This window comes from Rhodococcus sp. 2H158, from assembly GCF_053764755.1.
The window spans coordinates 56660-112910 of the sequence record NZ_JBSNCE010000009.1 but is presented as its reverse complement, the minus strand read 5'-3'; the positions used below and the strand labels follow the sequence as shown (position 1 = coordinate 112910).

51 protein-coding genes and 6 tRNA genes (1 of these 57 only partly in view) are annotated in these 56251 nt (G+C 71.3%); 30 read left to right on the top strand and 27 right to left on the bottom strand.

Annotated elements, in window-relative coordinates; genetic code table 11:
• Positions 1 to 261 carry the 3' portion of a cation:proton antiporter regulatory subunit gene (locus ACWPOB_RS10960; protein WP_029543402.1) on the top strand. It extends 222 nt beyond the left edge of the window, so the window shows 261 of its 483 coding nt (coding positions 223-483); its start codon lies off the left edge, out of view; the stop codon is at positions 259 to 261.
• A 3-nt stretch (positions 262 to 264) separates the two neighbouring features.
• Positions 265 to 1485 carry a cation:proton antiporter gene (locus tag ACWPOB_RS10955; protein ID WP_100057964.1) on the top strand — a complete coding sequence of 407 codons (1221 nt, stop codon included), beginning with the start codon at positions 265 to 267 and terminating at the stop codon, positions 1483 to 1485.
• Between the two features lie 10 nt (positions 1486 to 1495).
• Here the strand turns inward: ACWPOB_RS10955 and ACWPOB_RS10950 are convergent, their stop codons facing one another.
• Together ACWPOB_RS10950 and ppgK are read right to left on the bottom strand one after the other, a co-directional pair.
• On the bottom strand, positions 1496 to 2839 hold the full coding sequence (locus ACWPOB_RS10950; protein ID WP_455400817.1) for an RNA polymerase sigma factor: 1344 nt from the start codon (positions 2837 to 2839) through the stop codon (positions 1496 to 1498).
• Between the two features lie 134 nt (positions 2840 to 2973).
• On the bottom strand, positions 2974 to 3759 hold the full coding sequence (gene ppgK / locus ACWPOB_RS10945) for a polyphosphate--glucose phosphotransferase (RefSeq protein ID WP_455400816.1): 786 nt from the start codon (positions 3757 to 3759) through the stop codon (positions 2974 to 2976).
• A 122-nt stretch (positions 3760 to 3881) separates the two neighbouring features.
• Here ppgK and ACWPOB_RS10940 point away from each other — a divergent pair, with 122 nt between their 5' ends.
• Positions 3882 to 4778 (top strand): inositol monophosphatase family protein, encoded by an 897-nt coding sequence (locus ACWPOB_RS10940; RefSeq protein ID WP_455400815.1) that lies wholly within the window; start codon positions 3882 to 3884, stop codon positions 4776 to 4778.
• 12 nt (positions 4779 to 4790) lie between these two features.
• Here ACWPOB_RS10940 and cei read toward each other — a convergent pair whose 3' ends face one another.
• A complete protein-coding gene (gene cei / locus ACWPOB_RS10935; protein ID WP_455400814.1) occupies positions 4791 to 5474 on the bottom strand; it encodes an envelope integrity protein Cei in 684 nt (227 codons plus the stop codon).
• A gap of 367 nt (positions 5475 to 5841) precedes the next feature.
• On the opposite strand from cei, the gene ACWPOB_RS10930 reads away from it, so the two are divergent.
• Positions 5842 to 6144 (top strand): DUF4193 domain-containing protein, encoded by a 303-nt coding sequence (locus tag ACWPOB_RS10930; protein ID WP_029543409.1) that lies wholly within the window; start codon positions 5842 to 5844, stop codon positions 6142 to 6144.
• A gap of 35 nt (positions 6145 to 6179) precedes the next feature.
• Here ACWPOB_RS10930 and ACWPOB_RS10925 read toward each other — a convergent pair whose 3' ends face one another.
• A complete protein-coding gene (locus tag ACWPOB_RS10925; protein WP_006938139.1) occupies positions 6180 to 6689 on the bottom strand; it encodes a DUF3093 domain-containing protein in 510 nt (169 codons plus the stop codon).
• Positions 6690 to 6708: 19 nt separating this feature from the next.
• Here ACWPOB_RS10925 and dut point away from each other — a divergent pair, with 19 nt between their 5' ends.
• Entirely contained in the window at positions 6709 to 7179 is a 471-nt protein-coding gene (gene dut / locus ACWPOB_RS10920) for a dUTP diphosphatase (protein ID WP_029543411.1), read from the top strand.
• A 1-nt stretch (position 7180) separates the two neighbouring features.
• Positions 7181 to 7990: a DUF3710 domain-containing protein gene (locus tag ACWPOB_RS10915; protein ID WP_455400813.1), complete on the top strand. Its 810-nt coding sequence runs from the start codon at positions 7181 to 7183 to the stop codon at positions 7988 to 7990.
• 21 nt (positions 7991 to 8011) lie between these two features.
• Here ACWPOB_RS10915 and ACWPOB_RS10910 read toward each other — a convergent pair whose 3' ends face one another.
• Positions 8012 to 8740, bottom strand: a complete 729-nt coding sequence (locus ACWPOB_RS10910) for an alpha/beta fold hydrolase (protein ID WP_455400812.1) — start codon at positions 8738 to 8740, stop codon at positions 8012 to 8014.
• Between the two features lie 135 nt (positions 8741 to 8875).
• On the opposite strand from ACWPOB_RS10910, the gene ACWPOB_RS10905 reads away from it, so the two are divergent.
• Together ACWPOB_RS10905 and ACWPOB_RS10900 are read left to right on the top strand one after the other, a co-directional pair.
• Positions 8876 to 9253: an OB-fold nucleic acid binding domain-containing protein gene (locus ACWPOB_RS10905; RefSeq protein WP_006938133.1), complete on the top strand. Its 378-nt coding sequence runs from the start codon at positions 8876 to 8878 to the stop codon at positions 9251 to 9253.
• A 69-nt stretch (positions 9254 to 9322) separates the two neighbouring features.
• Complete coding sequence (locus tag ACWPOB_RS10900) at positions 9323 to 10003, top strand: DUF3159 domain-containing protein (protein WP_100058131.1); 681 nt, start codon at positions 9323 to 9325, stop codon at positions 10001 to 10003.
• Positions 10004 to 10007: 4 nt separating this feature from the next.
• Here the strand turns inward: ACWPOB_RS10900 and ACWPOB_RS10895 are convergent, their stop codons facing one another.
• Positions 10008 to 10661, bottom strand: a complete 654-nt coding sequence (locus ACWPOB_RS10895) for a potassium channel family protein (protein ID WP_006938125.1) — start codon at positions 10659 to 10661, stop codon at positions 10008 to 10010.
• 61 nt (positions 10662 to 10722) lie between these two features.
• Complete coding sequence (locus tag ACWPOB_RS10890; RefSeq protein ID WP_006938124.1) at positions 10723 to 11388, bottom strand: potassium channel family protein; 666 nt, start codon at positions 11386 to 11388, stop codon at positions 10723 to 10725.
• Positions 11389 to 11573: 185 nt separating this feature from the next.
• On the opposite strand from ACWPOB_RS10890, the gene ACWPOB_RS10885 reads away from it, so the two are divergent.
• From ACWPOB_RS10885 to ACWPOB_RS10870, 4 genes are all read left to right on the top strand, one after another.
• The gene (locus ACWPOB_RS10885; RefSeq protein WP_455400811.1) at positions 11574 to 13568 is read left to right on the top strand and encodes an APC family permease; all 1995 of its coding nucleotides are present in this window, start codon (positions 11574 to 11576) and stop codon (positions 13566 to 13568) included.
• Positions 13565 to 14833, top strand: a complete 1269-nt coding sequence (locus tag ACWPOB_RS10880; RefSeq protein ID WP_455400810.1) for a class I SAM-dependent RNA methyltransferase — start codon at positions 13565 to 13567, stop codon at positions 14831 to 14833. Before ACWPOB_RS10885 ends, ACWPOB_RS10880 begins: the two co-directional genes overlap by 4 nt.
• A 114-nt stretch (positions 14834 to 14947) precedes the next feature.
• Positions 14948 to 15406 (top strand): MarR family winged helix-turn-helix transcriptional regulator, encoded by a 459-nt coding sequence (locus ACWPOB_RS10875; RefSeq protein ID WP_455400809.1) that lies wholly within the window; start codon positions 14948 to 14950, stop codon positions 15404 to 15406.
• Positions 15407 to 15465: 59 nt separating this feature from the next.
• Positions 15466 to 17001, top strand: a complete 1536-nt coding sequence (locus ACWPOB_RS10870; RefSeq protein WP_455400873.1) for an MDR family MFS transporter — start codon at positions 15466 to 15468, stop codon at positions 16999 to 17001.
• Here the strand turns inward: ACWPOB_RS10870 and ACWPOB_RS10865 are convergent, their stop codons facing one another.
• Both ACWPOB_RS10865 and ACWPOB_RS10860 read right to left on the bottom strand, forming a co-directional pair.
• Positions 17002 to 17841, bottom strand: a complete 840-nt coding sequence (locus tag ACWPOB_RS10865; RefSeq protein ID WP_100057917.1) for an ABC transporter permease — start codon at positions 17839 to 17841, stop codon at positions 17002 to 17004.
• Positions 17838 to 18812, bottom strand: coding sequence for an ATP-binding cassette domain-containing protein (locus ACWPOB_RS10860; protein ID WP_100057918.1), 975 nt, complete (start codon positions 18810 to 18812; stop codon positions 17838 to 17840). Before ACWPOB_RS10860 ends, ACWPOB_RS10865 begins: the two co-directional genes overlap by 4 nt.
• A gap of 284 nt (positions 18813 to 19096) precedes the next feature.
• Here ACWPOB_RS10860 and dxs point away from each other — a divergent pair, with 284 nt between their 5' ends.
• A complete protein-coding gene (gene dxs / locus ACWPOB_RS10855) occupies positions 19097 to 21070 on the top strand; it encodes a 1-deoxy-D-xylulose-5-phosphate synthase (protein WP_455400808.1) in 1974 nt (657 codons plus the stop codon).
• A 46-nt stretch (positions 21071 to 21116) separates the two neighbouring features.
• Here the strand turns inward: dxs and ACWPOB_RS10850 are convergent, their stop codons facing one another.
• From ACWPOB_RS10850 to ACWPOB_RS10820, 7 genes are all read right to left on the bottom strand, one after another.
• Positions 21117 to 22556, bottom strand: a complete 1440-nt coding sequence (locus ACWPOB_RS10850; protein WP_455400807.1) for a sugar porter family MFS transporter — start codon at positions 22554 to 22556, stop codon at positions 21117 to 21119.
• A gap of 137 nt (positions 22557 to 22693) precedes the next feature.
• Positions 22694 to 24799 carry a 3-hydroxyacyl-CoA dehydrogenase NAD-binding domain-containing protein gene (locus ACWPOB_RS10845; protein WP_455400806.1) on the bottom strand — a complete coding sequence of 702 codons (2106 nt, stop codon included), beginning with the start codon at positions 24797 to 24799 and terminating at the stop codon, positions 22694 to 22696.
• Between the two features lie 2 nt (positions 24800 to 24801).
• The gene (locus tag ACWPOB_RS10840) at positions 24802 to 26010 is read right to left on the bottom strand and encodes a thiolase family protein (RefSeq protein ID WP_455400805.1); all 1209 of its coding nucleotides are present in this window, start codon (positions 26008 to 26010) and stop codon (positions 24802 to 24804) included.
• Positions 26011 to 26391: 381 nt separating this feature from the next.
• Positions 26392 to 27630 (bottom strand): HRDC domain-containing protein, encoded by a 1239-nt coding sequence (locus ACWPOB_RS10835; protein ID WP_455400804.1) that lies wholly within the window; start codon positions 27628 to 27630, stop codon positions 26392 to 26394.
• Positions 27631 to 27749: 119 nt separating this feature from the next.
• On the bottom strand, positions 27750 to 29126 hold the full coding sequence (locus ACWPOB_RS10830) for a WS/DGAT/MGAT family O-acyltransferase (RefSeq protein ID WP_455400803.1): 1377 nt from the start codon (positions 29124 to 29126) through the stop codon (positions 27750 to 27752).
• A gap of 119 nt (positions 29127 to 29245) precedes the next feature.
• The gene (locus ACWPOB_RS10825; protein WP_455400802.1) at positions 29246 to 30658 is read right to left on the bottom strand and encodes a WS/DGAT/MGAT family O-acyltransferase; all 1413 of its coding nucleotides are present in this window, start codon (positions 30656 to 30658) and stop codon (positions 29246 to 29248) included.
• Between the two features lie 79 nt (positions 30659 to 30737).
• Complete coding sequence (locus tag ACWPOB_RS10820) at positions 30738 to 31313, bottom strand: DUF3000 domain-containing protein (RefSeq protein WP_100058720.1); 576 nt, start codon at positions 31311 to 31313, stop codon at positions 30738 to 30740.
• A 116-nt stretch (positions 31314 to 31429) separates the two neighbouring features.
• Between ACWPOB_RS10820 and hemE the strand changes: the two genes are divergently transcribed.
• The 3 genes from hemE to hemQ are packed head-to-tail and all read left to right on the top strand — an operon-like array spanning position 31430 to position 34589.
• On the top strand, positions 31430 to 32527 hold the full coding sequence (gene hemE / locus ACWPOB_RS10815) for a uroporphyrinogen decarboxylase (protein ID WP_455400801.1): 1098 nt from the start codon (positions 31430 to 31432) through the stop codon (positions 32525 to 32527).
• Entirely contained in the window at positions 32524 to 33888 is a 1365-nt protein-coding gene (locus ACWPOB_RS10810; protein WP_455400800.1) for a protoporphyrinogen oxidase, read from the top strand. Before hemE ends, ACWPOB_RS10810 begins: the two co-directional genes overlap by 4 nt.
• Before the next feature lie 5 nt (positions 33889 to 33893).
• A complete protein-coding gene (gene hemQ, locus ACWPOB_RS10805; RefSeq protein ID WP_006938082.1) occupies positions 33894 to 34589 on the top strand; it encodes a hydrogen peroxide-dependent heme synthase in 696 nt (231 codons plus the stop codon).
• Between the two features lie 49 nt (positions 34590 to 34638).
• Here the strand turns inward: hemQ and ACWPOB_RS10800 are convergent, their stop codons facing one another.
• A complete protein-coding gene (locus tag ACWPOB_RS10800) occupies positions 34639 to 35583 on the bottom strand; it encodes a lactate/malate family dehydrogenase (protein ID WP_455400799.1) in 945 nt (314 codons plus the stop codon).
• Between the two features lie 146 nt (positions 35584 to 35729).
• Here ACWPOB_RS10800 and ACWPOB_RS10795 point away from each other — a divergent pair, with 146 nt between their 5' ends.
• Entirely contained in the window at positions 35730 to 38015 is a 2286-nt protein-coding gene (locus ACWPOB_RS10795; protein WP_455400872.1) for a molybdopterin-dependent oxidoreductase, read from the top strand.
• A 90-nt stretch (positions 38016 to 38105) separates the two neighbouring features.
• Here ACWPOB_RS10795 and ACWPOB_RS10790 read toward each other — a convergent pair whose 3' ends face one another.
• Positions 38106 to 39071: an L-lactate dehydrogenase gene (locus ACWPOB_RS10790; protein ID WP_029543449.1), complete on the bottom strand. Its 966-nt coding sequence runs from the start codon at positions 39069 to 39071 to the stop codon at positions 38106 to 38108.
• 66 nt (positions 39072 to 39137) lie between these two features.
• Here ACWPOB_RS10790 and ACWPOB_RS10785 point away from each other — a divergent pair, with 66 nt between their 5' ends.
• A complete protein-coding gene (locus tag ACWPOB_RS10785; RefSeq protein ID WP_100058096.1) occupies positions 39138 to 39863 on the top strand; it encodes an HAD family hydrolase in 726 nt (241 codons plus the stop codon).
• On the opposite strand, the gene msrB is transcribed toward ACWPOB_RS10785, so the two are convergent.
• Genes msrB through ACWPOB_RS10770 form a run of 3 tightly spaced genes read right to left on the bottom strand, consistent with a single transcriptional unit; the run spans position 39826 to position 43175 of the window.
• Complete coding sequence (gene msrB, locus ACWPOB_RS10780; protein WP_100058097.1) at positions 39826 to 40254, bottom strand: peptide-methionine (R)-S-oxide reductase MsrB; 429 nt, start codon at positions 40252 to 40254, stop codon at positions 39826 to 39828. The two genes, ACWPOB_RS10785 and msrB, sit on opposite strands and share 38 nt — an antisense overlap.
• Positions 40255 to 40264: 10 nt before the next feature.
• Positions 40265 to 41572: a glycosyltransferase family 87 protein gene (locus tag ACWPOB_RS10775; RefSeq protein WP_455400798.1), complete on the bottom strand. Its 1308-nt coding sequence runs from the start codon at positions 41570 to 41572 to the stop codon at positions 40265 to 40267.
• A 46-nt stretch (positions 41573 to 41618) separates the two neighbouring features.
• Positions 41619 to 43175 carry an alpha/beta hydrolase gene (locus ACWPOB_RS10770; RefSeq protein ID WP_455400797.1) on the bottom strand — a complete coding sequence of 519 codons (1557 nt, stop codon included), beginning with the start codon at positions 43173 to 43175 and terminating at the stop codon, positions 41619 to 41621.
• A 153-nt stretch (positions 43176 to 43328) separates the two neighbouring features.
• Between ACWPOB_RS10770 and zapE the strand changes: the two genes are divergently transcribed.
• Positions 43329 to 44345: a cell division protein ZapE gene (zapE, locus tag ACWPOB_RS10765; protein ID WP_100058457.1), complete on the top strand. Its 1017-nt coding sequence runs from the start codon at positions 43329 to 43331 to the stop codon at positions 44343 to 44345.
• Between the two features lie 43 nt (positions 44346 to 44388).
• Here zapE and ACWPOB_RS10760 read toward each other — a convergent pair whose 3' ends face one another.
• A complete protein-coding gene (locus ACWPOB_RS10760) occupies positions 44389 to 44949 on the bottom strand; it encodes a GNAT family N-acetyltransferase (RefSeq protein WP_100058456.1) in 561 nt (186 codons plus the stop codon).
• A gap of 366 nt (positions 44950 to 45315) precedes the next feature.
• Here ACWPOB_RS10760 and ACWPOB_RS10755 point away from each other — a divergent pair, with 366 nt between their 5' ends.
• On the top strand, positions 45316 to 45825 hold the full coding sequence (locus ACWPOB_RS10755; RefSeq protein WP_100058455.1) for a 2-isopropylmalate synthase: 510 nt from the start codon (positions 45316 to 45318) through the stop codon (positions 45823 to 45825).
• Positions 45826 to 45880: 55 nt separating this feature from the next.
• Here ACWPOB_RS10755 and ACWPOB_RS10750 read toward each other — a convergent pair.
• The 5 genes from ACWPOB_RS10750 to ACWPOB_RS10730 all read right to left on the bottom strand — a co-directional run bounded on the left by ACWPOB_RS10750 (position 45881) and on the right by ACWPOB_RS10730 (position 46344).
• A tRNA-Val gene (locus ACWPOB_RS10750) sits at positions 45881 to 45955 on the bottom strand.
• A 7-nt stretch (positions 45956 to 45962) separates the two neighbouring features.
• Positions 45963 to 46038, bottom strand: a tRNA-Gly gene (locus ACWPOB_RS10745).
• Positions 46039 to 46099: 61 nt separating this feature from the next.
• Positions 46100 to 46174 (bottom strand) — tRNA-Val (locus tag ACWPOB_RS10740).
• A gap of 1 nt (position 46175) precedes the next feature.
• Positions 46176 to 46246 (bottom strand) — tRNA-Cys (locus tag ACWPOB_RS10735).
• A gap of 25 nt (positions 46247 to 46271) precedes the next feature.
• Positions 46272 to 46344 (bottom strand) — tRNA-Gly (locus ACWPOB_RS10730).
• A gap of 304 nt (positions 46345 to 46648) precedes the next feature.
• On the opposite strand from ACWPOB_RS10730, the gene ACWPOB_RS10725 reads away from it, so the two are divergent.
• The 10 genes from ACWPOB_RS10725 (at position 46649) to ACWPOB_RS10680 (ending at position 56171) form a co-directional block, all read left to right on the top strand.
• Positions 46649 to 46720: transfer RNA gene (locus ACWPOB_RS10725), tRNA-Val, on the top strand.
• Positions 46721 to 46888: 168 nt separating this feature from the next.
• Positions 46889 to 47455, top strand: a complete 567-nt coding sequence (locus ACWPOB_RS10720) for a DUF742 domain-containing protein (protein WP_455400796.1) — start codon at positions 46889 to 46891, stop codon at positions 47453 to 47455.
• A gap of 183 nt (positions 47456 to 47638) precedes the next feature.
• A complete protein-coding gene (gene thrS, locus ACWPOB_RS10715; protein WP_100057930.1) occupies positions 47639 to 49720 on the top strand; it encodes a threonine--tRNA ligase in 2082 nt (693 codons plus the stop codon).
• Positions 49717 to 50265, top strand: a complete 549-nt coding sequence (locus ACWPOB_RS10710) for an HIT family protein (RefSeq protein ID WP_006943832.1) — start codon at positions 49717 to 49719, stop codon at positions 50263 to 50265. The genes thrS and ACWPOB_RS10710 overlap by 4 nt, the downstream gene beginning before the upstream one ends.
• 124 nt (positions 50266 to 50389) lie before the next feature.
• The gene (gene pgsA, locus ACWPOB_RS10705; RefSeq protein ID WP_100057929.1) at positions 50390 to 51043 is read left to right on the top strand and encodes a phosphatidylinositol phosphate synthase; all 654 of its coding nucleotides are present in this window, start codon (positions 50390 to 50392) and stop codon (positions 51041 to 51043) included.
• Positions 51040 to 51945 carry a phosphatidylinositol mannoside acyltransferase gene (locus tag ACWPOB_RS10700; RefSeq protein ID WP_100057928.1) on the top strand — a complete coding sequence of 302 codons (906 nt, stop codon included), beginning with the start codon at positions 51040 to 51042 and terminating at the stop codon, positions 51943 to 51945. The genes pgsA and ACWPOB_RS10700 overlap by 4 nt, the downstream gene beginning before the upstream one ends.
• Positions 51942 to 53069, top strand: coding sequence for a glycosyltransferase family 4 protein (locus tag ACWPOB_RS10695; RefSeq protein WP_455400795.1), 1128 nt, complete (start codon positions 51942 to 51944; stop codon positions 53067 to 53069). The genes ACWPOB_RS10700 and ACWPOB_RS10695 overlap by 4 nt, the downstream gene beginning before the upstream one ends.
• A 40-nt stretch (positions 53070 to 53109) precedes the next feature.
• Positions 53110 to 54129, top strand: a complete 1020-nt coding sequence (locus ACWPOB_RS10690; RefSeq protein ID WP_455400794.1) for an NUDIX hydrolase — start codon at positions 53110 to 53112, stop codon at positions 54127 to 54129.
• Between the two features lie 205 nt (positions 54130 to 54334).
• On the top strand, positions 54335 to 55237 hold the full coding sequence (gene pdxS, locus ACWPOB_RS10685; RefSeq protein WP_100057600.1) for a pyridoxal 5'-phosphate synthase lyase subunit PdxS: 903 nt from the start codon (positions 54335 to 54337) through the stop codon (positions 55235 to 55237).
• Positions 55238 to 55355: 118 nt separating this feature from the next.
• On the top strand, positions 55356 to 56171 hold the full coding sequence (locus ACWPOB_RS10680) for an acyl-CoA thioesterase (protein WP_100057599.1): 816 nt from the start codon (positions 55356 to 55358) through the stop codon (positions 56169 to 56171).
• Positions 56172 to 56251 lie beyond the last annotated feature (80 nt).

Genomic DNA, 56251 nt, shown 5'->3' with positions numbered 1-56251 from the left:
CTCCAGGAGGACCACCGGGAGCTGCCCGGGATCATCACCCGGCAGCTGCACATCCACGACGGCTCCCGCTTCGACGGGGCGGTGCTCGGGGATACGGCGATGCGTACCCGCACGGGCGTGTCCGTCGTCGCGGTGATGCGCGCGGGGCAGGTGACGCCGTCGCCGGGACCGGACTTCGTGCTCACCGGGGGAGACATCCTCGTCGCCGTCGGCACCGCCGACGGGCTGGACGCCGCGGCCAGGATCCTGCGCAACGGCTGACGGATGAACTCGACCACGCTCGCCCTGATCGAACTGGGGGCGGTGTTCTTCGCCCTGGGGGTGCTCGGACGGCTCGCCGCGCGATTCGCCATGTCGCCGATCCCGTTCTACCTCCTCGGCGGTCTGGCGTTCGGCACCGGCGGGTTCGTCCAGCTCGGCGACATCAGCGAGTTCAGTCACGTCGCCAGTGAGATCGGTGTGGTCCTGCTCCTGCTGCTTCTCGGGCTGGAGTACACGGCCTCCGAGCTCATGACCGGGCTCAAACGGTCCCGCGCAGCGGGGCTGCTCGATCTCGTGCTCAACGCCGCACCGGGGGCGGCGATCGCGCTGCTGCTCGGTTGGGGCGCGACGGGGGCGTTCGTCCTCGGGGGCATCACCTACATCTCGTCCTCGGGCATCATCGCCAAGACGCTGACCGACCTCGGCCGTCTGGGTAACCGGGAGACTCCCGTGGTGCTGTCGATCCTCGTCTTCGAGGACCTCGCGATGGCGGTGTACCTGCCGATCCTGACCGCGGTGCTCGCCGGGGTCAGCCTGATCGGTGGACTCGAGGCCGTCGCGATCGCCCTGGGCCTGGTCACGATCGTGCTCGTGCTGGTGCTGCGGTACGGGCGTTACGTCTCCGCGGTGCTCGACAGCCCCGACAGCGAGACGCTGCTGCTCAAGCTGCTCGGGGCCGCGCTCCTCGTCGCGGGCGTCAGCTCGGCGATGCAGGTGTCGGCGGCGGTCGGTGCATTCCTGCTCGGCATCGCGATCTCCGGCTCGACCGCACACAACGCGGCTCGTGTCCTCGAGCCCCTGCGGGACCTGTTCGCGGCGATCTTCTTCGTGTTCTTCGGCCTCAACACCGACCCGACCGCCATCCCCCCCGTGCTGGGATGGGCGGTGCTGCTCGCCGGCGTCACGGCTCTGACGAAGATCGCCACCGGCTGGTGGGCGGCCCGCCGGCACGGCATCGGCACCATGGGCCGGGCCCGCGCGGGCGCCGCGCTCATCGCCCGCGGCGAGTTCTCCATCGTCATCGCCGGACTGGCCGTCACCTCCGGTCAGGTGGACGCCGAGCTCGCCGCCCTCGCCTCGGCGTACGTGCTGATCACGGCGGTGCTCGGACCCGTCGCGGCACGGATCGTCGAGCCCGTCACCCGCACCGTGGTGCCCCGGCTACGCGAACGGCCGCCGGCTGCGGAGCCGACGGCCGATCGCCGTGAAGCGGAAGAGTTCTAGACGTCGATCCTCAGTCGAGGTAGTCGCGCAGCACCTGCGACCGCGACGGGTGCCGCAGCTTCGACATGGTCTTCGACTCGATCTGCCGGATCCGTTCGCGGGTGACCCCGTAGACCTGCCCGATCTCGTCGAGGGTCCGGGGCTGACCGTCGGTCAGGCCGAACCGCAGCCGGACGACGCCGGCCTCGCGCTCGGACAGGGTCTCGAGCACCGACTGCAGCTGGTCCTGCAGCAGCGTGAACGACACCGCGTCGACGGCGACCACGGCCTCGCTGTCCTCGATGAAGTCGCCGAGCTGGCTGTCGCCCTCGTCGCCGATGGTCTGGTCGAGGGAGATCGGCTCACGCGCGTACTGCTGGATCTCCAGCACCTTCTCCGGCGTGATGTCCATCTCCTTGGCCAGTTCCTCCGGGGTGGGCTCGCGCCCGAGGTCCTGGAGCAGCTCACGCTGGATGCGGCCGAGCTTGTTGATCACCTCGACCATGTGCACCGGGATGCGGATGGTGCGGGCCTGATCGGCCATCGCGCGGGTGATGGCCTGGCGGATCCACCACGTGGCATACGTGGAGAACTTGTAACCCTTCGTGTAGTCGAACTTCTCCACCGCACGGATCAGACCGAGGTTGCCCTCCTGGATCAGATCCAGGAATGCCATGCCACGGCCGGTGTAGCGCTTGGCGAGCGAGACGACGAGACGCAGGTTGGCCTCGAGCAGGTGGTTCTTGGCGCGGTTACCGTCGCGGCAGATCCAGTTCAGGTCGCGGCGCTGCGCGACCGGCAGCTTCTCGCCCTTGTCGGCGTACTCCTGCAGCCGGAATGTGGCGTACAGGCCGGCTTCGATGCGCTTGGCGAGCTCGACCTCCTCCTCGGCGTTGAGCAGCGCGACCTTGCCGATCTGCTTGAGGTAGGCGCGCACCGAGTCGGCGGAGGCGGTCAGCTCGGCGTCCTTGCGGGCCTGCCGCAGCGCCTCCGACTCCTCCTCGTCCCAGACGAAGTCGCCCGACGCCTTGTCCTTGTCGCTGGGCTCGTCGTCGGCTTCCGCCGCTTCCACGACCACGTCCTCGGCGCCCTCGAGGTCGGCCGGGGCGACGTCGAGATCCTCGAGCTCGGCTTCCTCGCCCTCGAACTCGTCGCCGGCAGGCTTGCTCGCCTTCTTGGCGGCGGCCTTCTTCGCGGCCGCCTTCTTCGCCGGGGCCTTCTTGGCCGCGGCCTTCTTCGCCGGGGCCTTCTTGGCCGCGGCCTTCTTCGCCGGCCGCTTCGTGGCGGGTGCGGTACCGGTCGTGGTATCCGCGGCGTCCGCGGAGGCTGCCGATTCGTTCGGGGAATCAGCCGTGTGGATTTCGGTGGCTGCCACGTACGCCCTTTCGTGACGAGGTAGTGCGGCGTCGCGCCAGAGTGGTTCCGGCGGAGAGGTCTGTCGGGATCAGGCCGGTTCGCAGCCGGCTGTGCACCATTGTAACGATCGCCGCCACGCGCGATGTGCAGGACTCAGGGGAGTACACCTGTTTTCGCAGCATAGGCGGCCCCGATGATGCCGGCCGCGTTGCGCAACGCGGCCGGAACGACGGGTGTGCGGTTGGTCAGCAACGGGATCCACTTCTCGTGCTTGCGGCTGATCCCGCCACCGGCGATGAACAGGTCGGGCCACAACAGGGCCTCGAACCGCGACAGCACCAGCGAGACCTCCTTCGCCCACCGCTTGTACGTCCACTCGTTGTTCTCCTTGACCGACGACGCCGCGCGGTGCTCGGCCTCCATCCCGTCGACCTCCATGTGCCCGAACTCGGTGTTCGGCAGCAGGTCGCCGTTGTGCAGCACCGCCGAGCCGATCCCGGTCCCGAACGTGAGCAGGATGACCACCCCGGACGCGTCCTTGGCCGCACCGAAGCGGTCCTCGGCGAGGCCGGCGGCGTCCGCGTCGTTCAGGACACTCACCGGGCGGTTGCCCAGAACCGACGAGAACAACGTCCGGGCGTCAGTGCCGATCCACGCCGGATCGATGTTCGCGGCCGTGCGCGCCACGCCGCCCGTCACCACGCTCGGTAGGGTGACCCCCACCGGTCCCGTCCACTGCGCCTGGTCCACGATCCGGGCGATCGTGTCGGCGACGGCCTGCGGGGTGGACGGCTGCGGGGTCAGGATCTTGATGCGCTCGCCCACCAACCGACCTGTGGACAGATCGACGACGCCGCCCTTGATGCCGCTGCCGCCGACGTCGACACCGAATCCGAGAAGGTCCGGGTCCGGCGTGGCCGGGTGCATCGTCTGCGTCATCTCGCGCTCCCTCTCGTCACCGGAACAGTCACCGCGGGCGACCGCTGTCGTGACGTCACCCTAATGCGAACGCGGCCGCCGCGCGGGTGGTGCCGTGCCGCACAGTGTGTTCGGATACTCGGGTGCCCGACACCCCGGACTCCCGCCCTTCTACCCTGTCCCCCGACGTCACCACGGACCCGGCCCTGCTGCGCGAGATCGCCGTGTCCGTCGCGGCCGAGGCCGCCGGTCACGTGCGCGCCCGGCGGCCCGACCTGTTCCCACCCGCCGACACCGGTACCGACCGCGTCGGCGCGGTGCGGACGAAGAGCACCGACACCGACCCCGTGACAGTGGCGGACACCGAGACCGAGGACCTGATCCGGCGGCTGCTGACCCGATTGCGGCCGGGCGACGCGATCCTCGGGGAGGAGGGCGGCGCCGACACCGGGTCGACCGGCGTCCGCTGGGTCGTCGACCCCATCGACGGCACGGTGAACTTCGTCTACGGCATCCCGGCGTACGCGGTGTCGGTGGCGGCCCAGGTAGGGGGGCGGTCCGTGGCGGGAGCGGTGGTCGACGTCGCCGCCGGGGACGTGTACTCGGCCGCGCGCGGGTGCGGAGCCACCAGCACCGACGTCGGCGGAGCGGTGACGCGTCTGCGCTGCAACCCGGTCGACGACGTCGCCCTCGCCCTCGTCGCGACGGGCTTCTCCTACGCGCCGCACCGTCGCGAACGGCAGGGCGCGCTGGTGGCCGAGTTGCTGCCGAAGGTGCGGGACATCCGCCGCATCGGTGCGGCCGCCCTGGATCTGTGCATGGTGGCGTCGGGCCGCGTCGACGCCCACTACGAACACGGCCTGCAACCGTGGGACTGGGCCGCCGGCGCGCTGATCGCCGCGGAGGCGGGCGCGTGGGTGCAACTCCCGGCCGGAGCCGGCGACGCCGGCGAGATCACCGTCGCCGCCGCGCCCGGCATCGCGACACAGCTCACGGACCTGCTCGGCGCGCTCGGCGCCGACGCGCCGATCCCGGCCTGACGGATCCGCGGCTCAGCAGCGGGCGTCGCGGGCCGCGGCCAGCAGGTCGATGTCGAGCGGCGCGGCGGCCGCGCCCACCGGCGCCTCCCGCAGCGACTGCAGCACCTCCTCGGCGTCGGCGTTGGGCGCGATCTCCTTGGAATAGGTGCCCAGGGCCAGGTCGATTGTGTCGTCGGCGCGGTCGTCGCGGACGAGTTCGGCGCACGGCGCGACCAGCCACACCGTGCTCGCCGCCGCGGTCCCGGCCGCCCCGAACCTGATCTGGCCGTGACACTGCATGTTCTGGTCGATGTAGACCGGGTCGTTGCCGGCCTGCACATCCGGTGCGCTCGCGAATCCGTATTCGGCCAGCTGGGTTGCCACATGGGTGGCCTGGCCACGTTCGCCGTTGGCGTTGAACACCCGCACCCGCGTCGCCGCCAGGGGGGCGGGCTCCACGTCGAGCAGGACGGAACGGTCGACCACCTCGCCGAGGGGGGCCGGCTGGGGTCCGCCGGGCTCCGACGGGACGGTCGGCGGGGCGTTGCACGCCACGGTCCGGGACACCGGGTCCGAGCCGGCGAACACCGATGTCCACACCACGATCCCGATCGTCGCCAGGACCGCGAACAGGGCCGCGGCGGGCACGACGCGACGCCGTGGGAACGGCCGGCCGCGTTCGTCCCGCGCGCGGCCTTCGGTGATCAGGGAAACCACGGCGCCCTGCCTCTCGCATCTCCAAGGGTTGTGTGCGACCACTGTAGAGGGCATCCCGGTGGGGTCCGCGAAGGTGGGCGACCGGTGGAATGTCTCGAGTTGCTGTGGTGTTGGTGACAATTGACCGACAATTCCCCGGACCGGGTGTATCGGTTACGGCTTCCGTGGGTACTTCCGCTATTGTTCGGCGGCCCAGGTCGTCGAAAGAGGCGACGGCGAGGCTTTCGACAGCGGAAGGCCCGGGTCGTGTCCGGGACCCGGATACGGCCGGTGGGAACTTCCGGAGACGGTCGGGCGTTGCCCGGGCCGAAGGACATGAACAGTGTCCTTCGGCAGGGCACCTGCACGAGGACTAGAGGTAGAGGAAATGGCGACTGACTACGACGCACCGAGGCGAACCGAAACCGATGATGTGTCGGAGGATTCACTCGAAGAACTGAAGGCGCGACGCAACGAGGCGCAGTCCGCCGTCGTGGACGTCGACGAGTCGGACACCGCGGAGTCCTTCGAGCTGCCCGGGGCGGATCTGTCCGGCGAGGAGCTGTCGGTGCGGGTGGTGCCGAAGCAGGCCGACGAGTTCACCTGCTCGAGCTGCTTCCTGGTGCACCACCGCAGCCGGCTCGCGAGCGACGAGAACGGAGTGATGATCTGCCGGGACTGCGCTGCCTGAGTCCCGGACCACGGCGCTGACCGGCCGCCCCCGGTTCAGCGTTCGGTCTTGTCGGCACACCCCAAGGCGGCCAGCAGCTCTGCCGGCCGCCTTGTGCTGATCAGCCAGTAGGGGGTGGGGTCGTCCGGGTCGTCCAGCACGACGAGCACCATCGTCCCGATCCACGGGCGGTGCTGGACGTACGCCGCCGGGTCGAGCTGACGCCCCAGGGCGGCGCTCTTCGCCGACGCCGGCACCACGACACCGCGGGAGATCACCTCGAGCGGCAGGTGCGCCCGGCCGACGATCAACTCCCCGCCCGTCACCTCCAGCCGCAGCCGGGACAGCCACACGAGCGCCCAGACAGGGAACGGCAACAGCAGCACGTACGGCAGCCAGGCGTACAGGCCGGGCGCCCCCATGTGCAGTTCCGCGGCCAGCAGCGCCGCGACGCCCAGGCCGAGGGGCCACCACCACAGCGGCACCCACATCCGTTCGGAATAGACCGGTGCGCCGGTCGTCTGCTGCGCATCCGCATCGGGTCGAGAGGTTCGAGACACGTCCATCAGAGTAGTCTCGGTGCACGTGACCGATCTTCCAGCCGTCCCCCTGCTCCGCCTGGACCCGGGGATTCCCCTGCCCGCGCGGGCACACGCCGGCGACGCCGGTGTGGACCTGTGCACCACGGTGGACGTGACCATCGAGCCCGGGCGGCGAGCGCTGGTGGGGACCGGCATCGCGGTGGCCCTGCCCGTCGGCACGGTGGGTCTGATCCATCCGCGCTCCGGTCTGGCCGCGAAGTACGGGCTCTCCGTGGTCAACACTCCCGGGACGGTGGATGCGGGCTACCGCGGGGAGATCAAGGTGTGCCTGATCAACCACGACCCCGACCGCGCGGTCGAACTGCGTCGTGGTGACCGCATCGCGCAACTGCTCGTGCAGAGGGTCGAACTCGTCGACTTCGTCGAGGTCGGCTCCCTCGACGACACCAGCCGCGGCGCCGGAGGATACGGGTCGAGCGGTGGGCACGCCGGTCTGGTGAAGGAAGGTTCCTGACATGTTCGGACGACGCCGGAAGAACCGGGACGTCGAGGCTCCGGGCCTCGCGGACGAGGGCGACTTCGACTCCGCCCCCGTGGACGACGAGGTGCAGGCGCCCGAGGGCGGTCCCTACGACATCGACGACATCGGCGAGGACGCGGTCGGTAGCCGGCTCGACCTCGGGTCGGTGCTCGTCCCGCTGCCGCCGGGCGGGCAGATCCAGGTGGAGATGGCACCGAACGGCCAACCGCAGGCCGTGCATCTGGTGACCCAGCACGGCCGGATCACCGTCTCCGCGTACGCGGCACCGAAGTCCCCGGGGCAGTGGCGGGAGGTGGCCGCCGAGCTGGCCGAGTCGCTGCGCCGCGACAATGCGACGGTGAGCATCGAAAGCGGACCGTGGGGCCGGGAGCTGCAGGGCAGTACCCCGAACGCGGACCTGCGCTTCCTCGGTGTCGACGGCTACCGGTGGATGATCCGCTGCGTCGTCGCCGGACCGGCAGGTTCGGTGACGGCCGACTCGCCGCTGGTGGAGACGGCCCGTGCCATCGTCGCCGAGACCGTCGTGCGGCGCGGCCAGGATCCGCATCCGGTGCGGACGCCGCTGCCGGTGGTGCTCCCGAAGGCCCTCGCGGAGCAGCTGGCCGCCGCGCAACAGCAGCAGGCGGCGGCCCAGCAGGCGGCGGCCCAGCAGGCGGCGGCCCAGCAGCCCCTGCCGCCGCAGCAGTCCGCGCAACAGCAGCAGCCCGCGCCGCCGCAGCAGCCCGCACCGCCCCGGCCGCGGCACGGCGAGTCGGGTTCGGCGATGCAGCAGCTCGGCTTCTGACGACGGTCCGGTCCGGCGGGGTCAGTCCCCGACGCGGCGCAGTGCCTCCAGACAGGTGGCTCCGAGCACGGAGGGATCGGCGCCGATCCCGGCGAGGGTGACGGTGCCCAGCGCGGCCCGCCTCAGGTGCGCACACCATTCCTGCGCGACCGCGAGGGGGTGGACCGGGTCGTCCACGGCGGCGGCGATGCCGACCGGCACCTCGACGGTCCGCAGCTCGTCCCGGTCCAGCGCCCGGTACCGGGACGCCTCGTCGAGCGCCGCCGGCAGGCCCGGCCACTGCGACCGCCAGGAGCGGGCCAGTTCGACCCCGAGCCAGGCGGGGCTGGACGCCACCATCGCCGCGGTGACCGCAGCCAGTCCGTGGGTGCGCAGCTCGCCGGCCGTCCAACGGGCGCTCGCCGCCGCCGGCGCGGCCTCCGGCGAGCCCGTCCACGCCGGCAGGGCTGCGAGCACGCCGACGGTGCGCGCCGGGTGCTCGGCCGCCCACCGCAGTGCGACGGCCGCCCCGAGCGACACCCCGCCCACCAGCACCGGACCGTCGGCGGCGGCGCGCTCGAGCGCATCGACGTAGCTGCCGACGACGCGCACCGGGTCCGGGTCGACCGCGACGGTGCGTACTCCGGCGGCGGCGAGCGGACCGCCGAACGCCCGCTCCACGAAGCGGGCGTCGGAGCCCGTCCCGGGCAGGACGACGGCGACGAAAGTGCTGGTCCCGGCGTGTTCGGGGGATGTGTTCGCGGAGCGCATGGTCCGATCCTGCCGGACCCGTCCGAGCAGGTGGGAACCGGAGTGGTTGCCCTGTGCGGATAGGTCTACAGTGGCCCTCAGGAAAGCCCCATGCGCGGCCCGCGATCCGTGCCGCGCCCTTCTCAGGAGCACGCTATGGCACCCGCCGCAGCCGGTTACTTCCGCCGACTCACCCGTCGGCTCACGGAAGATCTCGAGCAACTCGACGCCGAGGAGATCGCCGAAACCGCTCAGGCGACGGGTGCCCGCCGCGCCTGCGACTGTGCGCGCGGCGAAGAGGTGACCATGTTCGGTCGTCTCCGCAGTGTCGAGGCGTGCCCGAAGGCCGCCAGCGCCGCCGTCGAGGCGGAACTGTTCGACGGCACCGAGGCCGTCAAGCTCGTATGGATCGGACGTCGCCGCATTCCGGGCATCGAGCCGGGCAAGACCCTGCTGGTGCGCGGGCGCGTCGGCGAGCGTGACGGCTCGAAGGTCATCTACAACCCGTATTACGAACTGCGCGAGCGGGCCTGACCCGAGCGCCGGTGCCCCAGCGCCCGGCGCCGCCCCGCGCCCGCGTGACGCTGTGGCACCCTCGTAGGAGTGAGCGACAAGCAGCAGACGGTCCTGGAACAACTCGGTGGACTCAGCGGGTTGGTCTACTCGACCGTGCCCGTGCTGGTGTTCGTTCCGGTCAACAGCATCTGGGGCCTGACCGCCGCGATCTGGGCGGCCCTCGCCGTGGCCACCGTCATCCTCGTGTGGCGGCTCGTCCAGCGCACCCCCGTCCAGCCCGCGGTCTCGGGGCTGCTCGGCGTGGGCGTGTGTGCGTTCATCGCCTACCGCACCGGCGACGCCAAGGGCTACTTCCTCTTCGGCATCTACACCAGCCTGCTCTATGCCGCCGGTTTCGTCGTGTCCATCCTGGTGCGGCGGCCCCTGGTCGGCGTCATCTGGGGCATGCTCAACGGGCAGGGATCGTCCTGGCGGCGGCATCGCGTCGCCGTGCGCGCCTACGACATCGCGACCGCGGCGTGGGCGCTGGTGTTCGCGGCCCGCTACCTCGTGCAACACGAGCTGTACGACGCCGACCGGACCGGCTGGCTCGCCGTGGCCCGCATCGGTATGGGATGGCCGCTGACCGCGGTGGCGTTGCTCGTGACCTTGTGGGCGGTCCGCCGTGCCGATCGGCTCGTCGAGCCGGCGCCCGAGGCTGTCGACGAGCCCGTCGAGACCGGCCCGGGCCGGGCCGCCGAAGCCGGCCCCGACCAGGACGCGCGCTGACCTGCTAGAGGCCGATGGCCGCCCGCAGTTCCTGCTCCACCTCGGCCGCGGCGACGAACAGCAGCTCGTCGCCGCCTTCGAGCGGATCGTCGGGCTGCGGGACGATGACCCGGCCGCCGCGCAGGATCGTCACCAGGGCCGCGTCCCGGGGCAGTTGCAGCTTGCGCACCGGCTTGCCGGCCAGCACGGTGGTGTCCGGCAGCGTGATCTCGACCAGGTTCGCGCCCTTGCGCAGCGTCATCAGCCGCACCAGGTCGCCGACCGAGACGGCCTCCTCGACCAGCGACGCCAGCATGCGCGGCGTGGACACGGCGACGTCGACGCCCCAGGACTCGTCGAACAGCCATTCGTTGCGCGGATCGTTGACGCGGGCGACGACGCGGGCGACGCCGAACTCGGTGGTGGCGAGCAGGCTCAGCACCAGGTTGGCCTTGTCGTCGCCGGTGGCGGCGATCACCACGTCGTACTGCTCGAGCTGCGCGGCCTCGAGCAGGCTCAGCTCGCACGCGTCGGCGTGCACCCACTTGGCGTCGGGCACGGATTCGGGCTCGACGTGCTCGAGCTTGCGTTCGAGCAGCATCACTTCGTGGTTGTTGCGGATCAGTTCGCGCGCGATGGAGCGCCCGACGGCTCCCGCTCCCGCGATGGCCACCTTCATCGGCGTTCCTCTCGGTGATTCCGGGTCGTGTGTTGCGGCTGCGCCCGCGGGCGCAGCACGGTCAGTCGTCGGCCGCGGGGGGCTGTTCGGCGAGGGCGATCGCCTCGGCGACGGTGCCCGAGACAGCCGCGATGTAGACCTGGTCGTCCGCCTGCAGCACGGTCTTGCGGTCGGGTAGGACCCCGGTGCCGAATCGGATGATGAACGCGACCCTCGAGTGGGTCGCGGCCTCGAACTCGGTGACGTTGCGGCCGATCCAGTCCTCGTGCACCGACACCTCCGCGACGGCGACGGTGCCGGTCGGATCCCGCCACTTGGCGGTCTGGCTCTCATGGGTGAGGTTGTGCAGGAACCTGTCGGTCGTCCACGGCACCGTCGCGACGGTCGGGATCCCGAGTCGCTCGTACACCGCGGCGCGCTTGGCATCGTAGATGCGGGCGACGACGCGCTCGACGCCGAACGTCTCCCGGGCCACACGGGCGGAGATGATGTTCGAGTTGTCCCCGGAGGAGACGGCGGCGAACGCGTCGGCCCGCTCGATGCCGGACCGCACCAGCACGTCCCGGTCGAAGCCCATACCCACGATCGTGTGCCCGGGAAAGTCCGGACCCAGCCGCAGGAACGCGCTCGGGTCGCGGTCGATGACGGCCACCTCGTTGCCCAGTCGGACGAGCGCCGCAGCCAGGGAGGAACCCACCCGGCCACAGCCCATGACCACCACGTACACCGTTCGCTCCGTTCCGCTTCTTTCCGTGTCGCCGCGCGTCCCGGTCGCGACGCGCAGAACCGAACCGTACCGCCCGCGCAGGACCGGCGTGCGGTGCCGGCCGAACGGGCTCCCCGCAGAGGTGCATTTCGGACACGGCCACGGGTGCCCGGCGGGTGGCGGGTGGGACGGCTTAGGCTTTGCGAGTGTCCAAGCTCTCGACCGCCACGAAGCGGTTGTTGTTGGGTAGGCCGTTCCGCAGCGACACGCTCGGTCACACGTTGCTGCCCAAGCGAATCGCCCTGCCGGTGTTCGCATCCGACGCGTTGTCGTCGGTGGCGTACGCCCCGGAGGAGATCTTCCTCGTCCTGTCCGTCGCGGGTCTGTCGGCGTACGTGTTCACGCCGTGGATCGGCGTCGCGGTGGCGCTCGTCCTCGCCGTCGTCGTCGCCAGCTACCGGCAGAACGTGCACGCGTACCCCTCCGGCGGCGGCGACTACGAGGTTGCCACCGTGAACCTCGGTCCGACCGCGGGATTGACCGTCGGCAGCGCCCTGATGGTCGACTACGTGCTCACCGTCGCGGTGTCGATCTCCTCGGCCGCGGCGAACATCGGATCGGCGGTGCCGTTCGTGGCGCAGCACAAGGTGCTGTTCGCGATCTCCGCGATCGTCGTGCTGACCGCGGTCAACCTGCGTGGCCTGCGGGAAGCCGGCACCGCGTTCGCCGTCCCGACCTACGCCTTCATGATCGGCATGATCGTCATGCTGGGGTGGGGTCTGGTGCGCGTCTTCGTGTTCGGGGACGACGTCAAGGCCGAGTCGGCCGGGTTCGAGTTGGTCGCCGAGCAGTCGGATCTGGCCGGGATCGCGTTCGTGTTCCTGCTGGCCCGTGCGTTCTCGTCCGGGTGTGCCGCGCTGACCGGCGTCGAGGCGATCAGCAACGGGGTGCCTGCGTTCCGCAAGCCGAAGTCCCGCAACGCCGCCACGACCCTGCTCATGCTCGGCGGGATCGCGATCGTCCTGCTCCTCGGCATGATTCTGCTCGCGAACAAGCTGGGGGTGGTCATCGCCGAGCATCCCGAGACCCAGTTGCGCGGTGCCCCGGAGGGCTACCAGCAGAAGACGCTCGTGGCGCAGCTCGCGCATGCGGTCTTCGACGACTTCCCGCTCGGGTTCCTGCTGATCACCATCGTGACCGCGTTGATCCTGGTGCTGGCCGCCAACACGGCGTTCAACGGCTTCCCGGTCCTGGCCTCGGTGCTGGCGCAGGACCGCTACCTGCCCCGGCAGCTGCACACCCGGGGCGACCGGCTGGCGTTCAGCAACGGCATCCTGTTCCTGTCGGGCGTGGCGATCGTCTTCGTGTGGGCCTTCGACGCCGAGGTCACCAAGCTGATCCAGCTCTACATCGTCGGGGTGTTCGTCTCGTTCACCCTCAGTCAGACCGGCATGATCCGGCACTGGACGCGGCATCTGGCGTCCGAGACCGACCCCGAACAGCGGGCCCGCATGCGACGGTCGCGGATCGTCAACACGATCGGCCTGATCATGACCGCATCCGTCCTGGTGATCGTGCTGGTGACGAAGTTCGCGGCGGGCGCGTGGATCGCGATCGTGGCGATGGTCGCGATCTTCGGCGTGATGAAGGCCATCCACCGTCACTACGACAGCGTGGCCGAGGAACTGGAGAACACCGAATGGGACGGTGTGCTGCCCAGCCGCACCCATTCGATCGTGCTGGTGTCCAAGCTGCACATGCCGACCCTGCGGGCCCTGGCGTACGCACGGGCCACCCGGCCGGACACGCTCGAGGCGGTCACCGTCAACGTCGACGAGGCCGACACGCGGGTGCTGGTGCGCGAATGGGAACGCAGCGACATCACCGTTCCTCTCAAGGTCGTCGAGTCGCCGTACCGGGAGATCACCCGCCCCGTCCTCGAATACGTCCGGCGGGTGCGACGGGACTCGCCGCGCGACGTGGTGACCGTGTTCATCCCGGAGTACGTGGTGGGTCACTGGTGGGAGCAGATCCTGCACAACCAGAGCGCGCTGAGGCTGAAGAGCCGGCTGCTGTTCCAGCCCGGTGTCATGGTCACCAGCGTCCCGTGGCAGCTGAGCTCGTCGGCCCATGCCCGCGGCGAACGATTGGACTCCGCGCCGGGATCGGTGCGGCGGGGATTCGAGGAGGAGGAGCGGTGAGCATCGACTGGTCCGGCCATCGGCTCGAGGTGACGCTGGGCAACCCGGCGCACGGGGGGTTCTGCGTCGCCCGGCACGAGGGGCGGGTCGTGTTCGTTCGGCACGGTCTGCCCGGGGAGCGCGTCGTCGCGCTGGTCACGGAGGACCGTGGCGGCTCGTTCTGCCGCGCCGACGCCGTCCACATCCTCGAAGCGTCGCCGGACCGGGTGGAGCGGGTGTGTCCCATCGCCGGTCCCGGCGGATCGGGGTGCTGCGACCTGTCCCACGCGACGGTGCCGGCCCAGCGGGCATTCGGGGCTGCGGTGGTCGCGGAGCAGTTGCGCCGTCTCGGCGGCATCGAGCGCGAGGTGGTCGTCGAGGAGGTGCCGGGCGGGGCGGCGAACGGCACCCGCTGGCGCACCCGGGTGCGGCTGGCCGTCGACGCCGCCGGGCGAGCGGGGTATCGGCGTTACCGGAGCCACGAACTGGAGACCGACCTGGCGTGTCCGCAGATCGAGGCGCGCGCCTACGAGGGGCTGGCCGAGCGGGTGTGGCAGCCCGGTTCCGAGGTCCAGGTGGTCCTCGATGCGGACGGGACGCGGCACGTGGTCGAGATCGCACCGCCGCCGGTCTCCCGCACGGGACGTCGCAGCCCGGGCCGGCGGGGAGCGTCCGCTCGCCGTGCGGCGGCCGGTGCGCCGCGCGCCGAGAAGGTGATCGAGGGCTCGGGGCGGGCGGTGGAGCGGGTCGGCGGCCGGGACTGGCACCTGGCCGCGACCGGCTTCTGGCAGGCGCACCGCGGCGCGGCGCAGACCTATTCCGACACCGTGGGGGAGTGGGCCGCGGCGTCGCCGGGGGCGACGGCGTGGGACCTCTACGGCGGCGTCGGGGTGTTCGCGGCCGTCCTGGCCGATCAGGTCGGCGACGGCGGCCGGGTCGAGTCGGTGGAACTGTCGCGCCGGGCGGTGCAGGACGGCGCGGAGGCGCTCTCGGATCTCGGGCAGGTGCGGTTCCATGCGGGCCGGGTGGAACGGCTGCTGCCGGATCTCCCCGCCCCGCAGGTCGTGGTGCTGGACCCGCCTCGGGCCGGCGCCGGGCGTGAGGTGGTGACGGCCGTCGCGGCGGCCGGTCCGGAGCGCGTCGTGCATGTCGGATGCGATCCGGCGTCGTTCGGCCGGGATGTCGGCCTGTACCGGGAGCACGGGTTCGAGCTGGCCGAGCTGCGCGTCTACGCGGCGTTCCCGTCGACGCATCACGTGGAGTGCCTGGCGTTGTTCACCCGCTGAGCGGGCCGATCACGGATTCACGGTGTCCCGCGCGTCCTCCGCGGTTGCTTGTGGCATGCAACTAAATGTATAGTTGCGTGTCGCAAGCAAATAATTTCGATTCGGAGGTGTTCCGTGGCTGTCCAGCCCGACACCGCGCACGCGCTCGTCGACGCGATCTTCGTGTTCGGTCGCACGCTGCGCACGACCCTGGCCAACTCGACGGGTGACCCGTTGCCCAACGCGCTGACCGGCGTCCTGTTCGTCCTGTGGCGAATGGGGGAGTGCCGCCCCACCGAACTCGCCGCGGAGCTGTGTATGAGTCAGTCCGCGTTGAGCCGGCAGCTGGGGGAGCTCGTCGAACGGGGGATGGTGGACCGCCACCGTGACCCGGACGACAGGCGAGCCCACCGCGTCTGCGTGTCCGAGACCGGGCAGAAAGCCCTGCGCGAGATCCGCGACCGGCGCGCCTCCCGATTGCACGAGCTGCTCGGCGGCTGGGACCAGGCGCAAGCCGAATCCGCCCTCGATGCGCTCGCGCGCCTGAACCACACCCTTTCCGTACACGAACCCACCGGAAGGAACTGCCTGTGAGTGCCGCAGCTGTCAGTCCCCCCTCCTCGGCGAGCAGACCCGGCGCCGCCGAGACCGCCATGACGCACCGCGAGATCCTCGAGGCGCTGGCCGGCCTGCTCGCCGCCCTCTTCACGGCCCTGCTCAGCAGCACCATCGTGGCGGTTGCGCTCCCCACGATCATCGCGGACCTGAACGGCACCCAGACCCAGTTCGCATGGATCATCACCACCGCGCTGCTCGCCAACGCCGCCTCGACGCCCATCTGGGGCAAGCTCGCCGACCTGTTCAACAAGAAGCTGCTGGTGCAGACGGCGATCCTCGTCTTCGTGGCCGGCTCGATCCTCGCCGGCTTCGCCACCAACGTGCCCGTCCTGCTCGCCGCCCGCGTGATCCAGGGCATCGGCATGGGCGGACTGACCGCCCTCGTGGTCGCGGTCATCGGCAGCATCATCCCGCCCCGCGAACGCGGCCGGTACTCCGGCTACATGGGCGCGGTGATGGCCGTGTCGATGTCGGGCGGACCGATCCTCGGCGGCATCATCGTCGACAGCCCGCTCGGCTGGCGCTGGTGCTTCTTCATCTCGATCCCGATCGCCGTCGTCGCCCTGTTGCTGTTGCAGCGCACCCTGCACCTCGTGACCGAGCGCAAGCAGAACGTGAGCATCGACTGGCTGGGCGCCACCCTGCTGACCGCCGGTGTCAGCGTCCTGCTGATCTGGGTGTCGTTCGCCGGCAAGGCCGGCTACTACGAGTGGCTGTCGTGGGAGACCCTCGTGTACGTCGGTGCCGGCGTCGGACTGCTCGCCGCCACCGTCGTGGTCGAATCCAAGGTCGCCGATCCGATTATCCCGCTGAAGATCGTCACCGAACGCACCACCGCGCTCGCGATCGTCGCCTCGATCGCCGTCGGTGTGGGCATGTTCGGTGCCACCGCGTTCCTCGGCCAGTACTTCCAGACGGCCCGCGGCTACAGCCCGACGGCCGCCGGTCTGCTCACCATCCCCATGGTGCTCGGAATGCTGGTCGCCTCGGTCGTCTCCGGTCAGCTGATCACCCGCTTCGGCCGGTGGAAGCCGTTCCTGGTGCTCGGCGCCGTACTGCAGGTGATCGGTTTCGGCCTGCTCGGGTTCCTCGACCACGCCACCCCGATGGGGCTGATCGGGGTCTACATCGCCATCGTCGGCCTCGGCACCGGCATGCTCATGCAAAACCTGGTGCTCGCCGTGCAGAACACCGTCAGCGTCCGCAACATCGGAGCCGCGAGCAGCTCGGTCGCGTTCTTCCGCACCTTCGGCGGCGCGATCGGAGTGTCCGTGCTCGGATCGATCCTCGCCACACGCGTGACCACGCTGTCCGCGGACGGCTTCGCCGCGCTCGGCATCGACACCGGCTCGGCCGGCGGCGGAGGCAACCTCGACCTCGCGGCCCTGCCCGAACCGGTCGCGGAGATCATCCGCCACGCCTACGGCGACGCCACCGGCCTGCTGTTCCTCGTCGCCGCGATCATCGCGCTGGTCACCGTCGCGGCGGTCGTGTTCATCCCGAACCGCCCGCTGCGCAAGACCATCGACATCGTCACCGAAGAGAAGGTGACCGCGCCGGCGGAGCACTGATCAGGACCGGCGGTTGTACAACCACATCGTCGCCGGCCCGAACAGCACGATCAGCGCCGCGCACCACGCGAACACGCTCGCGAGGTGCGCGGCGTCCGGCGTGCCGGCCATCAGATCCCGGATGGCGGTGACGAGCCGGCTGATGGGATTGACCGTCACGAAGCCCTGCAACCAGCTCGGCATCGTCGCGGGGTCGACGAACACGTTCGACGCGAAGGTGAGCGGGAACAGGATGGTCATGGACACACCCATCACCGCCTGCTCGCTGCGCAGCAACAGCGCCAGCATCGTCCAGACCCACGAGAGACTGAACGCGAACAGCAGCACGAGCGCCACCGACCCGATCGTGCCGATCGGGCCGCCCGTGGGCCGGAACCCGAGCATCATCCCGAGGACCAGCACGATCACCGACGCCAGCGTGTAGCGGGCGAGATCGCCGAACAACGCGCCGACGAGGGGAGCGGGCCGCCACACCGGCATCGAGCGGAACCGGTCGAACACGCCCTTCTCGATGTCGCGGTTGAGCGTCATGCCCGTGTACATCGTGATGGTGCACACCGTCTGCACCAGGATGCCGGGGATCAGGAACTGCACGTACGCGGTGGTCGAGCCGGCCAGCGCACCGCCGAACAGGTATGTGAACAGCAGCGTGAACATCAGCGGGAAGACGGTCACGTCGAACAATTGCTCAGGCACGTGCTTGATTCGCAGCAGTGCCCGCCACCCGAACGACAGCGACGCGGCGAACGCGGACGCCGGCGTCGGACGCGGCCCGGTGACGTGGAGGACGTCCACGACGGCGGCGGGGGTGCCCGCCCGTCGGTCGGCGGTCGAGGTCACGACGCGATCTCCTCGTCTTCGTCGGGAACTTCCGTGGGATGGCCGGTGAGCGCGAGAAAGACCTCGTCCAGGCTCGGCTGCCCGAGGGCGAACGTCGTGACCGGGATGTCCGCGGCGGCGAGGGCCGTCAGTGCCCCCGCCGCGGCCCGTGGATCGTCCACCCGCGCGGTCAGCGCGGCCGGATCGGACGTGGCCGTCACCGCCACCCCCAGCGCGGCGCCCAGCACCGCCGCCGCCTCGTCCCGGCGCGCGGGATCGACCACTCGCACGTGCAGCGAACCGGACCCGACGGACGCCTTGAGCTCACCCGGGGTGCCCTCGGCGATCACCCGGCCACGGTCGATGACCGCGACCCGGTCGGCGAGCTGGTCCGCCTCGTCGAGGTACTGCGTCGTCAGCAGCACCGTCGTCCCCGCGGCGACGAGCGCCCGCACGATCTCCCACACCTGGTTGCGGCTGCGCGGGTCGAGCCCCGTCGTCGGCTCGTCCAGGAAGATCAGTTCGGGAGCGACGATGATGCTCGCGGCGATGTCGAGGCGCCGCCGCATGCCGCCGGAGTAGAGCTTCACCTGACGGCCCGCGGCCGACTCCAGATCGAACGCGGCCAGCAGCTGTCCGGCCCGGGACCGGGCACCCGCCCTGGAGAAGCCCAGCAGCCGGGCGAGCAGCACCAGGTTTTCCGCGCCGGTCAGGTCCTCGTCGAGCGACGCGAACTGGCCGGTGAGCGAGACCCGGCGCCGCACCAGCTCGGGCTGGAGGCGCACGTCGTGCCCGAGTACGGTCGCGGTCCCGCCGTCCGGGGCGAGCAATGTCGCCAGCATCCGGATGGTGGTCGTCTTCCCGGCTCCGTTCGGGCCGAGGACGCCGTAGACGCCGCCGGCGGGGACGGCGAGGTCGATTCCGGCCACGGCGGTCTCCGCGCCGAAACGTTTGATCAAACCCGAGGTCTCGATGGCCAGTGCGGGAGGCATGGCTCCAGCCTTGCCCACGGTGCCGGGCACGGCAATCGGTTTTGTCGGATTCGACCGGCCTGGGGTCGCCCCGCGCAGTGCCCACATCCGCTGGGCGGGGTCCGGCGCGCAACACCGGCGACACCGTGTGCGACATCACATCATCGGCATAATGAGGTGAGGGACACGGTGTGAGACGGGGCGGCGGCACGACGAAGCGAGTCGACCACCTCCGACGCTCCGTAGACTGGGTGGAACCGCTCGCGCGGAGACGCGCGGGTCCGAGCCGGAGGGAGCAATTCCAGTTGGGTGTCCTGTCCCGCATCGAGTCGCCCGAGGACCTGCGTCGGCTCAGCCAGCCGGAGATCAGGGAACTCGCCGGGGAGATCCGGCAGTTCCTGGTCGAGAAGGTGGCGGCGACCGGGGGACACCTCGGCCCCAACCTCGGCGTCGTCGAACTGACCATCGCCATGCACCGGGTCTTCGACTCCCCCCACGACCCGATCATCTTCGACACCGGGCATCAGGCGTACGTCCACAAGATCCTGACCGGCCGCAAGGACGGCTTCGACACGCTGCGCAAGCAGGGCGGCCTGTCGGGCTACCCCTGCCGCGCCGAGAGCGAGCACGACTGGGTCGAGTCCTCGCACGCCTCGGCCGCCCTGTCCTACGCCGACGGCCTCGCCAAGGCCTACGAGCTGTCGGATCAGCAGGACCGGACCGTGGTCGCCGTGGTCGGCGACGGCGCGCTCACCGGCGGGATGTGCTGGGAGGCGCTGAACAACATCGCGGCCGGCAAGGACCGGCGGCTCGTGATCGTCGTCAACGACAACGGCCGCTCCTATGCCCCCACGATCGGCGGCCTGGCCGAGCACCTCGCGGCGCTGCGACTGCAGCCCGGCTACGAGCGTGTCCTCGACAACGGCCGCCGCTTCGTGAAGCGGCTGCCGTGGATCGGCGCGGCCGCGTACTCCGTGCTGCACGGGATGAAGGTCGGCATCAAGGACGCGGTCAGCCCGCAGGTGCTGTTCACCGATCTCGGCCTGAAGTACCTCGGACCGGTCGACGGCCACGACGAGGCCGCTCTCGAGGCCGCCCTCCGCCGCGCCAAGTCGTTCGGCGGACCGGTGATCGTGCACGCCGTCACCCGCAAGGGCGCCGGGTACGCCCCGGCCGAAAACCATGTCGCCGATCAGATGCACGCTACCGGTGTCATCGACCCGGTCACCGGCCGCGCCACCGCGGCGGCGTCGGCCCCGGACTGGACGTCGGTGTTCTCCGACGAACTGCTCGTGCAGGGCGGCCGCCGCAAGGACGTCGTGGCGATCACCGCGGCGATGCCGGGACCGACCGGGCTGTCGGCGTTCGGCGAACGCTACCCCGACCGGATGTTCGACGTCGGCATCGCCGAGCAGCACGCCGTCACCTCCGCCGCCGGCCTCGCACTCGGCGGAATGCACCCGGTGGTCGCGGTGTACTCGACGTTCCTCAACCGCGCCTTCGACCAGTTGCTGATGGACGTGGCGCTGCTGAGACTGCCCGTGACCGTGGTGCTCGACCGGGCCGGCATCACCGGCGCCGACGGCGCCAGCCACAACGGTATGTGGGACTTCTCCCTGCTCGGCGTGATCCCGGGGATCCGGGTGGCGTCGCCGCGCGACGGCGCGACCCTGCGCGAGGAGTTCGGCGAGGCACTCGCCATCGCCGACGGCCCGACCGTACTGCGGTTCCCGAAGGGCGCGGTCGGCCCCGACATCCCTGCGGTGGAGCGCATCGACGGCACCGTCGACGTGCTGCGGATGCCGTCCGAGCGCCGCGGCGACGTGCTGATCGTCGCGGTCGGCGCGTTCGCGGGCCTGGCGCTCGACGCAGCGGAGCGGCTCGAGCAGCACGGCCTCACCGCCGCCGTCGTCGACCCGCGCTGGGTGCTGCCCGTCCCGGCGTCCCTCGCCCGGCTGGCGCGGGACTTCCGGCTCGTCGTCACCGTGGAGGACGGCGGCATGCACGGCGGCGTGGGTTCGGCGGTCTCGTCGGCCCTGCGGGCGGCCGGGGTCGACGTTCCCACCCGTGAACTCGGTGTGCCGCAACGGTTCCTGGATCATGCGTCACGGGAACAGATCCATCGTGAGCTGGGGCTGACCGCGCAGGACGTCGCGCGTCAGGTGACCGGCTGGGTCGTCGGGCTCGGTGCCGCGCAGAAGGCGGAGCAGGCCGTGGACGGGACCGCCGGGGAGGAGTCCGCGGGCGACGTCGTCGTCCGCCGGGACCCCGGCCTCTGACGCTGCGACGACGGGCCGCCCGCACGTGCGGGCGGCCCCTCGTCGCTCAGCCGGCTTCCTCGAGGGTCCGTCCGCGTGTCTCGGGCACGAACTTGATCACCACCAGCAGAGACAGCGCGGCCATCACCGCGTAGCCGGCGTAGGTGAACGACAGGTTCCAGTCCGCCAGCGCCGGGAACGTCGCGGACACGATGAAGTTCGCGATCCAGTTGGAGGCGGTCGCGATGCCGACGGCGACGGCACGCACCCGGTTCGGGAACATCTCGCTGATGAGGACCCACACCACCGGACCCCACGACAGGGCGAAGAAGAACACGAAGGCGTTGGCCGCGAGCAGGGCGATCATGCCGTAGGTGTCGGACAGCGTCGCGACCTTCTCCCCGTCCTCGTTGACGACGAACGTCGCCGAGTGGAAGCACACCGCGGCAGTGCCCAGCGACGCCGCCATGCCGACGGATCCCACCAGCAGCAGCGGCTTGCGGCCGATCTTGTCGATCACCGCGATGGCCACGAAGGTACCGACGATGTTGACCAGTGCGCTGACGACGCTGATGAGCAGGGACCGGTCCTCGCCGAAGCCCACCGCCTGCCACAGCGTCGACGAGTAGTAGAAGATCACGTTGATGCCCACGAACTGCTGCAGCGCGGCCAGGGCGATGCCCACGTAGATCAGCGAGGCCACGCCCAGCCGCCGGGAGAACACGTCCCGCACACCCGGCCGGGCGGACTCGAGGTGCAGGGTCTCGCGGATCGTGGCGATCCGCTCGGCGACGGCGACCTCGTCGCCGCCCTCGACTGTGGCGATGATGCGGCGCGCGGTGTCCTCCCGGCCGATCCGCACCAGGTACCGCGGCGATTCGGGGATGGGGAAGGTCATGATCAGGTACAGCGTCGCGGGGACCGCGCCGAGTGCGAGCATCCACTGCCAGGCCTCGATGCCGAGCAGCTCTTCGCGGGCCCCGCCGGCGGCCGCGGCGAGGGCGTAGTTGACGAGCTGGGAGACGGCGATGCCGAGGACGATCGCGAGCTGGTACATCGAGCCGAGTCGGCCACGTATGGCGGCGGGCGAGATCTCGGCGATGTACGCCGGGGCGATGACCGAGGCGAAGCCGACGCCGACGCCACCTATAGAGCGCCAGAACGTCAGGTCGTAGATGCTGAAGGGGAACGCCGACCCGAGTGCGCCGACAAGGAACAGGACCGCGGCGATCTGCATGACCCGGATCCGGCCGAGCCGATCGGCGATGCTGCCGGCGATCCACGCACCGAGCGCGGCGCCGACCAGCGTCAGCGACACGGACAGCCCGATGGCCCCGGCGCCGACGTCGTAGCGCTCGCGGATGGCGCCGACGGCGCCGTTGATGACGGCGGTGTCGTATCCGAACAGGAATCCGCCGAGCGCGGCCACGGCGGCGAACAGCACCGCGCGGGCCACCGTGTGCTGCTGCTCGATCCTCGAATGGGGGAGGTGGGAACTGTCGGTCACAGGCTGGACGGTACGCCTGACGCCGCGTCGGGGGGCCGCTTCGGCGGGCACCGTGGCCGGGGCGATACGCACGGACGCGCCCCGGGGCCCACGACGGTTGCGCGGGTCCCGGGGCGCCGTGCGGAGCTACCGGTTCGTCAGACGCCGGCCACGCCGGGGGCGAGGAAACGTGTGCCGTTGACGGTCTCCGACGTGCCGGTGCGATCCAGGTACGGCGTGATGCCGCCGTTCCAGAATCCGAAGCCGCCGCCGAGGATCAGGCACAGGTCGATGTCCTCGGGGGCGGCGACGACGCCCTCCTCGAGCATGATCCGGATCTCCTCGGCGAAGGCGCGACGGGTCCGCTCGAGCACCTCCTCGGCGGTGGAGGGCTTGTCGCCCTGCGGCCACAGCGCCGCGACCTCCGGGTCGACGACCTGCTTGCCGTCCGCGTACGTCCACACGCCCGGCTTGCGGGCCTCGACGAGCGCCTCGAGTCCGGGGGAGGACACGAAGCGGTCGGGGTAGGCGGCCTGCAGGGTCTCGCCGGTGTGCAGCGCGACGGCCGGGCCGACGAGCGCGAGCAGCGTGAAGGGGCTCATCGGCATGCCCAGCTCGCCGACGGCGTTGTCCGCGACCTCGAACGGGGTGCCCTCGTCCACGGCGGTCATGACCTCGCCGAGGGTGCGGGTGACGAGCCGGTTGAACACGAAGCCCGGCAGGTCCGCGCACAGCACGGCCGACTTCTTCAGCGCCTTGGCGGTGGCGAAGGCCGTCGCGAGGGTCGCGTCGTCCGTCCGCGCGCCCCTGATGATCTCGAGCAACGGGAGCACGGCGACGGGGTTGAAGAAGTGGAAGCCGACGACGCGCTCGGGGTGCTTCAGGTCCGCGGCCATCGTGGTGATCGACAGCGACGACGTGTTGGTCGCCAGGACGGTTTCCGGCGAGACGTACTGCTCGATCTCGGCGAACACCTGCTTCTTGACGTCCATGTTCTCGAACACGGCCTCGATGACGAAGTCGGTGCTCGCGAACGCAGCCTTGTCGAGGGAGCCCGACACGAGCGCCTTGAGACGGTTCGCGGCGTCGGGCGACAGCCGGCCCTTGCCCTGCAGCTTGTCGATCTCGGTGTGCACGTAGCCCACACCCTTGTCGATGCGCTCGGAGTCGACGTCGGTGAGGATCACCGGCACCTGCAGCCGGCGCACGAACAGCAGCGCGAGCTGGCTGGCCATCAGGCCCGCGCCGACGATGCCGACGCCGGTGACCTTGCGGGCCAGGGACTTGTCCGGCGCACCGGCGGGACGCTTGGCGCGCTTGTTGACCAGGTCGAAGGCGTAGAGCCCGGCCCGCAGCTCGTCGGACATCAGCAGGTCGGCCAGCGCCTCGTCCTCGGCGGCGAAGCCCTTCGACAGCGACTCGGGATCGGCGATGTCGGTGTCGCGGGCCAGCTCGAGCAGCTCGACCGCCCGGGCCGCTCCGGGCGCGAAGCCGCGGGTCTTGGCCGCGACGAGCGCCTTCGCGCGGCCGAGCGCCGCGTCCCAACCGGCGCCGCGGTCGATCTCGGGGCGGGCCGGGGTGATGTCCCCGGCGAGGACCTTCGCGGCCCAGGCGAGGGACTGCTCGAGGAAGTCGGCCGAGCCGAACACCGCGTCGGCCAGGCCGAGTTCGGCGGCCTGCTTCGCGCGGATGACCTTGCCGTTGTTGAGCGGGTTCTCGAGGATCAGCGTCACCGCGTGGTCGGGCCCGATCAGGTTCGGCAGCAGCTGGGTGCCACCCCAGCCGGGGACCAGACCCAGCATCGTCTCGGGCAGGCCGAGCGCCGGCACGTTGTCGGCGTAGGTCCGGTAGTGGCAGTGCAGCCCGACCTCGAGGCCGCCGCCGAGGGCGAGGCCGCCGACGAAGGCGAACGTCGGCACCCGCGAGTCGCGCAGGCGGCGGAACACGCGGTGACCGAGGCGGCCCAGCTCGAGCCCCTGCTCGCGGCTGGTGATCGAGGGAACGCCCTTCAGGTCGGCGCCGGCGGCGAAGATGAACGGCTTGCCGGTGACCGCGACGGCCGCGGGGTTCGCGGCGAAGGCCTCGTCGAGGGCCTTGTCGAAGGCCTCGAGGCCGGCGGGGCCGAACGAGTTCGGCTTGGTGTGGTCGAACCCGTTGTCGAGGGTGATCAGCGCGACGGGACCGTCGATGCCGGGCACCTCGACGAGCTTGGTGTAGGCGTTCGTGACGACCTCGTCGGCGAACAGGGACGAAAGCTCGCTCATGACTACTTGTCTCCCTCGAAGTTGGGGTTCTCCCAGATCACGGTGCCGCCCATGCCGAGGCCGATGCACATCGTGGTCAGGCCGTAGCGCACCTCGGGGTGCCGGGCGAACTGCCGGGAGAGCTGGGTCATCAGGCGCACGCCGGACGACGCGAGCGGGTGGCCGCAGGCGATGGCACCGCCCCACTGGTTGACCCGCGGGTCGTCGTCGTCGATGCCGAAGTGCTCGAGGAAGGCGAGCACCTGCACGGCGAAGGCCTCGTTGATCTCGAACAGGCCGATGTCGTCGATGGTCAGGCCGGTGCGGGCGAGAACCTTCTCGGTCGCCGGCACCGGGCCGATGCCCATCACGGCCGGGTCGACGCCCTGGAAGGCGAAGCCGACCATGCGCATGCCGATCTGCAGACCCAGTTCGCGGGCGGTGTCCTCGCCGGCGAGGAGGCAGGCCGTCGCGCCGTCGTTGAGGCCGGCGGCGTTGCCGGCGGTGATGCGGCCGGCGGGGCGGAACGGCGTCTTGAGCTTCGCGAGATCCTCGAGCGTGGTGCCCGGGCGCGGCGGCTCGTCCTCGGTGGCCAGGCCCCAGCCGGTCGCCGACCGGGTGGCGACGGGCACGAGGGTCTCGGCGATGTGGCCGGCCTTCTTCGCGGCGTCGAACTTGTTCTGGCTGGCGACGGCGTAGGCGTCGGTGCGGGCCTTGGTGATGCCGGGGAACCGGTCGTGCAGGTTCTCGGCGGTGTTGCCCATCACCAGGGCGCTGGGGTCGACGAGTTTGTCGGCGAGGAACCGGGGGTTCGGATCGGCGCCCTGACCCATCGGGTGGCGGCCCATGTGCTCGACGCCGCCGGCGATCACGACGTCGTACTGACCGAAGCCGATTCCGGAGGCGGTGGTGGTGACTGCGGTCATCGCGCCGGCGCACATGCGGTCGATCGCGAAGCCCGGCACGGTCTCCGGTAGGCCGGCGAGGATCGCGGCAGTGCGGCCGATGGTCAGGCCCTGGTCGCCGGTCTGGGTGGTCGCGGCGACGGCGACCTCGTCGATGCGCGCGGGGTCGAGCTGCGGGTTGCGGCGCAGCAGCTCCCGGATGGTCTTGACGACGAGGTCGTCGGCGCGGGTCTCCGCGTAGATGCCCTTCGGGCCCGCTTTCCCGAACGGGGTGCGTACGCCGTCGACGAAGACGACATTGCGTTGAGTTGTGGTGGTTGACGCCACGCGTATTCCTCCCGATGGAGCGATGCTCGCCGACGCCGGCGAGGCCAGGGTTCCGGGAACATCCCGGCGCCGGGCAGCCCGGACGCCAGCGTGTTACCGACCAGTAACTTACCATCCGCGTCGGGCGTCACCGGAGGGGTGCGCGCGCCGGGGAGCCTCCGGTCTCCCCGCGGTCTGCGCGTGCTGCGGCGAGGCCGGTGGCTGCCGGGGTTGCCGGGCGCGCTCGTGACCATCAAGGGGATTCGCAGCGCTGATCGCGAGTACGTTGCTCTGAACAGCAGGTCTGCGGAAGCGCTCGACACCGAGGGGGTGCCGAATGCATCGATCGAGCGTGCAGCGGACGCGACCGCGGGTCCTCGAGCCGGGGCGGGGGGAACCGGGTCAGTCCGCGGTCAGCGCCTTCGCCAGGCGCGGCGCCGTCAGCTCCCGCTGCCAGGGCCGTGCCCCGTCGGTGGCGAACCGTTCCTCGATGTACGCGACGACGTCGGTATCCGCCGACACCCGCCACTCCCAGCACAGCCGGCGCACCAGTTCGGGGCCGACGAGATTCTCCACCGGCACCTGCACCTGCTCGCTGAGCTCGGCGAGCGCGGCACGGGCCGCGGTGAGCCGCGCCGCGGCGTCGGGATCGTGCCGGGCCCAGCGGTTGGCCGGCGGCGGGCCGGTGAACGGCTGTGTGACGGGTGGCAGCTCCGATTTCGGCAGCGCCCGGGCCCGCTCGATCGCTCCCAGCCACACCCGCGACGACCGGCGCTGCCGCGGTCCCCCGAACACCGGCAGGGCGCGCAGCTCGTCGACGGTACGGGGTGCGGCCTCGGCTGCGGCGACGATCGCGGAGTCCGGCAGCACCCGGCCCGGGGCGATGTCTCGGCGTGCCGCGAGTTCGTCTCGCGCCGCCCACAACTCGCGCACGATCGCGAGCCGCCGCGGATCCTTGACGGTGTGGATGCGGGAGGTGCGCCGCCAGCGGTCGGGCTTGGGAGCAGGAGGCTCGGCGCGACGGATGTGCTCGAACTCCTGCGCGGCCCACTCCGACTTGCCCTGCTGCTCGAGCTCGGCCGCCATCGCGTCCCGCAGCTCGACGAGGATCTCGACGTCGAGAGCCGCATAGTTCAGCCAGGCGTCGGGGAGCGGCCGGGTGGACCAGTCGGCCGCCCCGTGGCCCTTGCGCAGCTCGAAACCGAGGGTGCGTTCGACGATGGCGGCCAGCCCCACCCGATCGAAGCCGGCGAGACGCCCGGCCAGTTCGGTGTCGTAGAGCACCGCGGGCCGCAGGCCCAGCTCGTCGAGGCCGGGCAGGTCCTGGTCGGCGGAGTGCAGCACCCATTCGAGATCGTTGATCGCCGACGCGAGCGGCGCGAGCGCGTCGGCCGTCGGGATCGGGTCGAGCAACACCGTGCCGGCGCCGGCGCGACGCAGCTGCACCAGATAGGCGCGCGCGGAGTACCGGAAACCCGAAGCCCGCTCGGCGTCGACGGCGAGCGGCCCGCTGCCCGCGGCGAGCGCTTCCGCCGCCGCGGCCACCCCGGCTGCCGTGGTGACGACCTCGGGGACGCCGTCACGCGGGGTCAGCAGCGGGACCGTTGCCCCTGCGGGCTCGTGTTCGTTGGCTACCGACATGGTTCGTGACTCTATCCGGGTGGCGGCGGTCTGGGCGTCGACCCGGTCAACCGCGCGGTCGACGCGCCGATTCCCGGTGTGACGAGCGGCACACGACGGGGCGGGCTGCTGTGCGGTTTCTACTGTGCGGTGTCGAGTTCGTCGAGCGCCGACGGGAAGGCGTCGACGAGCGTCCAGACGTCGGGAACCAGTTCGGGGCACGCGAGCACGCCGACATCGAGCGCGCCGTCCAACGACATCACGGTGATGTTGAGTCCGGCCCCGTGGAAGATCGGTCCCAGCGGGTACATGGCCCGGATCCGGGCCCCGAGGAAGTACAGGGGCATCGCAGGGCCGGGCACGTTCGACACCACCAGGTTGTGGACCACGGGGTGGCGTTCCGCGAGCCGCAGCGACGCGTACGTGCGCATCGCCGCGCCGAACACCGCGGGCGCCATGAACTGCGTCCAGTCCTGCAGCAGGCTTGCGCCCAGGGCTGAATTATGTTCTTTGGCACAGGCATTCGCATCCGCGATCGCGTGTAGCCGCTCGATCGGATCGGCGATGTGGGTGTGCAGGCTCGCGAACATCGGCGAGACCTGGTTGCGTCCGGGCCGGTCCGACGTGCCGCGCACCGACACCGGGACCATGCCGATCAGTGGCGAGTCGGGGAGCTCGTCGCGGTCGGCGAGGTAACGGCGCAGCGCACCGGCGCACACGGCCATGACGACGTCGTTGACCTTCACCCCGTGCTCGTCCTTCACGGCCTTGACCCGGCCCAGGTCGAACTGCGTGAATCCGACGCTGCGGTGGCCGGTGATCGTGCCGTTGAAGGAGGTGCGCGGAGCGGTGAACGGTGCCGGCATGGCCTCGCCGCGACGGGCCCGGGTGATCCACCGGGGCACCAGCTCCACGGTCTTGGGTAGCGCCCGCACCAGCCCCAACGGGCGGGTGGCCACGTTGAACAGGCCGCCGAGGGCGATCCCGAGCGCCGAGCCGCCGCCGGCCCCGTCTGTGACGGGCTCGGGCCGTGGCGCGTCCGGTTCGAGGCTGCACAGCTGCGCCACGAGGTCCGCGCCGGTGACGCCGTCGGCGCCGGCGTGGTGGATCTTCGTCATCACGGCGACCGATCCGTCCTCGAGGCCCTCGATCACCACCATCTCCCACAGCGGCCGGGAGCGGTCGAGCGGCTGTGCGGCGATGTGCCCGCACAGGTCCGCGAGTTCCGCCCGGCGCCCGGGCGCCGGGACCGCGACCCGGTGCAGGTGGCGGTCGAGGTCGAAGTCCGGATCGTCCACCCATACCGGATGGTCGAGATTGAACGGGCTGTCGGCGATCTTCTGACGGAACAACGGTACGGCCGTGAGGCGCGCCGCGAGTTCCGCGCGCAGTGTCTCGTAGCGGTATCCGTCCGGAACGGTCGTCGTGTCGAGGACGATCAGTCCGCACACGTGCAGCAGCTGCGTCGGCGTCTCGAGGTACAGGAATCCGGCGTCGAGGCCGCTGAGTCGATGCATGGCCTCATGGTAGAACAGGTTCTAGTATCGGCGTGGGAAGCCTGCTCCGCCTGCCCGAACGGGCCTTCGTCGCCCCGACGGTCCGGGAACCCGCCCCCGGGTGCAGCGACGGGCGCCGGTCAGCTCGGCGCGGCGAGCGGGGCCGGCGGAACGCCGGGCACCCGGTCGGCCAGTTCCGCGAGGGCAGCCGGGAGGCCGTCGGCCAGCCGCCACAGGTCCGGCAGCAGGTCGGGGCACGACTGCAGACCGAAGTGCAGGCCGCCGTCGAGCGACAGGACGGTGATGTTCAGGCCTGCGCCGTGGTAGATCGGCCCGAACGGGTACAGCGCGGTGATCCGCGCGCCGAGGTAGTACAGCGTGTCCGTCGGCCCGGGGATGTCGGAGACCACGAGATTGTTCAGCACCGGGAGCACGTTGGGCAGCCGCAGCGCCGAATACAACCGCAGGGCCGCCCCGAACGCCGCGCCCGGAGCCACCTGACCCCAGCTGCCGAGCAGGTCGGGGTCGAAGGTGGCCTGGTGGGCCTTGGCCGCCGTCTCGTCCGCCGCGACGGCGTGCAGCCGCACGACGGGATCGGCGATCTCGGTGTGCAACCGCCCCATCAGCACCGAAATCTGATTGCCGGCGTCCCCCCGGGCGCGTCCGTGCACCGATACCGGGACGGCGGCCACCAGGGGGGAGGCCGGCAGTTCGCCGCGGGCGGCGAGATATCGGCGCAGAACCGAGGCGCACAGGGCCAGCACGACATCGTTGACCGTGACGCCGAACGCGCGCTTGACCGCCTTCACGGCCGCGAAATCCAGCGTCACGAACGCGACGTTGCGACGGCCGGTGACGCGGCGGTTGAACGACGTCCGCGGCGCCGTGAGCGGCCCCGCCATCGCCTCCCCCCGCCGGGCCCGGCCCACCCACCGGGGCACCATGGCCGCGCTGGACCGCACCGCGCGGGCGAGGTCCAGCGGCCGGGTGGCGAGGTCGGCAACGCCGCCCGCGGCGACGGTCAGGCGGTTCGCCCCACCGACGCCGGGCGGCTCGGGCCGCGGTGGCGGGGCGCCGGGTTCGCGGTCGCACAGCTGCGCCAGCAGGGTCGCCCCGGCGAGGCCGTCCACGACGGCGTGGTGGATGCGCGTCAGCACCGCGACCGAGCCATCGGCCAGTCCCTCGAACACCGCGGTCTCCCACAGCGGCCCGGACCGGTCGAACCGCTGGGCGAAACGCTGCCCGCAGAGCACGGCCAGTTGGGCCGCGGTGCCCGGCCGCGGCACGGTGAACCGGCGCACGTGCAGGCCGACGTCGAAATCGGGGTCGTCCACCCACACGGGATGGCCGGGATTGAGCCGGGAGTCGACCACTCGCCGGCGCAGCAACGGCACCGCCGCCACGCGCGCCTCCAGGTCGGAGCCGAGCCGTTCGAAGGAGTAGCCGCCCGGCACGGTCGAGACGTCGAGCAGCGCCAAGCCGCCGATCTGCACGGGCAGCCCCGGCGTGTCGGTGTAGAGGAGGGCGGCGTCGAGCCCGCTGAGCCGACGCATGCCTCGATCATAGGGCCGCGGGGGTGCGCCGGTACACCGCTCTCCGTGCCGGCTCCGACTCGGCGTCGCGGCTAGCGGCTCAGTGCTGCAGGCGCGTCACGCCGGCCGGGGGCAGACCCGCCGCATACGCGAGCACCTCGCAGAACGCCTCCACGTGCGGTCCGAGCTCGCCGGATTGCGCGGTCCACGACGCCCGTAGCTCCAGCTGATGCGCCCGCGCCGGGCCGGCGATGTCGCCGAAGCGCACCGAACTCGTCGACGTCACGGTGCCGCCGAGCGCCGTCAGCGGCTCGCCGTGCGCCTCGAGCGCATCGACCAGCCAGCTCCAGGCCACTTCCGGCAGCAGCGGATCGGCGGCCAGGGTGGCGTCCACGTCGGCCTGGATGTAGGCGACGAGCCGCATCGTGCCGTTCCAGGCCTCGTCGCCCTCCGGGTCGTGCAGCAGGATCAGCCTGCCGAACGCGTCGCCCTCCGATTGCTCGGGCACCAGGTCGGTGTCCGGATGGAGCACCTCCGCGCCCAGCGCATAGCTGTACGGAGCCAGCCGCTGCGGCGGCCGGATCGGACCCACCTCGATCTCCGGCCGCACGGTGGCCGCGTTCATCGAGTCGATGGCAGCGCGGAACTGGGCCGGCTCGGCGGGCGAGGTGGTCACGACAGCGGACGTTAGACCGGGTGACCGGGACCACGCGGGAGGCGCGCCGATTCCGGAGGGGTGGCCGGGCGTGGCAGCATGGGCAGCGACCCGTGCCCTTGGACGAACGAGGATCAATGACCGGCCTGGAGAACACGAACGTCGGCTCCACCCCGCGTGTGGATTACCCGACGCGGCGCCAACTCCCGCAGGCGCCCCTGCTCGCCGCCGCGCGGGGACTCGAGCCGGCGCACCGGCCCGTGTGGTTCATGCGGCAGGCCGGCCGGTCGCTGCCGGAGTACCGCGAGATCCGGGCGAACATCGGCATGCTCGAGTCCTGCTTCGATCCCGAACTGGTCTGCGAGATCACCCTGCAGCCGGTGCGCCGGCACCGGGTGGACGCCGCAATCCTGTTCTCGGACATCGTCGTTCCGCTCAAGGCCGCCGGGATCGACCTCGACATCGTGGCCGGGACCGGACCGGTGATCGCGAACCCCGTGCGCACCGCGGCGGACGTCGCGCAGCTGCCCACCCTCGAACACGACGAGGTCGGTGCCGTCGCACGGGCGGTGGGACTGCTCACGCGCGAACTCGGCGACGTCCCGCTCATCGGCTTCGCCGGGGCGCCGTTCACCCTCGCCTCCTACCTCGTCGAGGGTGGACCCAGCCGCAACCACGAGCGCACCAAGGCCCTCATGCACGCCGATCCGCGCACCTGGCACGCCCTGCTGGGGCGGCTCGCCGACATCACGATCGCGTTCCTGCACGCTCAGCTGCACGCCGGCGTCGACGCCATCCAGCTGTTCGACTCGTGGGCCGGCGCGCTGTCGCTGGCCGACTACCGCGAGTTCGTGCTGCCCCATTCGGAACGCGTGTTCGCCGAGGTCGAGTCCGCCGGCGTGCCGCGCATCCACTTCGGTGTCGGCACCGGCGAACTGCTCGGCGCGATGGGCGAAGCCGGCGCCGATGTGGTCGGCGTGGACTGGCGGGTGCCGCTGGACGTCGCCGTCACCCGGGTGGGGGCTGGAAAGGCGTTGCAGGGCAACCTCGATCCCGCGATCCTGTTCGCCGGACCCGAGGTGGTCCAGGCCGAGGTGCGGCGCATCGTCGCCGAGGGTGACCGCGCGCGCGCCGCGGGGGCGACCGGGCACATCTTCAACCTCGGGCACGGCGTCCTGCCCGACACCGATCCGGGCGTCCTCACCGCCGTCGTCGAACTGGTGCACTCGCTGTGAGCGGTGCAGGAGCACCGAGCGTCGCCGTCGTCGGCGGCGGCATCACCGGGCTCGTCGCGGCGTACCGGCTGCGTCGCCTGCTCGGCGCGCACGCCCGGATCGTCCTCCTCGAGGGCTCCGAGCGGCTCGGCGGGAAGCTGCGCACCGTACCGCTCGCCGGGGATCCGGTCGACGTGGGGGCGGAGGCGTTCATCGGCCGCCGCCCCGAGGTCCCCGCGCTGCTCGAGGAGCTGGGCCTGAGCGACCAGCTCGTGCACCCGTCCGGGGCCCGGCCGCTGATCTACGCCGGTGCCGCGCTGCACCCGCTGCCCAGCGGCACCCTGATGGGGATCCCCGCCGACGCCGGGTCGCTGACCGGTCTCGTCGACGCCGACACCCTCGCGCGGATCGCGGCCGAGCCCACCGTCCCGCTGTACTGGGACCGCGCCGGCGACGTCTCGGTGGCCGACCTGGTCGCCGACCGGTTCGGCGAGCAGGTGGTGCGCCGCTCCGTCGACCCCCTCCTCGGCGGCGTCTACTCCGGGCTCTCCGACACCGCGGGCGTCCGGGCCACCCTGCCGACCCTGGCCGCGGCCCTCGACGCGGGAGCCCCGAGCCTGAGCGAGGCGGTCACCCGTGCGCTGCCGGCGCCCTCGGACGCGCCCGTGTTCGGCACCCTGCGCGACGGCTACGGCACGCTGCTCGACGCGCTGGAGAAGGCCGCCGACGCCGAGATCCGGCACGCCGCCGCGAGCGGTCTGCGCCGCGCCGGCGGCCGCTGGAACCTCGACCCGATCGGACCCGTCGACGGTGTCGTCCTCGCGGTGCCCGCCGACCGTGCCGCCGAGCTGCTCGCCGACGCCGTCCCGGCGGCGGCCGCGCAGGCGTCCCGGATCCCGCTCGCCTCGTCCGCGGTGGTGGCGCTGGCGCTGCCGAGCGGTGCCGCGTTGCCGCAGAACTCCGGGATCCTCGTCGCCACCGGCGAGGACCTGTCCGCCAAGGCGTTCACCCTGTCGAGCCGCAAGTGGCCCCACCTGGCCGGGCGCGAGGTCGCGCTGGCCCGCGCGTCGTTCGGCCGTTACGGCGAAGCCGCGATCGTCGACGCCCCCGACGACGAGCTGATCGCCCGTGCTCGCGCCGACCTCGCCACCGTCACCGGCGTCACCGACGAGCCCGTGGCCACGTTCGTCCAGCGCTGGCACGGCGGCCTGCCCCAGTACCGGGCCGGGCATCTCGACGTGGTCGCCATCCTCGAGGACGCCATCGCTACCGTCGACGGCCTCGAGGTCGCCGGCGCGATGCTCCACGGCGTCGGAGTCCCCGCCTGTGTCGCATCAGGCACGACGGCCGCGACGCGGCTCGCTACGCGAGTGGCAGGATGAGCGGCATGGCACGTCTCGACTTCGACAAGCTCAACTCCACCCTCCGCTACGCGATGTTCTCGGTGTTCCAGGTCCGGCCCGGTGTCCTCGGCGAGGACCGCACCGCGGCGATCGAGGACGCGCAGAAGTTCTTCGCGTCCTTCGAGAACACCGATGTGATCGTCCGCGGCATCTACGACGTCGCCGGCGTCCGCGCCGACGCCGACTTCATGATCTGGACCCACGCCGAGCGGCTGGAGGATCTGCAGAAGCTCTACTCCGATTTCCGGCGCACCACCGTCCTCGGCCGCGCCAGCGCTCCGGTCTGGTCGAACGTCGCGCTGCACCGGCCGGCGGAGTTCAACAAGAGCCACGTCCCGGCCTTCATCGCCGGCGAGGACCCCGGCAACTACATCTGCGTCTACCCCTTTGTGCGGTCGTACGAGTGGTACCTGCTGCCCGACGCCGAGCGCCGCAAGATGCTCGCCGACCACGGCAAGGCCGGCCGTGGCTACCCGGACGTGCGCGCCAACACCGTGCCCGCGTTCGCGCTCGGCGACTACGAGTGGATCCTGGCGTTCGAGGCGCCCGAATTGGACCGCATCGTCGATCTCATGCGCGACCTGCGCGCCACCGAGGCCCGCATGCACGTCCGGGAGGAGACCCCGTTCTTCACCGGTCCTCGCGTCGACGTCGAGAAGCTGATCACCGCGCTGCCCTGACCTGCGCCGCGGCGCCGCCACCGGGGACGGCGCCGCAGCCCGGGCGTGCTCAGGCGGGCAGCCCCGCGATCCGCTCACCGATCCGTTTCGCCGCCTCGCGCAGCAGTTCCAGTTCCTCCGGTGTCAGGTCCAGCTCGACGATGCGCCGCACCCCGCGGCGTCCCAGGACCACCGGGAGACCGACGAACACGTCGCCGATACCGTACTCGCCGTTCGGGCGCACCGTCGCCGACACGACCGTTCCCGAGTCGGCGACCATCGCCAGCACCATGTGCGCGGCGGCGGTGCCGGGACCGAAGAACGCGCTGCCGGACTTCAGCAGCCCCAGAACCTCCGCGCCCGAGGTGCGGGTGCGGTCGACCAGCGCGTCGAGGCGCGCGGCGTCGAGGCGCGCGGCGATCTCCGGTGCCTGCGACAGCGGGATCACCATCTCCTCGCCGTGGCTCCCGAGCGCCACGGCGCCGAGCTCCCGCGCCGCACCGGCCCCGTCCGCGGCGGCCAGCGCCCGGAACCGCCCCGCGTCGAGCAGCCCGGCCATGCCCAGCACCTGCTCTGCCGGCAACCCCGAGCTGCGCCACGCCTGGTATGTCATCTCGTCCAACGGATTCGTCACCACGACGAGCACCACGTCGGGGGAGACCGCCGCCGCGCGCCCGGCCACGTCGCCGACGATCCGGGCGTTCGTCGCGGTGAGGTCGCTGCGGCTCATCCCCGGCCGGCGGGCCTTGCCGGCGGTGATGATCACGTAGTCCGCGGGACCGGCCTCCTCGAGCGACACGGCCCCCCGTATCCGCGTCCCGGAGCCCGTCAGCGCGCCGGTGTGGGTCAGGTCCAGAGCGATCCCCGCCGCCAGGCCGGGTTCGACATCGACGAGCACGACCTCGTCGAACACGTCCGCGTCGGCCAGGCGCATCGCCGAGATCATGCCGACGTGCCCGGCTCCGACCACCACCGCGCGGGCCGGGGCCCCGCCGGATTCGACACCTTCCGCCATCAACGCCTCCCTCTCCTCGGGTACGGCTGTCGCCGTCCGTCGATGCCACGCTAGGGCCCCGGGCGCCGCTCGGCTCGCCGATCGGACGCTGCGCGCCCACTGGCAGACTGTGCCCCATGAGTTCTCGAGCCGTGCGACACCAGCACATGGCGCACTGGGGGATGTTCGAGGTCGAGACGGACGAGGGCGACGTCACCGCCGTGCACCCCTTCGAAGGCGACGCCGATCCGTCGCCGATTCTCGCCAACGCCGTCGGCTCGGTGCGGCACCGGTCGCGCGTGGCCGGACCCGCGGTGCGCCGGGGCTGGCTCGAAGCAGGACCGGGCCCCAGCGACCGACGTGGGGTCGACGAGTTCGTCGCGGTGTCCTGGGACGAGCTGACCGAGCTGCTCGCCGGTGAGCTGCGGCGCGTGGTCGACACGCACGGCAACCGGGCGATCTTCGGCGGCTCGTACGGCTGGTCGTCGCCGGGCCGGTTCCACCACGCGCAGAGCCAGGTCCACCGGTTCCTGAAGATGCTCGGCGGTTACACCCGATCGGTGCACAGCTATTCGCTCGGCGCGACCGGCGTGATCATGCCGCGCGTGGTCGGCACACACTGGAAGCTGTTCGCCCGCGCCACGAACTGGGACGTCATCGCCCGCGAGACCGACCTGATGGTGTGCTTCGGTGGGGTGCCGCTGAAGAACACGGCGGTCAACGACGGCGGCACCAGCCACCACCCCACCCGCGGCGCGCTCGACGCCCTGCGCGCCCGCGGCGGGACCGTGGTGTCGATCAGCCCCCTGCACGACGACCTGCACGGCGCCGCCGAGCGGCTCGCGCCCCGGCCCGGCACGGACGTCGCGGTCATGCTCGCCCTCGCCTACGTGCTCGCCACCGAGGACCTCGCCGACCGCGACTTCCTCGACCGCTACTGCGTCGGCTACGACCGGTTCGAGGACTATCTCCTCGGCCGCACCGACGGCGTCGCCAAGACCCCGCGGTGGGCAGCCGGCCTGTCCGGCCTGCCCGCCGAGGCCATCGCCGCGCTGGCCCGGCGCATGGCCGCGGGCCGCACCCTGATCACGGTCACCTGGTCGCTGCAGCGGGTCCGGCACGGCGAGCAGGCCCCGTGGGCGGGGGTGACCCTCGCCGCGATGCTCGGCCAGATCGGTCTGCCCGGCGGCGGCTTCGGGCACGGCTACGGCTCGATGAACGAACCCGGCATCGCGCCCGTCCCGTATCCGCTGCCGACCCTGTTCCAGGGCGACAACCCGGTCGACGACCTGATCCCGGTGGCCGCGATCTCCGACCTGCTGCTGCGGCCGGGTCAGGAGTACGACTTCGACGGCCGACGCCTGACGTACCCCGACATCCGGCTCGTGTACTGGGCCGGCGGCAACCCGTTCCACCACCACCAGGACCTGGGCCGGCTGCGCCGCGCTCTGACCCGGCCGGACACGATCGTCGTGCACGACCCCTACTGGACCGCGATGGCCAAGCACGCCGACATCGTGGTGCCGTCCACCACGTCCCTCGAACGCGAGGATCTCAGCTGCACCCGCAACGACCCGCTGCTCGTCGCGATGCACGCCGCCGCCCCGCGATTCGCCGACGCCCGCGACGACTACGACACGTTCGCCACCCTGGCGCACCGGCTCGGCTTCGGTGAGCGGTTCACGGAGGGTCGCAGCGCCCGCGAGTGGCTCGAGCACCTGTACGGGCAGTGGCGTGGCTTCGTCCTCGCCGACGAGAACCGGGTCGAGACCCCGCCCGAGTTCGACGAGTTCTGGCGGCGCGGCCACGTGCGGATGCGCAGCGAGGACGCGCTGACCCTGTTCGAGGAGTTCCGTGCCGACCCGCAGCGCAACCCGCTGGGGACTCCCAGCGGGCGCATCGAGATCTTCTCCGCCGACATCGACGGCTTCGGATACGACGACTGCGCCGGGCATCCCGCCTGGTTCGAGCCGGAGGAGTGGCTCGGGGGCCCGCGGGCGCAGCGTTACCCGCTGCACCTGATCGCGAACCAGCCGAAGACCCGCCTGCACAGCCAGCTCGACCACGGCGCCACCAGCCAGGCCTCGAAGATCCGCGGGCGCGAGCCGATCCGGATGCACCCGGACGACGCGGCGGCACGCGGCGTGGCGGCCGGCGACGTCGTGCGGGTCTTCAACGACCGCGGCGCATGCCTGGCCGGCGCCGTCCTCGACGACGGCCTGCTGCCCGGCGTGGTGCAGCTGGCCACCGGCGCCTGGTACGACCCGCTCGACCCGGCCGACCCCGGCTCGATGTGCGTGCACGGCAACCCCAACGTGCTCACCGCCGACGTCGGCACGTCGCGTCTCGCACGCGGCTGCACGGGCCAGCACGTGCTCGTGCAGATCGAGCGCTTCGACGGCGAACTGCCGCCGGTCCGGGCCTACGACCCGCCGGTGATCCGCACCCGCTGACCCGCCCGGCTTCCCGTGCGCCGAGCGAATGTATCCCTCGCTACCGCTGCGGAGATCGACGATACATTCGCTCGGAGCCGGGCCCGGCGGTCACAGCCCTAGCGAGCGCTGCACCTCGCGCAGCGTCTGCGCCGACGCCCGCAGCCCGGCGGCCTCGTCGGGCGAGAGGGGGATCTCGAGCACCCGGCCGGCGCCGCGGCCGTCGACGATCGTCGGCAGCGACAGGCACACCCCGTCGATCCCGTGCACGCCGCGCTGCAGCGTCGAGACCGGCAGCACCCGGTGCTGGTCTCTCAGCACCGCCTCCACAATCCGGGCGGTGGACAGGCCGATGGCCAGATTGGTGGCGCCCTTGCCCAGGATGATCTCGTAGGCGCTGCGGACCACCCGCGTGGAGATCTGCTCCCGGATCGCCGCGTCGAACGCCGCCGCACCGTTCTCGTCCCGGTACTCCGTGGCCGGCACCCCGCCCACCGTCGCGCTCGACCACAGCGTGATCTCGGAGTCGCCGTGCTCGCCGACGATGAGGGCGTGCACGTTCTCCACCGCGATGCCGACGTGCTGCGCGACGAGGAAGCGCAACCGCCCGGAGTCGAGAACCGTGCCGGACCCGAGGATCTGTCCGGCGGGGGCGTCGGTCGCGCGGATCGCCGCATACGTCACCACGTCGACCGGGTTGCTGACGAACAGCACCACGGCGTCGGGGGAGAGCGCGAGGAGGGCGGGCGTGAGCTCCTGCACGATGCGCACGTTCGCCGCCGCCAGCTCGAGCCGTGACTGGCCCGGCTTCTGCTTGGCGCCCGCCGTTACGACGATCAGGTCGGAGCCGGCGGTGACGGCGAGGTCGTCGGCGCCGTCGATGCGGCACGCGGGGGCGAACTGGGTGCCGTGGTTCAGGTCGAGCACCTCGGCCCGCACCTTGTCGGTGTTCGGATCGAACAGGGCTAGCGAATCCGCGGAGCCACGGATCAGGCATGCGTAGGCGACGGCGGTGCCGACGCTGCCGGCGCCGACGATCGAAACCTTGGACTTGCGGGACGCACGGGTCGTCGACATGGACTCGATCGTCGTCGCTCGGCGCTCGATCCGCAGCCCGACCGCGCGGCCGCTAGCCTTCGAACCATGAGCGTTCCACCGTTCGACGCCGTGCTGTTCGACTTCTCCGGCACGTTGTTCCGGCTCGAGGAGGACGAATCCTGGCTGGCCGACGTCACCGACGACCGGGGCGAACCGTTCGACGTGCACCGGCAGGCCGAGTTGATGCGCCGGATGACCGCCCCGACCGGCCAGCCCGTCGAGATGGATGCCGCCGAGCATCACGCCTGGATCAACCGCGACCGGGATCCCCGCTGGCACCGCGACGCCTACCTCACGGTGCTGCGCCGCTCCGGGGTCGCCGACGAGGAGCAGGCCCTCGGCCTGTACGCGAAGCTGACCGATCCGCGTTGCTGGACGGTGTACCCGGACACGGTCCCGGTGATCGAGGCGCTCGCCGGCGAGGGCCTCGCCGTGGCGGTGCTGAGCAACATCGCCTTCGACATCCGGCCGGCGTTCGCGGCGCTCGGCATCGACGACCTGGTGTCGGAGTTCGTGTTGTCCTTCGAAGTCGGCGCGGTCAAGCCGGAGCCGGAGATCTTCCGCCACGCCGTCGATGCGCTCGGTGTGTCCCCGGAGCGCACGCTGATGGTGGGCGACAGCGAGGAGGCCGACGGCGCGGCCCGCCGCATCGGCTGCTCGTTCGCTCTCGTGGAGCCGCTGCCCACCGCCGAGCGTCGCCGGGGGTTGTGGCGGGCCCTGTTCGCGGCCGGCCTCAGTCCTTCGGAACCAGGCGCAGGGAGATCGAGTTGATGCAGTACCGCTGATCGGTCGGGGTCGGATACCCCTCGCCCTCGAACACGTGCCCGAGGTGGCTGTGGCAGGACGCGCACAGTACCTCCACCCGGCGCATGCCGAGGGAGTCGTCGGACCGCAGGATCACCGCGTCGCTCGTCGCCGGATCGAAGAAGGAGGGCCACCCGCAGTGCGAATGGAACTTCTCGGTGCTGCGGAACAGTTCGGTCCCGCAGGCGCGGCACTCGTACACGCCCTCGGTCTCCGTGTCGGTGTACTCGCCGACGAAGGGCCGCTCGGTGCCGGCCTGCCGCAGCACCGCGTACTCCTCGGGGGTGAGGCGCGCGCGCCATTCGTCGTCGCTCAGGGACACCTTCGGCGCGGGTTCGGTCGGGACAGCGTCAGCCATGCGCTCCACGCTAGCCCTCACCGCGGTTCGTCGCCACGAGCTCGGCCTGCGGCTCGGTCTTGCGTTCCGGCAACAGGAACGAGGGCTCGATGCCGTCCGCCAGCCGGCCCTCCCGCCGGGCGGCCAGGTACCGGTCGAGCAGCACCGCGAAGATCACGATGAGCAGCAGCGACCAGCCGAACGTCGTCTTCATGTACTCCGCGGCGCGGCCGGCCTCCGGCCACCGCCCCGACAGCCAGCTGTCGTAGCTCATGAAGCCGTAGACCGCGAGCCACGCCGGCCAGTTCCGCATCACCGAGTTGGGCAGCAGCACCGTCATCAGCAGCGGGAACAGCATCATCGAGTAGTACATCTGGCCGAGCGAACCGAGCAGGAACGACGCGGTGAGCAGCACCCCGGTGCTCGTGCCGACGAAGAACAGGTCGTCGTGGCGGCAGTACCGGTACAGCAGCCACAGCGAGACGACGACCATGAGGCCCAGCACGACGCGCAGCGCCAGGATCAACCACGCCGGCAGGCCGTAGTACATGCCGTTGCCGACGATCGCGCTGTTGAAGTAGTCGCGCGCCTCGAACAGGTACGGCGTGGTGCGCTCGACGAACGCCCACGCATCCACCGAGAGCGGCCACGCGACGAGCGTCAGTCCGAGGGGCACCGCCGCGGCGGTGGCGAACACCTTCCACTGCCGGCGCACGAACGGAATCAGCAGCAGCGGCGCGAGGATCGGTTTGACCGCGAACGTCAGCCCGATCGCGACGCCCGCCCACAGGTCGCGCCGCCGGAGCAGCAGCGCCAGGAAGGCGACCTCGCCGAGCAGGACGAGGCCGTTGATGTTGGTGAACACCAGGGTGTTCGTCACGGTCTCGGAACTGAACGCCGCGAGCAGCAGGATCGGCGCGAGCACGGAGTCGAGGCCGTAGCCGAACATTCGCAGCAGCAGGTACAGCGCCACGATGATCGCGATCGCGTTGGCGATGATGAACAGCCACCGCGACCGCTCCGGGTCGATCACCGCGATCGGGGAGATCAGCAGGGTCCCGGACGGCGGGTACAGGTAGTGCGGGTCCACCCACTCGAAGTTCGCGGTGTACACGGGCCGGCGGTTGAGAAACGCCAGGGCCGCGTTGTAGACGGGGGTGAAATCGTCGGTGCGGAATCCGTTGACGGCCTTGACCGCCACACGGTGCAGCACCGTGAGCACGGCCAACGGCCACACAACGCACTTGACCACCTCCGCGGTGGTGCGGGCGGTGCGGGGCTCGAGGCGGCTGAGGAACACTACGGCACGGTACACCGGGAGCCGGTGGTGGCCACCCACCGTCCCCTCCTCGCGGCGCCGGGCCCGGGCCGCGTCGGACGCGGGGTCACGCCGGGCACAGGCTGCCGTTCGGCGGCAGTGCACCGGTGTCGAGATACGCCGCCACCCGTGCCTGGATGCAGCCGGAGTGCAGGGCCGCGGAGTATCCGGCGCCCTGCCACGACAGCGCCGCCCACCGCGCCGAGACGGCGGTGAGGGCTCCGGTGACCGACTCGAGCCCCGCGCTGCCGACGAGCGGGTCGGCGGCGCCCGTCGTCACCAGCACGGGCACGCGGACCTCCGCCGGCAGCGGCGGGGTCGGCATGCTCGGCCAGGCGCCGCACGCGGTGAGACCGATCGCCGCGTCGCCACCGAACAGCGGATAGTTCGCCGACCACATCCGCTGCAGCTCGGCGGCCCGTGCCGTCGTGGGCCACCGCTGCCCGTCGCTGCAGCGGGAGACGAATTGCCCGTCGGACAACAGCACGGCCTCGGCGGCGCCGACGAACTCGAGCATCGGCGTCACGTCGCCCGCGCCGGCCGCGGACAGTGCGTCGGACAGCTCGCGGACCCGGGTCGGCGCGTCGCTGCGGGGGGTCCCCAGGAACCACGTCACCGCGGTGAGCAGGGAGTTCGACGACAGCGGGGCGAGCGTGCCGGCCGCGGCGCGGGCGTGCAGATCCTCGAGCGCGGCCCGCGGATCCGGTCCCAGCGAGCACGCCAGCGCGACGCACTGGCGGGCGAACGCGTCGACCGCCGACTCTGCGCCGCGCACCCGGCTCTCGGCGAGCAGCTCGGCGTCGGCGGTGGCCGCGGCGGGGGAGTCGAGGACGAGACGGCCGAGGGTCGTCGGGTACTTCGACGCGTAGGCCAGGGCGACCGTGGCGCCGTTGCCGATGCCGAGCACGCCGATCCGCTCGACGCCCCAGGTGGTGCGCAGCTGCTCGAGATCGTCGGCGGCGTGGGCGGCACCGAACAGCAGTTCCTGCGGCTGCAGGTAGTCGGTGCATGCGATGGTGGCCTGCCGGCCGAGCTCGGCGACCCGGTCGGGACCGTCGCCGGTACGGCCGAACTGTCCGTGGTCGGCCAGGGCGCGTCGGTCCGCTCCGAAGATGCACTCGATCGGCTGGGACGCACCGAGGCCGCGCCGATCCACCGCGACGACCGGCCGGGAGGCCACGAGCTCGGCGAGCGAGCCGGTCGACAGCGCGGCCAGCGCCCGGGTGGAGGGCAGGTCCGCCCCCGTCGTCATGACGAGCGGGGCCGCATCGGTGGGGGTCTGCGCCAGCCGGGCACGCAGCACGTCGAGGGGGAACGAGCCCGGCACGGTGCCCGCGGCGTCGATCGCGGCCGGAATCTGGGCGCACTCGAGGACGAGACCCGTCGGGCCCGGCGGCAGGGCCTGCGCGGCGAGGGTGTCGGCGGTGCAGTCGCGCCAGTCCAGGTCCCGGGCGGGCACCGGCAACTCGGGCGCGACGGCCGGGTCCTCGCCGGTGGGGGTGGCCCGGCCGTCCGCCTCCTGCACCACGGCGACGTCGGGACGTACCGAGGGGCCCGCCCCGCACGCGGCGGTCATCGCTCCGAGCACGACGATGCCCATCGTGAGCACACCGGTTCTGCGCATGGGCACAGCCTGCCAGGTCGGTGCGGCGGGCCGCGCACGTGACCGGATCGTCCGATCCGCCGGGCGTGACGATCAGGTGTACGCGATGTGAAGTAGGTCGCAATCTGCCCTCGGTGTACCGGTCGCCTCGAGCTCCGGCCCTACCCTGGAGAAATGCACGAACGTCTCGTCGATCGCAATCCCGTGGTGCCGTCCGACCAACTGGTGGCCCAGATGGTTCCGCCCGCGATGTTCGACGACGTGAGCTTCGCGTCCTACATTCCCGATCCGAACGAGCCGAGCCAGGCGACCGCCGTCCGGACGGCGGAGGAGTTCGCTCACAAGATCGCCAAGATCCGGGGCGGTGGCCGGCGCGGCCTGTTCGGCCGCAAGGCGCCGTCCACCGGTGCCGGGCTCTACCTCGACGGCGGCTTCGGTGTCGGCAAGACCCACCTGCTGGCCTCGATCTTCCACGCGGCGCCGTCGCCGAAGGCGTTCGGCACGTTCGTAGAGCTGACCCACGTGGTCGGCGCTCTCGGCTTCAACAAGGCCGTCGAGGAGCTGTCGAGCCACAGCGTGCTGTGCATCGACGAGTTCGAACTCGACGACCCGGGCGACACGATGCTGGTGTCCCGGCTGCTGACCGAGCTGTCCGCGCGAGGCGTGTCCATCGTCGCGACGTCCAACACCCTGCCCGGGCAGCTGGGGGAGGGCCGATTCGCGGCGCAGGACTTCCTGCGCGAGATCAAGAAGCTCGCCGCCATCTTCGAGACCATCCGCGTGGACGGTCCCGACTACCGCCACCGCGACCTGCCGCCGGCACCGGACCCGATCAGCTCCGAGGACCTGCTCGATCGTGCCGATGAGGTGGCCGGCGCCACCCTCGACGACTTCGACGAATTGTGCGCGCACCTGAGCACACTGCACCCGTCGCGGTACGGCAAGCTCGTCGAGGGCGTCCCGGCGGTTTTCCTCAACGGGGTCCATCCCGCTCACGACCAGTCGGTGGCCCTGCGCCTGGTGGTTCTCGCCGACCGGCTCTACGACGCGAGCATCCCGGTGACCGTGGCCGGCGCGAAGCTGGACGAGATCTTCACCGCCGAGATGCTCGCCGGCGGCTACCGCAAGAAGTACCTGCGCGCGACGTCGCGCCTGCTGGCACTGTCGCGGTTCGAGACCGCGGCCAGCTGAGTCACGCGCCCGGCGGACGCCGCCGCGAGCGGAGTACCCCGCGTCAGAGGGTGCGTTGCATGACGTAGTCGTGGTGGGTCTGCGAGCCGACCTGGAACGTCCGCGTCCCCACGACCCCGAACTCGTTCTTGGCGTAGAACCGCCGGGCGCGCGAGTTCTGTTGGTTGACCCCCAGCCACAGCCCCCGGCAGCCGGACGCCCGGGCGTGGTCGACGATGGCAGCCATCAGTGCCGCGGCAACACCGGTGCCGTGCTTGCCCGGGAGCACGTAGAGCTTGCTGATCTCGGTGGTCGGCAGCGCCGTCACGGCTTCGCGGACCGCCGGGTCGGTCGGTTCGGCATCGATCGCCATGAGGTAGCCCACGATCTCGCCACCGACCGTCGCCTTGAGGACGATGCGGGTCGGGTCGGTGAGGTACTCGCTGAACCGTTCCGCGGACAGGGTCTCGTCGATGAAGGCGGCGATGTCCTCCTGGGAGGCATCGGACGGGCAGGCCAGGGGGAACGTGGTGGCCGCGACGTCGGCGATGGTCTCGGCATCCCAGATCCCGGCCTGCTCGACGGAGACGTTCGCGGTGGATTCCTCGAGTGACGGCGTTGGCATAGCAACCAGTAGATCACTCGGCGCTCCGCCGCGGCGACGCTCGGGGGACGGAACACGCCCGAGGTCCGGAAATGGCTGAACCCCAGCCTTGGATGGGGGGTCATGGCTGGGGTTCATTACCATCGGGGGGATGGCACCTCCGACAATACATGAGGGATTCCTCAGGTTCCAGCCGGGTGGGTCACGGTTCGGTCACGCGTCGGTCACCGGGGTGGTTGCCTTCTGCAGGCCGACGCTCTATTGTGGGCTCTCATGAAGCGCGTACTCGTAGTTCACCGCCGTAGCGGGGTCTGATTCGGACCGACCCCTCGCTGCGGGTCGTTGAGCTACCTGTCGGTCCTCCCTTCGCGCGGAAGACCTCCTTCGATGAACGCCTTCACCTCCACCGCTCTGATCCCTGCCGCCGGCGACACGGACGCCCCCCGCTCGGCGCCGATCGATCCGTTCGCCGCCCGCTACGGTCGGTTCCTGCCGCGCGAGCTGCGCGCCGAGTCCGCCGGCATGAGCTGGGCCGAGTTCACCGCCACCTATGCACCGCAGCACGGGCCCGTCCGCCTCGGTGGCTGGTCCGCCGAGAGTGCGCGCGCCGGCCGCTGCAACTACGAGGCCACGTTCGGCGTGGGAGGGACCATCCACACCGCCGCGGCGACCGCCACCGGCCCGGTGTCTGCGATGACCGTCATGATGCACACCCTCGGGATGCCGCTCGAGATCCTCTCGTTCCACCAGTTCGACCTCGGTGACACCCATGCGACGTTCCTGCTCTGCGAAGCGGACGGCCGCCGGCTCTGGAGCATGGGAATCGCGGCGACCGGGACCGAATCGGCGCTGCGCGCGATGACCGCCGGCGCCAACCGGCTGCACGCCTCCCGCTGACGGGGTGGCGACACGGCGAAGGCCCTCCCGGTCGGGAGGGCCTTCGCCGTGTGGATGGTGCGCGATACTGGGATTGAACCAGTGACCTCTTCCGTGTCAGGGAAGCGCTCTCCCGCTGAGCTAATCGCGCGGGGTGGTGGAGCGGATGACGGGATTCGAACCCGCGACCCTCACCTTGGCAAGGTGATGCGCTACCAGCTGCGCTACATCCGCATGTGCACTTCTCTTCCCGGTGGCCCGGGTCGAGAAGTGCGGGGTGAAACCTGGTCGATCGTGGTGCGCGATACTGGGATTGAACCAGTGACCTCTTCCGTGTCAGGGAAGCGCTCTCCCGCTGAGCTAATCGCGCGAGGTGGAGACGGGAATCGAACCCGTGTGCACGGCTTTGCAGGCCGTTGCCTCACCACTCGGCCACTCCACCGTAAAAGGTCGAGTCCAACCTCTCGAGCGGATGACGGGATTCGAACCCGCGACCCTCACCTTGGCAAGGTGATGCGCTACCAGCTGCGCTACATCCGCATCGCACCGTCCGGCGTCGTGCTCTCCGTGGTGCGGTTGAGAACATTAGCCGACCATCGTCAGAACACACAAATCTGCAGGTGAGGGCGCGGACGAGGCGTCCTCGTGGGTCGTGAGGGCCCTTGTCGGCCCCGGCGTGCGGGCTCCGGCAGATCCGGCGTGCGCGGCGCGGTCTCCCGCGCCGCGGCCGGTGGCGGTGCGCCCGGCCTCCGTCGCCACCGAAAACGGGGGCGACCAGGCGATTCGTGTTCACTCGGTGGGCGTGTTAATGTTCCTTCTCGTTCGAGCCGCTGCGAAGCGGCCCGGTCCCGTGGCTCAGTGGAAGAGCGTCCCGTTCACACCGGGGAGGTCGCTGGTTCGATCCCAGCCGGGACCACAGCACCGACGAAGGGCACCCCCACGGGGGTGCCCTTCGTCGTTTCGGGCGCGGCTCGATTCGCGCCCGGACGGAACAGCCGTCGGCGGAGCGGTCGTGACCTGCGCATTCATCGGACCGCACTGCGCTGATGGCAGGATTGCGGTCGGTGTGAGGAGGATGCGGCTGATGAGTGTCGCCGACAACAACTGGCCCCTGGTCGGGGCCACAGGAGCACGATTCGGATCTGCCGGCCGACGGCGGAAGGACCGCCCGGCTCCGGCCCCCGGCGCGACCGACCGGCACGAGGCCGCGCCCGCGGTGGACCCGCCGGCGACGGGTGCCTTCGCGACCGTCGCCGCCGCGGCGTCGACCCCGATGCCGGCCGTCGTGACCGCGGTCCCGCGGGAAGAGGAGCCGAGCGGGGCGCAGCCGTCATTCGTGCGGCCTTTCGTGCGCAGCCAGGGCCGGACCCGCGCCGAGGTGGATCTCCCGCTCGAGGTCCTCGTCTCGGCCGTGCCCGACGCCGTGGGAACCCCGGGCCTCGAAGAACACCGCACCATCCTGGCGCTGTGCGCCGAACCCCGCTCCATCATGGAGATCGCGGCTCTGGCCAAGCTGCCCCTGGGCGTCGCGCGGGTCCTGGTGGGCGACCTCGCCGCCACCGGAGAACTCACCGTCCACCGGACCGTCGACGGGGTCGGCCCCGACGCCCAGTTGCTGTCGCGGGTTCTCGGCGGACTGCGCCGCCTGTAACCTGCACCGCTCCAGCCTGCACCGCTCCAGCCTGCACCGCTCCACCCCGCACCGCTCCCTGCGGTGCCCGGGTGAACGGGCGACCGGGGTGGTGTCGATAGCATGGTCTGGTTGCCGACGCGTGGCATGCCCCGCGGCGTCGGTGGCACCCACCACCGGCACGAGCCCGAGGAGCCCACCACAGTGACGACGCCCGCATCCGTAGACCCAGCCGTGCTCGTCCGGGTGCCCGCGGGGACCACTGCCGGTGCCGCCCTCCGGGAGGCCGGCCTACCCAACAGCGGACCCGACGCGATCGTCGTGGTCCGCGACGGCGAGGGCCGGCTGCGCGACCTGTCGTGGACGCCGGAACAGGACACCGAGATCGAGCCGGTCGCCGCCGGTACCGAGGACGGCCGCTCCGTCATCCGGCACTCCGCGGCACACGTCCTCGCCCAGGCCGTGCAGCAGGAATTCCCGGAGGCCAAACTGGGCATCGGGCCCCCGATCAAGGACGGCTTCTACTACGACTTCCAGGTCGACCGGCCCTTCACCCCGGAGGACCTCGCGAAGCTCGAGAAGCGCATGAAGCAGATCGTCAAGGGCGCGCAGCGGTTCTCCCGGCGCGTCGTCGAGAACCTGGACGACGCACGCGAGGAACTGAAGAACGAGCCGTTCAAGCTCGAACTGATCAGTGAGAAGTCGGCCGGCAACAGTTCCCTCGACGAGGACCCCGAGATCATGGAGGTCGGCGGCGCGGAACTGACGATCTACGACAACCTCAACCCGCGGACGGGCGAGAAGATCTGGGGCGACCTGTGCCGCGGCCCGCACATCCCCACCACCAAGTACATCCCGGCGTTCAAGCTCACCCGCAGCTCCGCCGCCTACTGGCGCGGTGACCAGGACAACGCCGGCCTGCAGCGCATCTACGGCACCGCGTGGGAATCCGCAGAGGCACAGGAGCGCCACCTCGAGCTGCTCGCCGAGGCCGAGCGCCGCGACCACCGCAAGCTCGGCAACGAACTCGACCTGTTCAGCTTCCCCGACGAGCTCGGCTCGGGCCTGCCGGTGTTCCATCCCAAGGGCGGCATCATCCGCCAGGAGATGGAGAACTACTCGCGCCAGCGGCACGTCGAGGCCGGCTACGAGTTCGTGTACTCCCCGCACATCACCAAGGGGCACCTCTACGAGGTGTCCGGTCACCTCGACTGGTACCGCGACGGCATGTTCCCGGCGATGCACATCGACGAGGAACTCAACGAGGACGGCACCGTGCGCAAGCCCGGCCAGGACTACTACCTCAAGCCGATGAACTGCCCGATGCACAACCTCGTCTTCCGCTCCCGCGGCCGCTCCTACCGCGAACTGCCGCTGCGGCTCTTCGAGTTCGGCTCGGTCTACCGGTACGAGAAGTCCGGCGTCGTCCACGGCCTGACCCGGGTGCGCGGCATGACGCAGGACGACGCGCACATCTACTGCACCCGCGAGCAGATGCGCGACGAGCTGACCACGACGCTGAACTTCGTCCTCGACCTGCTGAGGGACTACGGCCTCGAGGACTACCACCTCGAGCTGTCGACGAAGAACCCCAAGAAGTTCGTCGGCGACGACGTCCTGTGGGAGGAGGCCACCGACACGCTGCGCGAGGTCGCCGAGGCCTCCGGGCTCGACCTCGTGCCGGACCCGGGTGGCGCCGCCTTCTACGGGCCGAAGATCTCCGTCCAGGTTCAGGACGCGCTCGGGCGCAGCTGGCAGATGTCGACGATTCAGCTCGACTTCAACCTGCCCGAGCGGTTCGAGCTCGAATACACCGGTCCCGACGGCAGCAAGCATCGGCCGGTCATGATCCACCGGGCCCTGTTCGGTTCGATCGAGCGCTTCTTCGGCGTGCTCACCGAGCACTACGCCGGCGCCTTCCCGGCGTGGCTCGCCCCCGTGCAGGTCGTCGGTATCCCCGTCGCGGAGGCCTTCGAGGATCACCTGTTCGACGTCACCCGGCAGCTGAAGGCGGCCGGGGTGCGTGCCGAGGTCGACACCAGCGACGACCGGATGCAGAAGAAGATCCGCAACCACACCACGCAGAAGGTGCCGTTCATGCTGCTCGCGGGCGAGCGTGACGTCGAGGCCGGGGCGGTCAGCTTCCGGTTCCGCGACGGCACCCAGGTCAACGGCGTGCCCGTGGCCGACGCGGTCCGTCTGGTCACCGAGTGGATCGGACGGCGGGAGAACGCCTCGCCCACCGCGGAGCTCGTCGCTCCCGTCGACCGGGGCGGCGCCGCGTGAGCGGCGACTGCTCCGACGACGCCCTCGTCGATCGCGGGGCCGGAGAACCCGACCACCTGCAGCGGCTGTGGTCGCCCCACCGGATGTCGTACATCGCGGAGGCACCACGATCCAAGGAGGCGCCGTACGAGCCCTTCACCGACATCCCGAAGATGCGGGACGAGGAGGGCCTCGTCGTCGCGCGCGGCGAGCACGTGTATGCGGTGCTCAACCTGTACCCCTACAATCCCGGCCATCTGATGGTCGTGCCGTACCGCCGGGTCGCCAACCTCGAGGACCTGACCCCCGAGGAGAGCACCGAGTTGATGGCATTCGCGCAGCGGGCGATCCGGGTCATCAAGAGCGTCTCGCGGCCGCACGGCTTCAACGTGGGTCTCAACCTCGGGGCCGCCGCCGGCGGCTCGCTCGCCGAACACCTGCACCTGCACGTGGTGCCGCGCTGGGGCGGCGATGCCAACTTCATCACCGTCCTCGGCGGCGCCAAGGTCATGCCGCAGCTGCTTCGGGACACCCGCGCGTTGCTCGCGGCGGCCTGGAACGAGTGACGCCGCACCGGGCCCCGGCTCCGGTGTCCGTCGCCGCCCCCGCCTGTATGTTTGTCGCCGTTCGCGGGCGTGGCAGGATCGTGTCCCGGACGCAACGGTGTGAACGGAAGACGGGGGTCGGTGGATGCTGAGCTTTTTCGGGCGTGCGTCGGTGTCGAAGGTCACCGCCCCGCTCGGCAGGGCCTTGATCCGCACCGGCCTCACGCCGGACGCGGTGACACTCATCGGCACCGTTGCGACGATCGCCGCTGCCGTGACGCTGTTCCCGATGGGGCAGCTGTTCTGGGGCGCGATGGTGATCTGGCTGTTCGTGATGTTCGACATGCTCGACGGTGCGATGGCCCGGGCCCGCGGGGGCGGCACCCGATTCGGCGCCGTCCTCGACGCCACCTGTGACCGCGTCGCCGACGGCGCGATCTTCGCCGGGCTGGCCTGGTGGGCGGTCTACGGGGAACAGAGCCGACCGTTGCTGATCGCAACTCTGATCTGCCTGGTCACCTCCCAGGTCATCTCGTATGCCAAGGCCCGCGCCGAAGCGAGTGGCCTGTCCGCCGACGGTGGCCTGATCGAGCGGCCCGACCGGCTCGTCATCGTGCTGGTCGGCGCCGGCGTCACCGGACTCGGCGTGTGGTGGGCGATCCACGCCGCCATGTGGCTGCTCGCCGCCGGCTCGGTGATCACCGTGTTCCAGCGGGTGCTCGCCGTGCGCCGCTCCCCGGACGCCCGCGAGCTGCTGCCCCTGCCGTCGTCGACCCCGGCCGACGGAGACGCCCGATGAGCGCGACCGAACGTGCCTCCGACCTCGGCTACGCCGCCGGGTGGCGGCTCGTGCGGGCGCTGCCCGAGTCCACCGCCTGCCGGCTGTTCGACCTCGGCGCCGACGTCGCCGCCCGGCGCCACGGTGGCCCGCAGCAGTTGCGCCGCAACCTCGCCCGGGTCCTGGGCGTGCCCGCGGCGCAGGTCCCGGACGAGCTGATCCGGCAGTCCGTGCGGTCCTACGCCCGCTACTGGCGGGAAGCGTTCCGGCTGCCCTCGATGGACCTGACCGTGACGGCTGCCGCCCTCGATCACGCCGTCGAGGGCCGCGAGCACATCGAGCAGGCACTGGCGGCCGGGCGCGGTGCGATCCTCGCGCTGCCGCACAGCGGGAACTGGGACATGGCCGGCGTGTGGTGCACGCAGACCTACGGTGGCCTGGCGACGGTGGCCGAACGCCTGCGCCCCGAATCGCTCTACCAGCGGTTCGTCGCGTACCGCGAGAGCCTCGGCTTCGAGATCTTCCCGCTCAGCGGGGGCGAGACGCCGCCGTTCGACCGGCTCGAGACGCGGCTGCGCGAGAACCGGATCGTCTGCCTGCTCGGCGAGCGCGACCTGGCCCGCAAGGGCGTGCCGGTGACGTTCTTCGGAGAGCCGACCCGCATGCCCGCCGGCCCGGCGAAGCTCGCCGCCGAGACCGGCGCGCCGCTGCTGCCGGTGCACTGCTGGTTCACCGACGGCGGCTGGGGTTTCCGGGTCCACCCCGAGATCGACGTCACCGGCGGGATCGGGCCGGCGACACAGGCCCTCGCCGACTGCTTCGCCGCCGACATCGCCGAACACCCCGCGGACTGGCACATGCTGCAACCGCTCTGGCTCGACGACCTCTCCGAGGCCCGCCTGGCCCGGATGGAGGCGCGGTGAAGATCGGGATGGTGTGCCCGTACTCCTTCGACGTACCGGGCGGGGTGCAGGCGCACGTCGTGGACCTGGCCAACGTGCTCATCGAACGCGGCCACAAGGTCAGCGTCCTCGCCCCGGCGTCCGACAGCACGGAGCTGCCGGACTTCGTCGTCTCCGCCGGGCGCGCCGTCGCCATCCCCTACAACGGGTCCGTGGCGCGCCTGAGCTTCGGTCCCGTGTCCTATGCGCGGGTCCGGCGGTGGATCAACGACAACGACTTCGACGTCCTGCACATCCACGAGCCGAACGCGCCGAGCCTGTCGATGCTCGCGCTGAAGATCGCCGAGGGCCCCATCGTCGCGACGTTCCACACGTCGACGACCAAATCGCTGGTGCTGAGTACCTTCCAGGGTGTGCTGCAGCCGTACCTCGAGAAGATCAGCGGCCGCATCGCCGTGTCCGAACTCGCCCGGCGCTGGCAGGTGACGTCGCTCGGCTCGGACGCCGTGGAGATCCCGAACGGTGTCGACGTGTCCTCGTTCGCTCACGCCCCGACGCTGCCCGGGTATCCCCGCGCCGGCCGCACCGTGCTGTTCCTCGGCCGGTACGACGAGCCGCGCAAGGGCATGGCGGTGCTGCTCGGCGCGCTGCCGCTGCTCGTCGAGCACTACCCGGACCTCGAGATCGTCGTGGTCGGCCGCGGGGACGAGGACCGGTTGCGCAAGGAGGCCGGCCGGTATGCACGGCACCTGCGGCTGCTCGGCCAGGTGTCCGACGCGGAGAAGGCCTCGGCGATGCGCAGCGCCGACGTGTACTGCGCCCCCAACCTCGGTGGGGAGAGCTTCGGGATCGTGCTGGTGGAGGCGATGGCCGCCGGTACCCCTGTGGTGGCCGGCGAACTCGACGCGTTCCGCCGGGTACTGCGCGACGGGCGCGCCGGCGTGCTCGTCCCGCTGGGCGACTCGGAGGCTCTCGCTGCCGCGATCCGCGGCCTGCTCGACGACGGTGCCCGCCGTCGCGCCCTGGTGGCGGCGGCGAACGAGATCGTCGGCGCCTACGACTGGCCGGTGGTGGCCGAGCAGATCCTGCGCGTGTACGAAACCGTCACCGTCGGCGCCGGGCCGGTTCGGGAGGTCCGGTCGTGAGGTGCGAGCGGGCGACGGCACCGCGTGAGGGGAGTGGGACGTGACGCTGTCCGCGGTCACCGTTCTCGTCCTGGCGCTGATCTCCGCGATCATCGTCGCGCTCGGGTTGTGGGCCTACGGCACGGCCAACCGGCTGGACCGGCTCCACGTGCGGTCGGACCTCTCCTGGCAGGCGCTCGACGCCGCCCTGGCCCGTCGCGCCGTGGTGGGGCGCGGCATCGCGGCCTCCACCCCGGTCGCGGAGGGCCGTCGGCTGGCCGCGCTGGCCGACCGCGCCGAACGGGCGGACCGTGCCGAACGGGAATCGGCGGAGAACGCGCTGTCGGCCGCGTTGGCCGCGGTGGACACCGAGCGGCTGCGACCGCAGTTGGTGGCCGAACTCGCCGATGCCGAGGCGCGGGTGCTGATCGCACGGCGGTTCCACAACGACGCCGTCCGCGACACGCTGACGCTGCGCAGCCGCCGGCCGGTGCGCTGGTTGCATCTCGGCGGCACGGCGCCGTTGCCGAACTACTTCGAGATCGCCGAGCGCTCGAACCCGGCCGCGGCGACGGGCCTGTCGCTCGACGAGACACGCACCTCGGCGCGGGTGGTGCTGTTCGACCACGAGGGACGGGTGCTGCTGCTGCGGGGCCACGACCCGACCACGCCGGACGTGCACTTCTGGTTCACCGTCGGCGGTGCGGTCGAGGTGGGGGAGACGCTGCGCGCGGCCGCCGTCCGCGAGGTGGGGGAGGAGACCGGGTTGCCGGTCGCGCCCGAGCAGCTGTGCGGGCCCATGTGGCGGCGGGTGGCGGTGTTCCCCTTCAACGGCGAGCTCATCCGTTCGGAGGAACTGTTCTTCGCACTGCAGACGCCCGCCTTCGAGCCGGGCGACGGCGGATTCACCGACCTCGAGCGCCGCATGAGCCTCGAGCACCGCTGGTTCGCGGAGGGCGAGATCCGGGACCTGCAGCGCCACGGCGAGGCCGTGTATCCGCAGGACCTCGCAGACCTGCTGGGGGAGGCGCGCGACGTCGCCGTGCGTCGTGTGGAGCCGGAGGTCCGCGCCATCCGGTGAACGCCGGCACTCGATGCCTGCGAGGCAGGCGGAGTCCGATGCCTGCGAGGCAGGCGGAGTCCGATGCCTGCGAGGCAGGCCAGGGCCTCGCGACTGGCTATGGGACGGTCACCGCGGTGCCCCTAGAATCGGGAGCGGCGCCGCGACGTGCCCGAATCCGTCCGCCGCGTCAGTTTCTGCAGGCCACACCCCAGGAGTTCTTGCTGTGAGCAGCCCCGAGTCCGTTCCCACCACCGGCACCGCCCGCGTCAAGCGCGGTATGGCCGAGATGCTCAAGGGCGGCGTGATCATGGACGTGGTCACCCCCGAGCAGGCGAAGATCGCCGAGGACGCGGGTGCCGTCGCCGTCATGGCGCTCGAGCGCGTCCCCGCCGACATCCGCGCCCAGGGGGGCGTGTCCCGCATGTCCGACCCGGACATGATCGAAGGCATCATTGCGGCCGTGTCCATCCCCGTGATGGCCAAGGCCCGCATCGGTCACTTCGTCGAGGCACAGATCCTGCAGGCCCTCGGCGTGGACTACGTCGACGAGTCGGAGGTGCTCACCCCCGCCGACTACGAGAACCACATCGACAAGTTCGCCTTCACCGTGCCGTTCGTGTGCGGCGCGACCAACCTCGGTGAGGCGCTGCGCCGTATCAACGAGGGCGCGGCGATGATCCGCTCCAAGGGCGAGGCCGGCACCGGCGACGTCTCCAACGCCACCACCCACATGCGCAAGATCCGCCAGGAGATCCGGCGGCTGACCTCCCTGCCCGAGGACGAGCTGTACGTCGCGGCCAAGGAACTGCAGGCGCCGTACGACCTGGTGGTCGAGGTCGCCAAGGCCGGCAAGCTGCCGGTGACGCTGTTCACGGCCGGCGGCATCGCCACCCCGGCCGATGCGGCGATGATGATGCAGCTCGGCGCCGAGGGCGTGTTCGTCGGCTCGGGCATCTTCAAGTCCGGCAACCCCGCCGAGCGTGCCGCCGCGATCGTCAAGGCCACCACCTTCTACGACGACCCGGACGTGCTCGCGAAGGTCTCGCGTGGCCTGGGCGAGGCCATGGTCGGCATCAACGTCGACGACATCCCGGTGCCGCACCGCCTCGCCGAGCGGGGCTGGTAGACCCCACCGCCGCCGGCATCCCCGCGTGCGACGGGAGCCTCCGACCGTGTCGGAGGCTCCCGTCGCTTCTCGCCGGGCCCCTGCGGATAGCCTGTCGCAGGACTGGGAAGGAGCCCGCATGGCGAAGATCGAGGAGATCCTGGCGCTCGAACACCTCGAGAAGAACATCTTCCGGGGCGTGGCGACGGAGACGTCGCTGCAGCGCACCTTCGGGGGGCAGGTCGCCGGACAGGCGCTGGTATCCGCGGTGCGCACCGTCGATCCCGCGTACTCGGTGCATTCGCTGCACGGGTACTTCGTCCGCCCCGGCAACCCCGCAAAGCCGATCGTGTATCTCGTCGACCCGATCCGCGACGGCCGGTCGTTCGGCACCCGGCGGGTGACCGCCGTGCAGGACGGGCAGGCGATCTTCACCATGTCCGCGTCGTTCCACGTCCAGGACGACGGCATCGAGCACCAGGACGAGATGCCCCAGGTGCCGGATCCCGACGAACTCGCCGCCCTCGCGGACTCGGACGACCCGGGGAACCTGTGGGCCAGGCGCGAGTGGCCGGAATGGGACCTGCGACGGGTGCCGGAGGATCGCCTCTTCCGGCGCGCCGGCATCGTGTCACAGCAGCAGGTGTGGTTCCGGGTCCGTGACCCGCTCCCGGACGACAACGTGCTGCACGTGTGCACCCTGGCGTACATGAGCGACATGACGCTGCTCGGCTCCGCGAGCGTCGCCCATCCCGACGAGCAGACGCAGGGCGCCTCCCTCGACCACGCCATGTGGTTCCTGCGCTCGTTCCGCGCCGACGACTGGCTGCTGTACGACCAGACGTCCCCCTCGGCAGGTTTCGGGCGGGCCCTGACGCAGGGCCGCATCTTCGACCGGAACGGGCGGATGGTCGCCGCGGTGGTGCAGGAGGGACTGACCCGCTACCTGCGCTGATGCGCCGGCATCCGGCTCGCGGTCCGTGAGCCGGGACACCCCGCCGCGGCTGCTAGCGTTGATATCCAGGCTTCGGACGG

Excerpts from the sequence above, each read along its gene's own strand:
- ACWPOB_RS10770 (WP_455400797.1), bottom strand. The coding sequence starts at position 43,175 with ATGCGCAGAACCGGTGTGCTCACGATGGGCATCGTCGTGCTCGGAGCG.
- hemQ (WP_006938082.1), top strand. The coding sequence starts at position 33,894 with ATGGCACGTCTCGACTTCGACAAGCTCAACTCCACCCTCCGCTACGCG.
- ACWPOB_RS10680 (WP_100057599.1), top strand. The coding sequence starts at position 55,356 with ATGGCGAAGATCGAGGAGATCCTGGCGCTCGAACACCTCGAGAAGAAC.
- ppgK (WP_455400816.1), bottom strand. The coding sequence starts at position 3,759 with ATGACGCAGACGATGCACCCGGCCACGCCGGACCCGGACCTTCTCGGA.
- ACWPOB_RS10790 (WP_029543449.1), bottom strand. The coding sequence starts at position 39,071 with ATGTCGACGACCCGTGCGTCCCGCAAGTCCAAGGTTTCGATCGTCGGC.
- ACWPOB_RS10830 (WP_455400803.1), bottom strand. The coding sequence starts at position 29,126 with ATGCATCGACTCAGCGGCCTCGACGCCGGATTCCTGTACCTCGAGACG.
- zapE (WP_100058457.1), top strand. The coding sequence starts at position 43,329 with ATGCACGAACGTCTCGTCGATCGCAATCCCGTGGTGCCGTCCGACCAA.
- msrB (WP_100058097.1), bottom strand. The coding sequence starts at position 40,254 with ATGGCTGACGCTGTCCCGACCGAACCCGCGCCGAAGGTGTCCCTGAGC.
- pgsA (WP_100057929.1), top strand. The coding sequence starts at position 50,390 with ATGCTGAGCTTTTTCGGGCGTGCGTCGGTGTCGAAGGTCACCGCCCCG.
- ACWPOB_RS10930 (WP_029543409.1), top strand. The coding sequence starts at position 5,842 with ATGGCGACTGACTACGACGCACCGAGGCGAACCGAAACCGATGATGTG.
- ACWPOB_RS10825 (WP_455400802.1), bottom strand. The coding sequence starts at position 30,658 with ATGCGTCGGCTCAGCGGGCTCGACGCCGCCCTCCTCTACACCGACACG.
- ACWPOB_RS10720 (WP_455400796.1), top strand. The coding sequence starts at position 46,889 with ATGAGTGTCGCCGACAACAACTGGCCCCTGGTCGGGGCCACAGGAGCA.
- hemE (WP_455400801.1), top strand. The coding sequence starts at position 31,430 with ATGACCGGCCTGGAGAACACGAACGTCGGCTCCACCCCGCGTGTGGAT.
- ACWPOB_RS10845 (WP_455400806.1), bottom strand. The coding sequence starts at position 24,799 with ATGAGCGAGCTTTCGTCCCTGTTCGCCGACGAGGTCGTCACGAACGCC.
- ACWPOB_RS10755 (WP_100058455.1), top strand. The coding sequence starts at position 45,316 with ATGAACGCCTTCACCTCCACCGCTCTGATCCCTGCCGCCGGCGACACG.
- ACWPOB_RS10955 (WP_100057964.1), top strand. The coding sequence starts at position 265 with ATGAACTCGACCACGCTCGCCCTGATCGAACTGGGGGCGGTGTTCTTC.
- ACWPOB_RS10835 (WP_455400804.1), bottom strand. The coding sequence starts at position 27,630 with ATGTCGGTAGCCAACGAACACGAGCCCGCAGGGGCAACGGTCCCGCTG.
- ACWPOB_RS10700 (WP_100057928.1), top strand. The coding sequence starts at position 51,040 with ATGAGCGCGACCGAACGTGCCTCCGACCTCGGCTACGCCGCCGGGTGG.
- ACWPOB_RS10800 (WP_455400799.1), bottom strand. The coding sequence starts at position 35,583 with ATGGCGGAAGGTGTCGAATCCGGCGGGGCCCCGGCCCGCGCGGTGGTG.
- ACWPOB_RS10905 (WP_006938133.1), top strand. The coding sequence starts at position 8,876 with ATGGCACCCGCCGCAGCCGGTTACTTCCGCCGACTCACCCGTCGGCTC.
- ACWPOB_RS10870 (WP_455400873.1), top strand. The coding sequence starts at position 15,466 with ATGACGCACCGCGAGATCCTCGAGGCGCTGGCCGGCCTGCTCGCCGCC.
- ACWPOB_RS10915 (WP_455400813.1), top strand. The coding sequence starts at position 7,181 with ATGTTCGGACGACGCCGGAAGAACCGGGACGTCGAGGCTCCGGGCCTC.
- ACWPOB_RS10795 (WP_455400872.1), top strand. The coding sequence starts at position 35,730 with ATGGCGCACTGGGGGATGTTCGAGGTCGAGACGGACGAGGGCGACGTC.
- ACWPOB_RS10785 (WP_100058096.1), top strand. The coding sequence starts at position 39,138 with ATGAGCGTTCCACCGTTCGACGCCGTGCTGTTCGACTTCTCCGGCACG.
- ACWPOB_RS10925 (WP_006938139.1), bottom strand. The coding sequence starts at position 6,689 with ATGGACGTGTCTCGAACCTCTCGACCCGATGCGGATGCGCAGCAGACG.
- ACWPOB_RS10860 (WP_100057918.1), bottom strand. The coding sequence starts at position 18,812 with ATGCCTCCCGCACTGGCCATCGAGACCTCGGGTTTGATCAAACGTTTC.
- ACWPOB_RS10895 (WP_006938125.1), bottom strand. The coding sequence starts at position 10,661 with ATGAAGGTGGCCATCGCGGGAGCGGGAGCCGTCGGGCGCTCCATCGCG.
- ACWPOB_RS10760 (WP_100058456.1), bottom strand. The coding sequence starts at position 44,949 with ATGCCAACGCCGTCACTCGAGGAATCCACCGCGAACGTCTCCGTCGAG.
- ACWPOB_RS10910 (WP_455400812.1), bottom strand. The coding sequence starts at position 8,740 with ATGCGCTCCGCGAACACATCCCCCGAACACGCCGGGACCAGCACTTTC.